The sequence below is a fragment of the Polymorphobacter sp. genome (genome assembly GCF_051860865.1).
GTDB lineage: Bacteria > Pseudomonadota > Alphaproteobacteria > Sphingomonadales > Sphingomonadaceae > Sandarakinorhabdus.
In genome coordinates this window covers 1-45,175 of the sequence record NZ_JBIMKZ010000018.1, presented here as the reverse complement: position 1 = coordinate 45,175, position 45,175 = coordinate 1, and the positions used below count along the sequence as shown (strand labels likewise).

42 protein-coding genes and 1 pseudogene are annotated in these 45,175 nt (G+C 66.4%); 12 read left to right on the top strand and 31 right to left on the bottom strand.

Going from position 1 to position 45,175, the window contains the following annotated elements; all coding sequences use genetic code 11:
- The 7 genes from ACTIFJ_RS05310 to ACTIFJ_RS05280 form a co-directional block, all read right to left on the bottom strand.
- Nucleotides 1-804 (bottom strand): alpha/beta fold hydrolase (locus tag ACTIFJ_RS05310; protein ID WP_439533050.1); only part of this gene is annotated, 804 nt, incomplete at its 3' end.
- 18 nt (nucleotides 805-822) lie between these two features.
- Complete coding sequence (locus ACTIFJ_RS05305) at nucleotides 823-1,020, bottom strand: YbdD/YjiX family protein (RefSeq protein WP_439533049.1); 198 nt, start codon at nucleotides 1,018-1,020, stop codon at nucleotides 823-825.
- On the bottom strand, nucleotides 1,017-3,047 hold the full coding sequence (locus tag ACTIFJ_RS05300; protein ID WP_439533055.1) for a carbon starvation CstA family protein: 2,031 nt from the start codon (nucleotides 3,045-3,047) through the stop codon (nucleotides 1,017-1,019). The genes ACTIFJ_RS05305 and ACTIFJ_RS05300 overlap by 4 nt, the downstream gene beginning before the upstream one ends.
- Before the next feature lie 46 nt (nucleotides 3,048-3,093).
- Nucleotides 3,094-4,614: a c-type cytochrome gene (locus tag ACTIFJ_RS05295; protein ID WP_439533048.1), complete on the bottom strand. Its 1,521-nt coding sequence runs from the start codon at nucleotides 4,612-4,614 to the stop codon at nucleotides 3,094-3,096.
- A gap of 17 nt (nucleotides 4,615-4,631) precedes the next feature.
- Entirely contained in the window at nucleotides 4,632-6,674 is a 2,043-nt protein-coding gene (locus ACTIFJ_RS05290; RefSeq protein ID WP_439533047.1) for an outer membrane protein assembly factor BamB family protein, read from the bottom strand.
- 44 nt (nucleotides 6,675-6,718) lie between these two features.
- Nucleotides 6,719-7,705 carry a dihydrodipicolinate synthase family protein gene (locus ACTIFJ_RS05285; protein ID WP_439533046.1) on the bottom strand — a complete coding sequence of 329 codons (987 nt, stop codon included), beginning with the start codon at nucleotides 7,703-7,705 and terminating at the stop codon, nucleotides 6,719-6,721.
- A 102-nt stretch (nucleotides 7,706-7,807) separates the two neighbouring features.
- Complete coding sequence (locus ACTIFJ_RS05280; RefSeq protein ID WP_439533045.1) at nucleotides 7,808-10,633, bottom strand: TonB-dependent receptor domain-containing protein; 2,826 nt, start codon at nucleotides 10,631-10,633, stop codon at nucleotides 7,808-7,810.
- Nucleotides 10,634-11,009: 376 nt separating this feature from the next.
- On the opposite strand from ACTIFJ_RS05280, the gene ACTIFJ_RS05275 reads away from it, so the two are divergent.
- From ACTIFJ_RS05275 to ACTIFJ_RS05265, 3 genes are read left to right on the top strand one after another with little or no spacing between them, the layout of a single operon-like run.
- Nucleotides 11,010-11,471: a (2Fe-2S)-binding protein gene (locus tag ACTIFJ_RS05275; RefSeq protein WP_439533054.1), complete on the top strand. Its 462-nt coding sequence runs from the start codon at nucleotides 11,010-11,012 to the stop codon at nucleotides 11,469-11,471.
- Nucleotides 11,468-13,633: a molybdopterin cofactor-binding domain-containing protein gene (locus tag ACTIFJ_RS05270; RefSeq protein ID WP_439533044.1), complete on the top strand. Its 2,166-nt coding sequence runs from the start codon at nucleotides 11,468-11,470 to the stop codon at nucleotides 13,631-13,633. Before ACTIFJ_RS05275 ends, ACTIFJ_RS05270 begins: the two co-directional genes overlap by 4 nt.
- On the top strand, nucleotides 13,630-14,967 hold the full coding sequence (locus tag ACTIFJ_RS05265) for a c-type cytochrome (protein WP_439533043.1): 1,338 nt from the start codon (nucleotides 13,630-13,632) through the stop codon (nucleotides 14,965-14,967). The genes ACTIFJ_RS05270 and ACTIFJ_RS05265 overlap by 4 nt, the downstream gene beginning before the upstream one ends.
- Before the next feature lie 12 nt (nucleotides 14,968-14,979).
- Here the strand turns inward: ACTIFJ_RS05265 and ACTIFJ_RS05260 are convergent, their stop codons facing one another.
- The 6 genes from ACTIFJ_RS05260 to ACTIFJ_RS05235 form a co-directional block, all read right to left on the bottom strand.
- On the bottom strand, nucleotides 14,980-16,398 hold the full coding sequence (locus ACTIFJ_RS05260; protein WP_439533042.1) for an ATP-binding protein: 1,419 nt from the start codon (nucleotides 16,396-16,398) through the stop codon (nucleotides 14,980-14,982).
- The gene (locus ACTIFJ_RS05255) at nucleotides 16,395-17,111 is read right to left on the bottom strand and encodes a response regulator (RefSeq protein ID WP_439533041.1); all 717 of its coding nucleotides are present in this window, start codon (nucleotides 17,109-17,111) and stop codon (nucleotides 16,395-16,397) included. Before ACTIFJ_RS05255 ends, ACTIFJ_RS05260 begins: the two co-directional genes overlap by 4 nt.
- Nucleotides 17,112-17,325: 214 nt before the next feature.
- A complete protein-coding gene (locus ACTIFJ_RS05250) occupies nucleotides 17,326-18,246 on the bottom strand; it encodes a c-type cytochrome (RefSeq protein ID WP_439533040.1) in 921 nt (306 codons plus the stop codon).
- Complete coding sequence (locus ACTIFJ_RS05245; protein WP_439533039.1) at nucleotides 18,246-18,683, bottom strand: c-type cytochrome; 438 nt, start codon at nucleotides 18,681-18,683, stop codon at nucleotides 18,246-18,248. The genes ACTIFJ_RS05250 and ACTIFJ_RS05245 overlap by 1 nt, the downstream gene beginning before the upstream one ends.
- Before the next feature lie 112 nt (nucleotides 18,684-18,795).
- The gene (locus tag ACTIFJ_RS05240; RefSeq protein ID WP_439533038.1) at nucleotides 18,796-19,728 is read right to left on the bottom strand and encodes an electron transfer flavoprotein subunit alpha/FixB family protein; all 933 of its coding nucleotides are present in this window, start codon (nucleotides 19,726-19,728) and stop codon (nucleotides 18,796-18,798) included.
- A complete protein-coding gene (locus tag ACTIFJ_RS05235) occupies nucleotides 19,725-20,474 on the bottom strand; it encodes an electron transfer flavoprotein subunit beta/FixA family protein (RefSeq protein WP_439533037.1) in 750 nt (249 codons plus the stop codon). The genes ACTIFJ_RS05240 and ACTIFJ_RS05235 overlap by 4 nt, the downstream gene beginning before the upstream one ends.
- Before the next feature lie 333 nt (nucleotides 20,475-20,807).
- Between ACTIFJ_RS05235 and ACTIFJ_RS05230 the strand changes: the two genes are divergently transcribed.
- The gene (locus ACTIFJ_RS05230; RefSeq protein WP_439533036.1) at nucleotides 20,808-21,245 is read left to right on the top strand and encodes a hypothetical protein; all 438 of its coding nucleotides are present in this window, start codon (nucleotides 20,808-20,810) and stop codon (nucleotides 21,243-21,245) included.
- A 111-nt stretch (nucleotides 21,246-21,356) separates the two neighbouring features.
- Here the strand turns inward: ACTIFJ_RS05230 and egtD are convergent, their stop codons facing one another.
- The 6 genes from egtD to gluQRS are packed head-to-tail and all read right to left on the bottom strand — an operon-like array spanning nucleotide 21,357 to nucleotide 26,130.
- Nucleotides 21,357-22,322, bottom strand: a complete 966-nt coding sequence (egtD, locus tag ACTIFJ_RS05225; protein ID WP_439533035.1) for an L-histidine N(alpha)-methyltransferase — start codon at nucleotides 22,320-22,322, stop codon at nucleotides 21,357-21,359.
- Nucleotides 22,322-23,584, bottom strand: a complete 1,263-nt coding sequence (egtB, locus tag ACTIFJ_RS05220) for an ergothioneine biosynthesis protein EgtB (protein ID WP_439533034.1) — start codon at nucleotides 23,582-23,584, stop codon at nucleotides 22,322-22,324. Before egtB ends, egtD begins: the two co-directional genes overlap by 1 nt.
- A gap of 25 nt (nucleotides 23,585-23,609) precedes the next feature.
- A complete protein-coding gene (locus ACTIFJ_RS05215) occupies nucleotides 23,610-24,164 on the bottom strand; it encodes a cob(I)yrinic acid a,c-diamide adenosyltransferase (RefSeq protein ID WP_439533033.1) in 555 nt (184 codons plus the stop codon).
- Between the two features lie 5 nt (nucleotides 24,165-24,169).
- Nucleotides 24,170-24,370, bottom strand: a complete 201-nt coding sequence (locus ACTIFJ_RS05210) for a twin transmembrane helix small protein (RefSeq protein ID WP_439533032.1) — start codon at nucleotides 24,368-24,370, stop codon at nucleotides 24,170-24,172.
- A 58-nt stretch (nucleotides 24,371-24,428) separates the two neighbouring features.
- Entirely contained in the window at nucleotides 24,429-25,265 is an 837-nt protein-coding gene (locus ACTIFJ_RS05205) for a PEPxxWA-CTERM sorting domain-containing protein (protein ID WP_439533031.1), read from the bottom strand.
- 31 nt (nucleotides 25,266-25,296) lie between these two features.
- Nucleotides 25,297-26,130 (bottom strand): tRNA glutamyl-Q(34) synthetase GluQRS, encoded by an 834-nt coding sequence (gene gluQRS, locus ACTIFJ_RS05200; protein WP_439533053.1) that lies wholly within the window; start codon nucleotides 26,128-26,130, stop codon nucleotides 25,297-25,299.
- A 143-nt stretch (nucleotides 26,131-26,273) separates the two neighbouring features.
- On the opposite strand from gluQRS, the gene ACTIFJ_RS05195 reads away from it, so the two are divergent.
- Nucleotides 26,274-26,840, top strand: a complete 567-nt coding sequence (locus ACTIFJ_RS05195; protein WP_439533052.1) for an HNH endonuclease — start codon at nucleotides 26,274-26,276, stop codon at nucleotides 26,838-26,840.
- A 127-nt stretch (nucleotides 26,841-26,967) separates the two neighbouring features.
- Entirely contained in the window at nucleotides 26,968-27,477 is a 510-nt protein-coding gene (locus ACTIFJ_RS05190) for a hypothetical protein (RefSeq protein WP_439533030.1), read from the top strand.
- A 155-nt stretch (nucleotides 27,478-27,632) separates the two neighbouring features.
- On the opposite strand, the gene ACTIFJ_RS05185 is transcribed toward ACTIFJ_RS05190, so the two are convergent.
- Nucleotides 27,633-28,418 carry a precorrin-2 dehydrogenase/sirohydrochlorin ferrochelatase family protein gene (locus ACTIFJ_RS05185; RefSeq protein WP_439533029.1) on the bottom strand — a complete coding sequence of 262 codons (786 nt, stop codon included), beginning with the start codon at nucleotides 28,416-28,418 and terminating at the stop codon, nucleotides 27,633-27,635.
- 110 nt (nucleotides 28,419-28,528) lie between these two features.
- Between ACTIFJ_RS05185 and ACTIFJ_RS05180 the strand changes: the two genes are divergently transcribed.
- The gene (locus tag ACTIFJ_RS05180; protein WP_439533028.1) at nucleotides 28,529-31,249 is read left to right on the top strand and encodes a TonB-dependent receptor; all 2,721 of its coding nucleotides are present in this window, start codon (nucleotides 28,529-28,531) and stop codon (nucleotides 31,247-31,249) included.
- Nucleotides 31,250-31,332: 83 nt separating this feature from the next.
- Here the strand turns inward: ACTIFJ_RS05180 and ccmE are convergent, their stop codons facing one another.
- The 3 genes from ccmE to ACTIFJ_RS05165 are packed head-to-tail and all read right to left on the bottom strand — an operon-like array spanning nucleotide 31,333 to nucleotide 32,629.
- On the bottom strand, nucleotides 31,333-31,761 hold the full coding sequence (gene ccmE / locus ACTIFJ_RS05175; protein WP_439533027.1) for a cytochrome c maturation protein CcmE: 429 nt from the start codon (nucleotides 31,759-31,761) through the stop codon (nucleotides 31,333-31,335).
- Nucleotides 31,758-31,904 (bottom strand): heme exporter protein CcmD, encoded by a 147-nt coding sequence (ccmD, locus tag ACTIFJ_RS05170; protein WP_439533026.1) that lies wholly within the window; start codon nucleotides 31,902-31,904, stop codon nucleotides 31,758-31,760. Before ccmD ends, ccmE begins: the two co-directional genes overlap by 4 nt.
- On the bottom strand, nucleotides 31,901-32,629 hold the full coding sequence (locus ACTIFJ_RS05165; RefSeq protein ID WP_439533025.1) for a heme ABC transporter permease: 729 nt from the start codon (nucleotides 32,627-32,629) through the stop codon (nucleotides 31,901-31,903). Before ACTIFJ_RS05165 ends, ccmD begins: the two co-directional genes overlap by 4 nt.
- Nucleotides 32,630-32,732: 103 nt before the next feature.
- Here ACTIFJ_RS05165 and ACTIFJ_RS05160 point away from each other — a divergent pair, with 103 nt between their 5' ends.
- Nucleotides 32,733-33,389, top strand: coding sequence for a hypothetical protein (locus ACTIFJ_RS05160; RefSeq protein WP_439533024.1), 657 nt, complete (start codon nucleotides 32,733-32,735; stop codon nucleotides 33,387-33,389).
- A 6-nt stretch (nucleotides 33,390-33,395) separates the two neighbouring features.
- Here the strand turns inward: ACTIFJ_RS05160 and ACTIFJ_RS05155 are convergent, their stop codons facing one another.
- From ACTIFJ_RS05155 to ACTIFJ_RS05135, 5 genes are all read right to left on the bottom strand, one after another.
- Entirely contained in the window at nucleotides 33,396-33,857 is a 462-nt protein-coding gene (locus ACTIFJ_RS05155) for an AAC(3)-I family aminoglycoside N-acetyltransferase (protein ID WP_439533023.1), read from the bottom strand.
- A gap of 33 nt (nucleotides 33,858-33,890) precedes the next feature.
- Nucleotides 33,891-34,415: a translation initiation factor IF-3 gene (gene infC / locus ACTIFJ_RS05150; protein WP_439533022.1), complete on the bottom strand. Its 525-nt coding sequence runs from the start codon at nucleotides 34,413-34,415 to the stop codon at nucleotides 33,891-33,893.
- Between the two features lie 83 nt (nucleotides 34,416-34,498).
- Nucleotides 34,499-34,951: a CopM family metallochaperone gene (gene copM / locus ACTIFJ_RS05145; RefSeq protein ID WP_439533021.1), complete on the bottom strand. Its 453-nt coding sequence runs from the start codon at nucleotides 34,949-34,951 to the stop codon at nucleotides 34,499-34,501.
- A 1-nt stretch (nucleotide 34,952) separates the two neighbouring features.
- The gene (thrS, locus tag ACTIFJ_RS05140; RefSeq protein WP_439533020.1) at nucleotides 34,953-36,965 is read right to left on the bottom strand and encodes a threonine--tRNA ligase; all 2,013 of its coding nucleotides are present in this window, start codon (nucleotides 36,963-36,965) and stop codon (nucleotides 34,953-34,955) included.
- A 70-nt stretch (nucleotides 36,966-37,035) separates the two neighbouring features.
- Nucleotides 37,036-37,854, bottom strand: coding sequence for a DUF2189 domain-containing protein (locus ACTIFJ_RS05135; protein WP_439533019.1), 819 nt, complete (start codon nucleotides 37,852-37,854; stop codon nucleotides 37,036-37,038).
- 84 nt (nucleotides 37,855-37,938) lie between these two features.
- Here ACTIFJ_RS05135 and ACTIFJ_RS05130 point away from each other — a divergent pair, with 84 nt between their 5' ends.
- Complete coding sequence (locus ACTIFJ_RS05130) at nucleotides 37,939-38,688, top strand: alpha/beta fold hydrolase (protein ID WP_439533018.1); 750 nt, start codon at nucleotides 37,939-37,941, stop codon at nucleotides 38,686-38,688.
- Nucleotides 38,685-39,446, top strand: a complete 762-nt coding sequence (locus tag ACTIFJ_RS05125) for a hypothetical protein (RefSeq protein ID WP_439533017.1) — start codon at nucleotides 38,685-38,687, stop codon at nucleotides 39,444-39,446. Before ACTIFJ_RS05130 ends, ACTIFJ_RS05125 begins: the two co-directional genes overlap by 4 nt.
- A gap of 136 nt (nucleotides 39,447-39,582) precedes the next feature.
- On the opposite strand, the gene cydX is transcribed toward ACTIFJ_RS05125, so the two are convergent.
- Genes cydX through ACTIFJ_RS05110 form a run of 3 tightly spaced genes read right to left on the bottom strand, consistent with a single transcriptional unit; the run spans nucleotide 39,583 to nucleotide 42,432 of the window.
- On the bottom strand, nucleotides 39,583-39,690 hold the full coding sequence (gene cydX, locus ACTIFJ_RS05120; RefSeq protein WP_439533016.1) for a cytochrome bd-I oxidase subunit CydX: 108 nt from the start codon (nucleotides 39,688-39,690) through the stop codon (nucleotides 39,583-39,585).
- Between the two features lie 10 nt (nucleotides 39,691-39,700).
- Nucleotides 39,701-40,852, bottom strand: coding sequence for a cytochrome d ubiquinol oxidase subunit II (cydB, locus tag ACTIFJ_RS05115; protein WP_439533015.1), 1,152 nt, complete (start codon nucleotides 40,850-40,852; stop codon nucleotides 39,701-39,703).
- A gap of 5 nt (nucleotides 40,853-40,857) precedes the next feature.
- Complete coding sequence (locus tag ACTIFJ_RS05110; RefSeq protein WP_439533051.1) at nucleotides 40,858-42,432, bottom strand: cytochrome ubiquinol oxidase subunit I; 1,575 nt, start codon at nucleotides 42,430-42,432, stop codon at nucleotides 40,858-40,860.
- A gap of 114 nt (nucleotides 42,433-42,546) precedes the next feature.
- On the opposite strand from ACTIFJ_RS05110, the gene ACTIFJ_RS05105 reads away from it, so the two are divergent.
- Nucleotides 42,547-44,136 carry an ATP-binding cassette domain-containing protein gene (locus ACTIFJ_RS05105; RefSeq protein ID WP_439533014.1) on the top strand — a complete coding sequence of 530 codons (1,590 nt, stop codon included), beginning with the start codon at nucleotides 42,547-42,549 and terminating at the stop codon, nucleotides 44,134-44,136.
- Nucleotides 44,133-45,175: pseudogene (locus ACTIFJ_RS05100) on the top strand (ABC transporter); the annotation flags it as partial. The gene ACTIFJ_RS05105 and the pseudogene ACTIFJ_RS05100, both read left to right, overlap by 4 nt.

Below are 45,175 nucleotides of genomic sequence, written 5' to 3'. Positions count from 1 at the left end.
GGTGAGGTCCTTGCCGCCGATGATCAGCGTAACCGGCATGGCCAGCCGGCCCAGCTCGGCGGCGATGGGCTGGGTCTGAATCATGTCCGAGAGCCGGGCCTGGGCATCGCGGACGATGTCGCCGTCCGGGCTGGCATATTGTCCGGCCAGCATCTCGACCCATCGATCATAGGCCGGCTTCCAGTTGCCGCCATAATAGGTGCGCAGCTGATAGGCCTTGATGGACGCGGCATCGGTCTTGTTCTCGCCGGCGCGGAGGTCGCCGAGATCGGCATAGGGCACGCCTTCGGCGATGGTGTCGTTGAGGCCCAGCGGATTGACCAGCACCAGTGACGACGCCAGTTCGGGATAGAGCAGCCCGAAGCGGACGGCGAGAATGCCGCCGGTGGAGTGGCCGACCAGCACCACGGGCCCGGCGTTCGCCTTCGCCAGCAGGTCGCGGGTCAGTGTTGCCAGCGCGTGGAAGCTGTATTGATAGCCGGCCGGCTTGGACGATTTGCAGAAGCCGATCTGATCCGGCGCGATCACTCGATAACCCTGCCGGGACAGCGCGGTGATGCTGCCCTCCCAGGTGGCGGCGCAGAAATTCTTGCCGTGGAGCAGGACGACGGTCTGGCCCTTGGGATTTCCAACCGGCGCCACGTCGAGATAGGCCATGCGCACCGGAGCGCCCTGCGAGCGACCCTCGAACCACTGGACCGGGAAGGGATAGGCAAACTGCTCGAGGTTGGCGCCGAGCGGGCGGGTCTGGGCGCTGGCAGCGCTGGCGGCCAGCATCAGGGCGGTGACGATCAGCCAGCGCATTGAACTATCCTCTCCTGCTCAGCAGCAGCGGCCGCTGCCCCCCGTGTAGCGGGCGGCCTGGCGTTCCCGGAAGAATTCGGCCTGGGTCATTGGTTCACGGTCCGGGTGCTTGTGGCGGATATGATCGACATAGGTGTTGTAGGACGGAATCCCGACCGCCAGTCGCGCCATGTCTTGCGCCAGCTGCCAGGCGCGCCGCAAGCCGGTGCCGCTCATGCGAATACCTCCTTGGTCGTCGGCCGCGGTTGGCCCAGCGCGTCGCGGCAGGCGCGGACGGTGTAGAACAGCATTGCGACAACCAAGACAATGAAGATCGCGCACAAGGCCGCGTCGACCCGATCGTTGAGGACGATCGCCTGCATCTGGCCGACGGTTTTCGCCGGCGCCAGCAGCTCGCCGCGCGCCATCGCCGCCGAGAACAGGTCGGCGTGCGACAGGAAGCCGACCTTGGGGTCTGCGGAGAACAGCTTCAGCCAGCCAGCGCTCATCGTGCAGATCACCAGCCAGGCCGCCGGTAGGGCGGTCACCCATCCGTAGCGCTGCTTCTTCATGCGGAATAGCACCACGGTGCCAAGCATCAGCGCAATCGCGGCGAGCATCTGGTTGGAGATGCCGAACAGCGGCCAAAGCGTGTTGACGCCTCCCAGCGGGTCGGTGACCCCCTGATAGAGAAACCAGCCCCAGGCCGAAACCGTGAGGCCAGTGGCGATCAGGCCGGGCACCAGTGCCGATGTGTCCCGGAAGCGCGGCGACATGAGGCCAAGCAAATCCTGCAGCATGAAGCGTCCGGCGCGGGTGCCGGCATCGACCGCGGTCAGGATGAACAGCGCCTCGAACAGGATGGCGAAATGATACCAGAAGGCCTTCATCGCCGGGCCGCCGAACATCGCCGAGAAGATGTCCGCCATCGCCACGGCCAGCGTCGGCGCGCCGCCAGTGCGCGAGATGATCGACGTTTCGCCGACTTCGGCCGCCGTGCGAGTGATAGTGGCGGCATCGATGGGGAAGCCCATCGCCGTCACCGCGGCCGCTGCCGATTCCGCTGTGGTGCCGATCACCGCGGCCGGGCTGTTCATGGTGAAATAGACGCCGGGATCGAGGATCGAGGCGCTGATCAGCGCCATCATGGCGACGGCACTTTCCATCAGCATCGCGCCATATCCGATGAAGCGGGCATCGCCTTCGGTGGCGATCAGCTTCGGCGTGGTGCCCGACGAGATCAGCGAGTGGAAACCCGAGACCGCGCCACAAGCGATGGTAATAAACAGAAACGGGAACATCGAGCCCGACCAGACCGGCCCGCCGCCATTGGCAAAGCGCGAAAAGGCCGGCATGCGCAGCTCCGGCGCGACGATGACCATGCCGATGGCAAGTGCTGCAATGGCGCCGATCTTGAGAAACGTCGAGAGATAGTCACGCGGCGCCAGCAGCAGCCAGACCGGCAGCACGGCAGCCACGGCGCCGTAGCCGATCAGCCCCCAGGCGAGCTGGGTGGGGGTGAGGGTGAAAATCGGCCCCCAGACCGGAGAAGCGGCCACGTTCTGGCCGAAGACGATTGCCAGTATCAGCCCGACGAAGCCAACTACGGACACTTCGCCGACGCGGCCAGGGCGGATGAAGCGCAGGTACAGTCCCATCAGCATCGCCAGCGGGATCGTCGCCATGACGGTGAACAGTCCCCAAGGGCTCTCCGCCAGCGCCCGCACGACGATCAGCGCCAGCACGGCGAGGATTATCAGCATGATCAGGAACGCGCCGAACAGTGCGATGACGCCGGCAACCGGCCCCATCTCCATTCGCACGAGTTCGCCCAGCGACCGGCCATCCCGCCGCATCGAGATGAACAGGATGATGAAATCCTGGACGGCGCCGGCGAGCACCACGCCGAACAGAATCCACAGCATGCCGGGAAGATAACCCATCTGGGCGGCCAGCACCGGGCCGACCAGCGGCCCCGCCCCGGCAATCGCCGCGAAATGGTGGCCGAACAGCACATGCCGGTTGGTCGGCACATAGTCGAGCCCGTCGTTGCGGGTATGGGCCGGGGTCGGCCGCGACGGATCGATGCCGAGCACCCGGTCAGCGATGAAGCGGGAATAATAGCGATAGGCGATCAGATAGACTGCGCCGGACGCCGCGATCAGCCACAACGCGTTGATCGCTTCGCCGCGTGCGGATGCGATCACCGCCAAGGACAGGGCCCCGACCAGCGCGACCACCATCCATACGCCATGTTTCGCCATGGCACTCGTCATCAGATTCAGTCTCCTGTTGGCGGTCGTGCCTAGGTTATCGCGTGTAACGCGCGACGACGCGTTCCTTCACCTGCGCACCGTAGATCACACCCTTGCCGTCTGCCCAGATGCCTTCGGCACCGCTAGTGGCGCCGCTGTCCGGATTCGGCTCGAGATCGGGGATGAAGGCGCGGACGACGCCGTCCTTGACCGAACCGACGCGGATGCCGCGCTTGAAGGCAGGATTATAGCCATAGCCGACGGGGCTGCGCGATTCCGAGTCGGCGACGTAAAGCATGTCGTTCTCATCGATGAAAACGCCGCTCGGGCGGCCGAACTGAAGCCATGAAGCAAGGGTCTTGCCGTTCCGGTCGAAGATCTGGACGCGGTTGTTCCAACGGTCGCCGACATAGACCTGTTGCTTTGAATCGAGGGCTATTGCATGGGCCACCTCGATCTCACCCGGATTGGCGCCGCGCTGGCCCCATTGCTTGATGAACTTGCCTTCGGGCGTGAACAGCATGATCCGCGACGGCTTGCCAGCTGAATGGCCGTCGGCGACGAAGATCGTCCCGTCACGGGCCACTGCAACAGCGCAAGCCTCGAGGAAACTGTCCTCTGCCTCGGCTGATACGCCGGCCTTGCCGAGGGTCAGCAGCACCTTTCCGTCGGGCGAGAATTTGACGATCTGGCCGCCCTTGCCGTCGGCGGCGCGCGCGTCGGTGACCCAGATATTGTCCTGGGCATCGATGTAGAAGCCGTGCGGAAACAGGAACATGCCGCGGCCGATGGCGCGCACGAAATTGCCCTCGGAATCGAACATCATGATCGGGTCGAGGTCGCTGTCGGCACAGCTGTTAACGCCGCAGCGATCCGCTATCCAGATATTGCCCTTGCTATCGACAGCGACCCCGCTGGTCGAACCCATGGTCCGCCCAGCGGGCAACTTAAAAAAACTTAGGTCCCTCCGGTAGGGGTTTGCCTGGCTGTTGGGCGCGTTCGCCCCGGTCGGCGGTGCAAGCAACGCCGCCGGGACGGCCGCCATCTCGCCACGCGCCCTGGGGGCAGGGGCGGCAGCTGTGGAGGGGGTAACGGGGGCGCTGGCAGCCGGCGTCGGGGCCGCAGCGGCCCCTACGCCTGCCGGCCGCTGGGCCTGGACGGTGATGCCCATCAGCATCTCGGCGCGTCGGGCTAGCTCGGTGTCGCCGGCCGGGAAGCCGTTGACCTTCAACACATGCGCCAGAATGTCGGCATTGGTCGCCGTGCTCAGCGAGCCCGGGGCATTGAACGGCATCGTCTTGTGGATGCGTTCGAACAAGTCGCCCAGCGACTGGCCGTTCCAATTGGCGATGAACTCCGGCCCGACGACGGGCGGTGCCTCGCCGGTGCCGCCCAGCGAGACGCCGTGGCACACGGCACAGCTCTGGCTATAGGCGGTGGCGCCGCGCGTCGCCTGTTCCTCGGTGTAGACACCGCTCCAGGTCGTCAACTCGGCCATCTGCGCCTGCAGCTGGCCGCTGGCGGCAACGCCGGCCATGACGGCAGCCGTGGCAAGCAGTTTCAATTTGTTACGCACGCATAATTCCTTTCAGCTCAGCGCTGCTCGGGCAGCACAAAGGCGATATACTCGCCTGTCGAGGTGCCGCCGCTGGTCGCCACGATGATGTACTGGCGGCCGTCGATCGCATAGGTCATCGGTGATCCGCTCTGCGGGCCGGACATCCAGACGGCGCCGACTTCCTTGCCGCTCTGCTTGTCATAGGCGCGGAGCATGGCGCCGCGCGGCCGGCCCGGGGGCGCAGTCACCTGATTTTCGCCAGCGATGACAAGGGTCTTGGTGACGAGCGTGCCGATCTGATAAGTCGCCTGGCCCGTTCTCGGGATATCGAGGCCCTTGAGAAGCGGGCTGTTGCGGATGAAGTCCGGCGTCTCACCATGCGGAATCTGCCATTTGATCGAGCCATTGTTGACGTCGATGGCGCTGATCGTGCCGTACGGCGGCTTCACCAGCGGCAGGCCCTGCACATTCAGGCGCCGCACCGGGGCCGAGGGCGCCGGATTGGCGGCCGGCTTCGGGGCTGGGGTGTCGGCGCCGGCGCCTTCGCCGGGACCCATGATCATCACCACCGGTTGACCGGCGACGCCGACCACCCAGTCTATCTCCGACAGGCCTTCGGGCGGCCGCTGCAGGCCGGTGGAGGAAATGCAGGCCTGGCAGGCATAGACATAGGCGATGCCCGATTCCGGATCGAACGAGCCGCCCGGCCAGTTGGTGCCGCCCTGTGCCCAGTTGTTGATGACCCCCAGCTTCTCGGGCGTGCTGACGATCGGCGGTGTGTAGACCGGGCCGAGCTTGTAATTCTTGACGACCTCGAGCGCCTCCGATTTCAACGCGGGGGTGAAATCGATCAGATCGGCCTCGGAAAAGCCGTTGCGTGAATAGGCCGGCGGCTTCGACGGGATCGGCTGGGTGGGCGAATACCATTCGCCCGGGACATCGCCCTGCGGCACCTTGGTCTCGCGGATCGGCCACACCGGCTGGCCGGTGACGCGGTCCAGCACATAGAAGAAGCCCTGCTTGCTGGGGATGCCGACGACCTTGCGCGGCTTGCCGCTGACGGTGACGTCCATCAGCAGCGGCGCCGAGGAGGCATCGAGATCCCAGATCTCGTGGTGGATCAGCTGATAATGCCATTTGCGCTGGCCGGTTTCGAGATCGACCGCGACGAGCGAGTTGGCGAACAAATTGTTGCCGGGACGATGGCCACCGTAGAAGTCGCTGGTGGCGGATTCGACGTTCAGATAGGCAAGATTCAACTCGGGATCGATCGAAACCTGCGTCCAGACCCCGGTATTGCCATTGCCCTCGGCCGAATTCTTCAGCCAGCTGTCATAGCCGACCTCGCCCTTTTTCGGCACGGTGTGGAAGATCCACTTCCGCTTGCCGGTGCGGACGTCATAGCCGCGCACATAGCCCTTGTTGTTGTTGGCGGTGCGCGGCGTGAATCCTTCCCGGAAGGCGGCGCCGATGACGATGGTGTTGCCCGAGACAGCGGGCGCGGCGTGCAGCCCGGCCTCGCCGGTGACCGGATCCAACTCCTGGTCGAAATCCTTCTTAAGGTCGACAATGCCGTTCTCGCCGAAATTGGGGTCGCGCTGGCCGGTCTTGGCGTCGAGCGAGATCATCTGGTAGCCGATGGTGACATAGAGGATGCGCTCGTTGGTGCCGTCGGTCCAATAGGACAGGCCGCGGCCCGACAGGGCACGCGGCGAAGCGGCGCCGCGCTCGCCCTCGCGCAGGCTGTGCATCCACAGCAGCTCGCCGGTCTTGCCATCGAGCGCCACGACGCCGCGCCGGGTGCCGGCGGTGGCGTAGATGCGGCCGCCCACCGCCAGAGGCGTGCCTTCCAGCTTGTACTCGGGCCGCGTGCCGATCGAGTCGGTCTTGAACCGCCAGGCGACTTCGAGATCGTTGAAGTTGCTGGCGTTGATCTGCTCCAACGGCCGGTAGCGGCTGCCGGCGAGATCGGCGTTATAGGTCGGCCAGTCGGTGTTCGGTGCGGCCGGCAGCGCGGTCTGTGCCATGGCGGCACCGGCGACGCCCAACAGGGCGGCTGCCAGTATCGTGCGCGTCATTGTTCGAGTCATGCCCATCTGCCTCATCGTTCCTCCCCGAATTTTCATGCGACTTCGCGCTGCACACGCTCGAGTGCGGCCTTCATCGAGGCCATCTGTTCGTCGCTGAGCTGGTCATAAGGTACGCGCGTGTACATGCGCGGCCCGCCCATCTGCAGGCCGAGGACATATTTCATCGCCGCATAGGTGTTGGTGCCCTGCGTTGCCGGGCGCATGATCGCCTGGGTGGCGCGCAGACGCTGCAATTGCGCCTTCCAGTCGCCCTTGGCGCGATAGGCCTTGAAGATGTCGGCGCAGCGGCTGGACCACATGTTGCCGTCGGCGAGGATGGTGCCCATCCCGGCATTGAGCGCCGGCTCCAGATTGTTGCTGGTGCCGCAGCGCATGTTGAGCTGCGGGAAGGCGGCGAGAAACGCCGCATAGCCCTCGGCGCTGCCGGACGAATCCTTGATGCCGGCAAGATGCGGATATTGTTTGAGGTTGTTCATCAGCTCGATGGTAATCGGTGCCTCGCTCATGCCCGGGATATGGTAGAGGTTGATTGGCACCTGCACCGCATCGAACAGCTGCCTGTAATATTGCGTCAGCCCGGCGAGCGGCGGCGTGTTGAAATAATAGGGCGGGATCACCAGCAGCCCGTCGGCGCCATTGTCCTGCGCATGCCTGGCCAGATCGATCGTCTCGGTGATGTTGGCCGTGCCCGGCCCGACGATGACATTCATGCCATTCTTGTTCTTGAGCACGACCTCGGCGATCGCCTTGCGCTCGGCAACCGAGAAGGAGGCGAACTCGCCCGAGGTGCCGAGCACGACGACGCCGTCGGCGCCGGACTTGCGGTGCCACTGCATGATCGCCTGCATCGCCCCGGGATCGAACTGGCCATTGGCGTTGCACGGCGTGACCGAGGCCACCCAGTACATCGTCTTGGTTGGGCTGCCGAGCTTCATCGTCTGGGCGCTGGCCGCGGTGCCGGCGAGCAGCCCGGAAGCGGCCATCCCGCCGATCATGCCGAGGCTTCCCCTGCGCGTCATGTCCATGTCTGTCCTCCCAATATTCATGCCGATATCGGCGTCTTCAGTTGATCGTGGCACATCCTCCCCGGCCGGCCAATGCGGCGGGGAGGATAGCCAGGCTCAGAACTTCAACCGCGCACCCACCCGGAAGGACGTGCCGATGGCATCGTAAATGTCGTTCCGGATCGGCGCGAAGTAGGTGACCGAGAAGCCGCGCGTAGGACCGGCCGCAACATTGGGCGGGGCGGTGTTGAGCAGATTGTCGACCGCCCCGAACAGCTGGACTTCCTCGGTCAGCTGATAGCTCGCGCGCAGGTCGATATAGGCGATCGGCGGGATGCTGTTGTCATCCACGTCAAGCGGGCCCCAGTCGACATTGAGCTTGGCGGCGCCGATGAAGCGCGTCTGGAAGGTGCCCGAGAACGGCCCGCTGGCATAAGTGGCCGAGAAGTTGCCACGGGCCCGCGGGAAACCGGTCGCCGTCGAATCCGCGCCGAGCGATCCGACGAAGCTATTGACGTTGCCGAGCAACTCCTGCGTGCCGGTGATCACATAATTGCCAAGCAAGCGGAATTGCAGGTTTCCGGTAAACAACGGTACCGACCAATCAGCCTGGAAGTCGAGGCCGCTGGTCTTGCGTGATGCCAGGTTGAGCGGGGCCCGGCGGAACTCCACGAACTGACCGGCGCTGTTGTAAACATAGGATTCGCAGAAAACCTGTTCGCCGGCGAGACAGCGATCTTCGATTTGCGTCGTGCTCACCGATTCGATCGATCCTGCCACGGCGATGTTGTAATAGTCGACGGACAGCGTGAAGCGGTCAAGGAAGCTTGGCCGAAGCACGACACCGGCCGCGAAGGTCTTGGCGACTTCCGGATCGAGATCGGGGTTGCCGCTGACCACCGAGAACACCGTGACCAGCGGGCTGCCCGCCGGCTGGCGCGGATCGCGGAACTGGCCCTGGGTACTGATGCCGGCGCTGAACAGCTCGTTGAGGTTGGGCGCCCGGATGTCGCGTGAATAGGTGGCGCGCAGCCGGATCGAGTCGTTGAGTTCCGAGGTCACGCCGACCTTCCAGGTGGTGACGGTGCCGCTGGTGCTGTAGTCGGTAACGCGCGCGGCGCCATTGATGTTCAGCGACTTGATGAAGCCATCCTTGATGATCGGCACATCGAGTTCGACGAACGCTTCCTTCACATTGTACTTGCCGCTGAATGCAACGAAGTTCGCCACCGGATAGATGCGGGCGGCCGCGCCGGCGTCTACGGTGATGTTGCCTTCCTCGGTGCGATACTCGCCGCCGAATGCGATCGGGATTTCACCAGCCGGCATGCTGAATGGCAGCGTGCCCTGGAATGACAGGGCATAGACCTGCTGTTCGAGATCCTGGCGCTGGAAGTTCACGCCCGGCCCGATATTGGTATAGGCAATCGCCTCGGGCGAGGCGACGCCGGTGCCGAAGATGTTGAGCGGCACGCAAGCCGGATCGTCATTAGCCGGGTTGGTGTCGGCGTTGACGCGGCAGACAATCTGTCCGCCGGTGTTCCGCACCGCATCGATGGCCTTGTTGTAGTTCGATACGATGGTGTTGTTGGTGGTGCTCTGGTCGACGATGACCTTGCCGATCTGGGCATAGGCATTGTATGTCCAGCCGCCGCCGATATCGCCCTCGAACGATAGCACGCCGCGCTTCAGCGTCCGTTCGGTGACGGCAACCGGAATGCCGAGCGACTGTTCGAAGTCATCGAGATCATAATCGCCGGGCGTGATGTTGTTCATGTTGGTCGTGCCGAAATTGAACTGGGTCGCCCCGGCGGCGGTCAGTTGGTCGCGGACCGACTGCGGCAGGAAGGCATTATCAGAACGCACGACGATGTTGCCCAGTCGGGTGTAGGGCACCGAATTGTTGCGTGCGCGCGTGCGGCCGTAATTGCCCTGCAACGAGATGCGCAGCCAATCGGCGACTTCGTACGACCCGTATCCGAACAGCGTCGTTGCGCGGAACTCGGTCGTCAGGTTGCTGATGGAAGGGTGCAGCGTCTCGACATCGGAAGCGACGCCGCCGGAGACGATGCCGGGCGTGAAGGTGGACGTAGTACCGTTCGGGCCGAACTGGATGTTCCTGAGGCTCGCCGGATTGGTCGCGACATTGGTGATCAGGCCGCCGGTCGTGGCGTTGGAAAGCCCGACATTGTCGGCATGGATCAGGCGGGGCTGGCCATTGCCGACGGCGAAAGCCGGGTTGTTGACCAGCTGCGTGTAGCGGTTCCAGCTCCGCTGGTTGGAAAAGATCGTCTGCGGGCTGTCCTGATGGTTGGCGGCGAAGATCAGCCGGCCCTTGTCACCGGCAAAACCGGTGCCCGCCGCCATCTGCAGCCGGTAGCTGCGTTGGTCCCAGTTAGAGTTGTTGCCGCCTTCGGCGCTGATCCGCAGGCCGTCGAAATTCCGGTTGAGAATCAGGTTGACGACGCCGGCCACCGCGTCCGAGCCATAGGCTGCCGAGGCGCCGCCGGTCACCACATCGATGCGCTGGACCAGCATCGTCGGCATGGTGCCGATGTCGACCTGGCCTGTAACGTTGGATTGGGTGACACGCTGGCCATCGAACAGCACCAGCGTGCGCGTCACGCCGAGCTGGCGAAGGTTGATGGTGTCGAGGCCGGTGATGCCGCCAACGATGTTGCCGGCGCCCTGGCCATTGTTGGGCGAGGACGAGGCGCCGACCGCCGGCAGTTCGCGGATCGTGTCACCGATCGAAATCTTGGCGTCGCGCTGGATGAGCTCTTCGCCCACCACCGTGACCGGCGTCGGCGCTGTATAGCCGGAAACCGCCAGGCGGCTTCCGGTGACGACAATGGCTTCCTCGGGCGCGTCGACCGCGGCACTGGTTGCGTCCGTCCCCGGGCCAGACTTTGCGGCCTGGGCGGCCACCACGCTGGGCATCATCAGTCCGGCAACGATTGCGCCTGCAGACGCCGCGAAGAAAAGATGGTTCCTGATCAAGACTTAACCCTCCCACTGTTTGATTTTATAATTGGTTGATATTCTCCGGCGGCAATTTTTGCCGCGCCGGATACCCCGTCAACATCTTGAACAAACTCGTGAACTAGTCAGAATTGTCCGAATGCAAGTTCATGACTGCAATTCCTTCCCTGGATTGTCGCCTGGCTTTTCGCCGGTCGCTCTTTTCTGAGTTCAAGTTAAGCGCGGCAGGCTTCAAACTGCATTACAGGATTGAAACACGCGATAAAAACTTTTGGCGTATGCCTTAAGGCCACAATTGGGGAGCTGCCCAACGATGGCGGCGGGAGTTGCGGCAGGGATGCGGGCACTATTGAACGTCAACGGCACTCCGCGCGATGTCGACGCGCCCGATGATATGCCGCTGCTCTGGGTTCTGCGGGATCTGCTGGCGCTGACCGGCACCAAATATGGCTGTGGGCTGGCGTTGTGCGGGGCGTGCACCGTTCATGTCGACGGCAAGCCCGTGCGCGCTTGCCTGATGCCCTGGACCGCGGTCAAGGATCGCGCCGTCACCACCATCGAGGGAATAGGCGCGACACCTGCCGGCGCCCGCGTGCAGAAGGCCTGGCTCGATCTTGAAGTCGTCCAGTGCGGTTATTGCCAGTCGGGACAGATCATGTCGGCAACCGCGCTCGTGGCCAACAATCCCCAGCCCGACGATGCCGATATCGATGCCGCAATGTCCGGCAACATCTGCCGCTGCGGTACGTACAACCGCATCCGCGCCGCCATTAAGCAGGCCGCCGGAGACGCCGCATGACGGCAGGTTCCCGCGCAGGGCTCTCCCGCCGGGCGCTGCTCGGCACCGGCGTCATCGCCGGGGCGACGACGCTGCTCGGCTTCCGGCTCGGGCCGCTGCTCGCCGAGGAGGCGGCTATCGGCGATGCGGTCTTCGCGCCCAATGCCTTCATCCGGCTCGGCCGGGACGGGATCTTCACACTGATCATGCCCCAGCAGGAAATGGGCCAGGGCGTCCACACCGGCCATGCCCAGCTGATCGCCGAGGAACTCGAGGTGCCGCTGGCGATGGTACGGATCGAGCATGCCGGCCCCGATGACCTGCTCTATGGCGGCCCCCGCCAGCGCCAGGGCACCGGGGGGTCGAACTCGATGCGCGGCGGCTTCTATCTGCAGCTGCGCCAGGCCGGTGCCGATGCGCGCGCCTTGTTGCTGCAGGCGGCCGCGCTCGAGCTGGGGGTTCCAGTCAACACGCTGACCGCCGCAGAGGGCAAGATCACCGATGCCGCCAGCACGCGATCGCTGGCCTACGCCGATCTGGCGGCCCGCGCGGCGACGATCCGGTTGCGGGTGCCCGCGGGCCTGAAACGGGCCGAGGATTTCAAGCTGATCGGCACCTCGCCGCGGCGGCTGGACACGCCGCAGAAGGTCGTCGGCGCCGCCGTTTATGGCATCGATGTGTTTCCGGGCACGGTGCCGGTCGCGGCGATCGCGGCGGCGCCGATGATCGGTGGGATGGTGCGCGGCGTCGATGACCGGGCCGCGCGGGCGATGCCGGGCGTCCGCCAGCTGGTGGTGCTCGACAATCTCGTGGCGGTGGTGGCCGAGAACAGCTGGGCCGCCATCAAGGGCATGCGCGCACTGACAATCGACTGGGCGGACGGGCCGCATGCCGGGCTGAGCCAGGCAGCCATTTGGGAGTCGCTCCGGCAGGACAGCCGAAAGCCCGGCGTCCTCGCCCATGAGCAGGGTGACGCGACGGCGGCGCTGGGCGAGGGGGAGATGATCGAGGCCGAATATGAGCTGCCGTTCCTCTCCCATGCGCCGATGGAACCGCTCAACTGCACCGTCCATGTCACTGCCGACAGCTGCGAACTATGGGTTGGTACGCAGGTCCAGACCCGCGCCCAGGCGCAGGCCGCCAAGGTGCTGGGGCTGCCGCCTGGCAAGGTAACGCTGCACAACCATATGCTCGGCGGCGCCTTCGGCCGGCGGCTGGACGTGGACATGATCGAGACCGCCGTGCGGATCGGCCGCGAGGTGGAAGGCCCGGTCAAGGTGATGTGGACGCGGGAGGAGGATATCCGCCAGGACACGGTTCGCCCGGTCTATCATAATCGCATGGCGGCGACGGTCCGGGACGGGCACATTCATGGCTGGTCGCACAAGGTTTCGGCGGGCTCGGTGCAGCTGCGGATGAGCGGCAAGCCGCCGAAGGACGGGCTCGACAATGGCTCGGTCGATGGTGCCACCGAACTGCCCTATGACATCCCGAACCAGCGCGTCGACTATGTCCATTCGGAGCCGCTGGCGGTACCGATCGGCTATTGGCGCGGGGTCGGCCCCAACAACACCATGTTCGCCGTCGAGTGTTTCATCGACGAACTGGCGCGGGCGGCCGGGCGCGATCCGGTCGATTTCCGGCTGGCGATGCTCGGCCCGACACCGCGCCTTGCCAATGCCGTCCGTGTTGTCGCCGAGAAAAGTGGCTGGGGCAGCAAGCTGCCGGCGCGCCATGGCCGCGGGCTTGCATCGCACAGCGTGTTCGGCTCGCACCTTGCCACGGTGGCGGAGGTCGAGGTCACACCCGAAGGCGATGTCCGGGTGGCGCGCTATGTCTGTGCCATTGACTGCGGGGTGGCGGTCAATCCGGACACGGTCATCGCCCAGATCCAGGGCGGCATATTGTTCGGGCTGGGCGCGGCCCTGCATGAGCAGATCACGGTGCGGAACGGCCGGATCGAACAGAGCAATTTCAACGATTACCGCGTGCTGCGAATGTCCGAGGCGCCGCCCGTCGAGGTGCATGTGATCACATCGACCGACGCGCCCGGCGGAGTCGGCGAACCCGGCACCACCGCCGCTATCCCGTCGCTGGCCAATGCCATCGCCGATGCCACCGGCATTCGGCTGCGGCGCATGCCGATCGACCGGGCGCGGCTCGTAAAAGGGGCACGGGCATGACGCGCGTCGGAGGGTTTTTGCTCGGCGGCGTGGCGCTGCTGGCGCTCGGCGGTGCCGCTGTGGCCACCTGGTATCGCACGGCGCCGGCTGCTGCCGAACTCGTCGGCGGCGATCCGGTTGCGCTTGCCGCCTATCGCGGCCCCGACCCGACCGGCGTTCCGGCGGCGCTTCGCGGCGCGTCGCTGGTCGAGCGCGGCGCCTATCTGGTGCGGGCTGCGGATTGCGAGCCCTGCCACAGCGCCCCGGGCCGCCCGGCCTTTTCCGGCGGCCGCAGTTTCTCGCTGCCGTTCGGCAACATCCATTCCTCGAACATCACGCCCGACCCCAGCCACGGCATTGGCGGCTGGACCGACGAGCAGTTCGTGGCCGCCGTCCGCCACGGCGTCAGGCGCGATGGCACGCCGCTTTATCCGGCGATGCCGTACACCAGCTATGCGGCAATGACCGAGGCGGACGCGCTGGCGATTCGCGCCTGGCTGGCCACGCTGCCGCCTGCCGCGCTCCCGGTGCCGGTCAATACGCTCGGCTTCCCCTTCAACGAGCGCCGGCTGATGACGGCCTGGAACTGGCTGTTCGCCAAGGACGAGACGTTCCGCCCGGACCAGCAGCGCTCGCCGCAATGGAACCGCGGCGCCTATCTCGCCGAGGCGCTCGGCCATTGCAGCGAATGCCACACGCCGCGCGGCCCGGCCTTTGCAGTGGACAATCGCCGCAAATATGCGGGCGCGCTAACCGGCGGCTGGATGGCGCACAACCTCACCTCGCATGCGCAGTCCGGTATTGGCGGCTGGAGCGATGCTGAACTGGCCACCTATCTGCGCACCGGCTTCGCGGTCGGGCGCGGCGGCGCCGGCGGCCCGATGGGCGAGGCGATCGACCATGGCCTGCGCTATCTGACTGGCGATGACATCGCCGCACTCGTTGCCTATCTGCGAACGCTGCCGCCGATCGATACCGTTGGCCCGCGGCGGACGCGCCCGGCCGCCGAGGGCTTCGCAAAAGCAAGTGGCGGCTCCGAAGGCGAGCGGGTGTTCGCCGCCAATTGCGCCGGCTGCCACGACTGGACCGGGGTCAGCCCGCTTTCGCCCTATGCAACGCTCACCGGCCTGCGCGGCGTCAATGATCCTGGCGCTGCCAATATCGTCCAGTCGGTGCTCAATGGCGTGCCGCGCCCGGCGCCGGACGGCATGGCACCGATGCCGGCGTTCGGCTCGACCCTGTCGGACGGCGAGGTAGCGGCGGTGGCCAATTTCGTCTCGGCGCGGTTCGGCTCGCAGGGGTCGCAGCTCGATGAGCGTCAGGTTGCGCAGTTGAGGGTCGAAGGCCGGCACTGATTTCCAGGCGGCTCACGCGGCGGCGCGGTCGTCCTGACCATCGGCGGGGGACCGGCTGTCACCGGCGACGAGTATCGCATCGCCGGGCGCTGCAATTGCCGGAAATGTTGCCGTCATCAACAGCCCGCCTTCGGGCCGGTTGCGGGCATGCAGCATACCGCCATGCGCGATGGCAATCGATCGCGCGATCGACAGCCCGAGCCCGACACCGCCCGTCGCACGGTTGCGAGACGGGTCGCCGCGATTGAACGGCTTGAACACATCGTCGAGCATCGACTCGGGAATACCGGGTCCCTGGTCGGCCACCGTCACCACCACACGCCCGTCTTCGGTTCTGATCGCCACTTTTGCACCTCCGCCATAGGTCAGCGCATTGTCGACCACATTCTGAAACAGCCGGCCCAGCGCCAGCTCGTCGCCAAGCATCCAGCCGGCCTGCGGCTCGAACGTCAAATCATGCCCCATCGCCTGCCCATTGGCGGCGATCACTGCGAGGATCTGTGACAGGTCGACCGGCCGCATGTGCAGAAGCTCGCCGCCACCGGGGCGCATGAAGGCGATGGTCGCCGCGATCATCGCCCGCATCTGTTCGATATCGTTCATTACTGCCGAGCGCACGGAATCGGGTGCCCCCTCGATACGAAAGGCGATGCGGGCGAGCGGCGTGCGCAGATCATGGGCGATGGCCCCTATCATCGCCGTCCTCTCGGCCAGCATATCAGCCAGCCGTTTCTGCATCGCATTGATCGCCTGGGCCGCATTGCGCATCTCTACCGACCCTTCGAGCGGCACCGCTGGCGCATTGTCGGCACCCGCCCGTTCGGCGGCGGCGACGAACCGCTTGATGGGGTCAGACATCTGTCGCGCAAACAGATAGGCCAGCGGCAACACCAGAAGCAGCGCAAAGATGAAGTTATAGACAATCCGACGCTGGACACGTGTGATTGTCGGCCGTTCCGGCGTGCGCACCATCCGCCAACTGCCATCGTCCTGCTGCACGGCGGCGATGACCGTATTGTAGAATTGCGGCTCGCCGAGGCGCAGTGGCACGCCGGCGTCATTCTGCTTGTAGCGAAACGGGAAATTGGTCTGGTCCGCCTTGTAGAACAGGCGCACGCGCTCAACAGGCACCTTGAGCTGCGCCGCAAGATCCGAACTGATCTGCGCATGGGTCCGCATGTTGCTGTCATCGGTCGTGGGCGCTTCGGCAACCGTGGACACGGTAAGTTGCGGATCGGAGTATCGGCCGCGTAGCAGCCCGCGCGGGTCATCGAGCGATTCCGCGATGTCACGGAGCGCATAGAAGTCGAGCCGCGGCTGCGGAAATGCCATGGTGAAGAAAATCGAGACCGCTCCCGAGGCGATCAGCGTGAATACGATCAGCCACAGGGTCTGCCAGAGCAGCGGCAGGCGGCCAAAGCGGAAGCTCATGCCGGCTCCGCGGTCAGGGTCATCATATAGCCCCCGCTGCGGATTGTGCGGATTGGATCGTCCTCCCCCAGCTTCCGCCGTAGCCGACTGACCGTCACATCGATGGCGCGATCGAAGATCTCGACATTCTCGCCCCTGGCGGCATCGAGCAGATTGTCCCGCGACAATATGATGTTCGGGCGGTCGAGCAGCGCGGTCAGCGTCCGGAATTCGACATCGGTCAGCGAAACCTCGGCGCGACCGACACGGCTGATCGTGCGCGCCACCAGATCAAGCGTCCAGTCGCCGAAGCGCAGGCGAACGGCCGGCCCCCCGGCCTGGCGCTCACGGCGGCGCAGCACTGCCCGAATCCGCGCCAGCAATTCGCGAGGATTGCACGGTTTCGGAAGATAATCGTCTGCGCCTTGCTCTAGGCCGACGATGCGGTCCATGTCTTCCCCGATCGCCGACAGCATGATGATCGCCGGTCGATTATTGCCCTTGATACGCCGGACGATCGAAAGGCCGTCCTCGCCGGGCATCATCAGGTCGAGCACGATCAGGTCCGGCGCATCGCTGGCGAGCAGGGCATCAAGGTCATGGCCATCGCTGGCGAGCGAGACCCGCATATCCTGTCCGGCGAGATAGTTGCCGATCAGGACGCGCAATTCAGGGTCATCGTCTACAACAAGAATGTGCGGCTTTGGATGGTGTGCCGGAGCCGGCGCAGGCACTGTCGCCGCTCTCGTCACTTGGCTTCGCCATCATCAGCATAGCCAAGTCCAGAAAACGACCACAGCCGCACCGAACGCTTCACAAGGGCCTCTTGATTGCCGACACTTTCGCCCTGCAACACAATAAAGGCGAACTGTATAAGGTCCGCTTGCGCCCGGCAAGGCCGACACAAGCCTCTTAGCGCCGCCAGCCGCGCATCGGGCAAGGCGACGATCAGCCGCCTGCAGCCGGCACCTGCTCCGGCAAGGCCTTCAGATAGGCCCCGATCGCCGCCCGGTCCACGTCCGGCAGTTCGGCGAGGTTGCGCTGGACGGTCGCCATCGAGCCGCCGACCGAATCATACTCCGGGGTGAAGCCGGTCTTCAGATAGTCGGCAATTTCGGCGGCAGACCATTCGAGGCTATCAGGGTCGATGCCGGGCACCTTGCCGTCACCCTCGGCCGCCGGGGCGCCGGCCAGCCAATGGGCCGTATCGAGGCCGCCGAGGCCGGAGAGGCTGCGCGGCGTGTGGCATTCTGCGCAATGGCCCGGTCCTTCGACGAGATACTGGCCATGCCGGGCGGCAGCGGAGGCGTTGGCGGGGAGAGCGACGACCGGACCCGCATCGGCCATGAAGGCCCGCTTCCACAGACCGATGCCGCGGCGCAGGCTGTAGGGAAAGGAGATGTCGCTTGCCGGCGCCTTGCCAGCGACGGCAGGCATGGTCTTTAGATAGGCGTAGAGATCGGCGATATCGGCCGGCGTCATCCGTTGATAGGCGCTGTAGGGGAAGGCCGGATAATAGTGACGACCGTCCGGGCTGACGCCTTTCTGCATGGCATTGGCGAAATCGGCCAGGCTCCAGCCGCCGATGCCGTCGGTCGGGTGCGAGGAAATATTGGGCGCTTGGAACTTGCCGAATTTCGTTTCCAGCGCGGCGCCGCCGGCCAGCTTCAGCCGGTCATCGCCGCGTGCGGCCGAGGGCGCGTGGCAAGACGCGCAACCGCCAACCCAGAACAGCCGGGCGCCGCGTGTCGGGTCGGCGCCCGCTTCGTCGGCAATCTGGTCGGCCTCGAGGCGCAACGGTCTGGTCAGCGCCCAGAAGGCGGCGGCACCGACCAGCAGCAGGGCGAGCAGAAGGCCGGCGCGCCGCATTACTTCTTGATGCGGAAGGTTTCGTGGCAGGTCTTGCAGTTCTGCGCGACCATGCCGAACTGCTGGCCAAAAGCGGCGAGCGTTGTCGGCTTGGCCGCCATGGCGGCGGCGGTGTCCTTCTCGAACTTGGCGAGCGCCGCCTTGAACTCGGCCGGTTTGGCCCAGATGCTGGGCGCCGCTTCGGTGTCACCACCGGTCTGCGAACCGGCCGGGAAGTGCTGGCCGAAACTGCGGGCGACGTCGTTCATGCTCTTGAAGATGGCCTGGGCCTTAGTGGCATCGAAGGGGATGACGCCCTTCAGCATGTCGCCGCCGGCCTTGGCGTCGCGGCCATTGGCCTTCATCAGCGCCTGGCGGGTTTCGATCGGTCCGGTCTGGGCCAGGGCCGGGGCGGCGACCATGGCGAATCCCGTGGCAAGCATCAATGCGATCTTCATCGTCGGCTCTCCTCAAAGGGTTACGCTAGCATAACAGCCGAGATGTCGCAGCGACGCAATTGCGCACCTCGCCGCAGCGCGGCGAGGTGCGGCTTGCGCGCGTTCTGCCGAGTCAGAGCTTCGAGGTGAGTTCCGGTACCAGGGTGAAGAGATCGCCGACCAGGCCGACATCGGCGACCTGGAAAATCGGCGCTTCCTCGTCCTTGTTGATGGCGACTATGACCTTCGAGTCCTTCATGCCGGCCAGATGCTGGATGGCGCCCGAAATGCCGACGGCGACATAAAGCTCCGGCGCGACGATCTTGCCGGTCTGGCCGACCTGGTAATCGTTCGGCGCATAGCCGGCATCGACAGCGGCGCGGCTGGCGCCAACGGCGGCGCCGAGTTTGTCGGCGAGAGGATCGATGACTTCATGGAACTTGTCCGAGCTCCCGAGCGCGCGGCCGCCGGAGACAATGATCTTGGCGGCGGTCAGCTCGGGGCGGGCCGAAGAGGTCAGCTCCGCGCCTTCGAAGCGCGCCTTGTCCGAGGTGGCGCCGGCGGCAACCGCCTCGATGCTGGCGCTGCCGCCGCTGGTGGCGGCCTTGGCGAAGGCGGTGCCGCGCACGGTGATCACCTTCTTGGCGTCCTTGCTCTGCACGGTGGCGATGGCGTTGCCGGCATAGATCGGCCGGGTGAACGTGTCGGCCGATTCAACCGACAGGATCTCCGAGATCTGCGCTACGTCGAGATGGGCGGCGACGCGGGGCGCAATGTTCTTGCCGCGCGTGGTGGCGGGGGCGACAAAGGCGTCGTAGCCGTCCATCAGCCCGACGATCAGCGGCGCGAGATTTTCCGCCAGCGCATTCGCATAGGCGGCGTTATCGGCATGCAGCACCTTGGTAACGCCGGCGACCCTGGCGGCGGCTTCGGCGACGGCGGCGCTGCCCTGGCCGGCAACGAGGATATGAACCTCCCCGCCAAGTTCTGTGGCGGCGGTCACGGCGGCGAGCGTCGGATCCTTCAACGCGCTGTTGTCATGTTCGGCCAGAACCAGAACGCTCATGCGACCACTCCCAGAGTCTTGAGTTTGTCTACCAGCTCATCGACTGTCTTGACCTTGATCCCGGCCTGGCGCTTCGACGGCTCGACGACCTTGAGGATGGCGAGACGCGGGGAGAGGTCGACGCCGTAATCGTCGGCGGTCTTCTGCGCGATCGGCTTGGACTTCGCCTTCATGATGTTGGGCAGCGACGCATAGCGCGGCTCGTTCAGTCGCAGGTCGGTGGTGACGACCGCCGGCAGCGTCAGCGCCACGGTCTCCAACCCGCCGTCGACCTCGCGGGTGACGTGCACGCTCTCGCCCTGCGGATCGACCTTGCTGGCAAAGGTGCCTTGCGGCCAGCCGAGCAGGCCGGCGAGCATCTGGCCGGTCTGGTTGGCATCGTCATCGATCGCCTGCTTGCCGAGGATGATCAGGCCCGGCGCCTCTTCCTCGGCGATCTTGGCGAGGATCTTGGCGACGCCCAATGATTCCGTCGGCTGGTCGGTGGTGACAAGAATGCCGCGGTCCGCGCCCATCGCCAGCGCGGTGCGCAGCGTCTCGGTCGCCTGCTGGACGCCGATCGACACAACGATGATCTCGGTGGCGACGCCCTTTTCCTTCAAGCGACTGGCTGCTTCGACAGCGATTTCGTCGAACGGGTTCATGCTCATCTTGACATTGGCGAGGTCTATCCCGCTGCCATCCGCTTTGACCCGAACCTTTACGTTGTAATCCACGACCCGCTTGACGGGGACAATAACCTTCATGCCCGATAACTCCACCGGCTGAATTTTCCGCCCTGCGCTTGCGGCAACCGTGCTCGCCAGTCAACCTTGGGGGTGTCGCACGCGTGGCAAAATGCCGATTTCGCCGCTAAATGGGCCTCAAAAACGGGATTTCGCTCAAAAAAGCGCCACACTGTGGTTGAAAATGCGGCATTTGCCTCTATTTTAGACAAGCGGACCGGGCCCCTCTGGCGATCCTCCTGCAAGGGATCGTGATGTCGGACCGTATCGGATGACTCCGATGCCGGCTGAGGCCTTGCCTCGCTCGCAGGCGGTTTTCCGATCGATGCACGATTGCACGATGAGGAGAGTTCAATGTCTGTTATCCTGACCACGCTCGCTGCCGCCGCCCTTGGCGCCAGCGCCCCCGCAACCGTTTCCCATCAGGTCCCGGTGACCCATGGTTCGACCACGGCCACAGCCATTTATGAAGCGAAGCCGCAGATCACCACCCGCAATATCGGGCTTTCGCCCGGCACCCGCCAAGGCAGCCGCCGTTGTGTATGGACGGCCGATATCATCGTCGAGCGGCATCTGAAGGGCGAGGAAGGTGTCGCAATGCGCACCCTCGCGCCGGGCAAGACCATTTCGGGCAGCCGGCCCGGCCATTGCCGCAACGGCACCAAGGCGATCAACGATGAGATCGCATCGCGCGCGCCCGAAATCCGCGAGCATTTGATGGCCGTCGCCGAACGGGATGGGCGCGAGCTGCGCACCGAACTCGAGACGATGGGCGCACCCTCGGCGAGCTGAGTCAGCGGAGCCTTCGCCAGCTGGGGAGCTTGCCCTCCCGGACCAGGCGTCCGCTCACGGCATTCGTCACCGGCTGCTTCCCGGGCCTCCCCAGCCGCTGAAGCGTCAATATCAGGGCTGGGGGCTGTCCGGCTCGCAAGACCATAGGTGCAGCGCGAAGCGGCCGGCGCTGTCGGTCCAGTCCGTAACTGGCATCCAGCCACTGGCGCGGGCCATAAGTCGGGCTTCCGCCCGGGTCCATTTATAGCTGTTTTCAGTATGAATATGTTCGCCGGCGGCGAACCGAAAGCCGCGCCCGCCGGCTTCGAAGTGCGTGTCACGGACGGCGACAAGGTGCATCTCGATGCGCCCAAGCGCCTCGTTCCAGATCGCACGATGCCGGAAGTCCTCGATCCTGACAGTGCCGCCCAGCTCGCGGTTGATCCGGTGGAGCAGATTGAGGTTGAAAGCGGCCGTCACGCCTTGGGCATCATCGTAGGCGGCTTCCAGCGTTTCCCGATCCTTGGCAAGGTCGAGCCCGATTAGCAGCCAGCTTTGTTTGCCAAGCGTCGTGGCAAAGCTGCGCAAGAGGTCGATCGCCCCCATCGGTGCCAGATTGCCGAGCGTCGATCCGGGAAAGAACCCCAGGCGAGGCTGGCCGGCGAGGCTCGCGGGGATACGGAAGGGGCGGGTGAAGTCCGCCGCCACCGGCAGCACGGGCAAATCAGGAAATTGGCGGGACAGCGCCGACGCGCTCGATTGCAGGAACTCAGCCGATATATCGACCGGCACATAGGAGGCCGGCGCGATCGCGCGCAGCAGCAGCGGTGTCTTCAAGGATGAGCCGGAGCCAAACTCTATCACCGACCGGCCCTCGCCAACATGATCGGCAATCGTGCCGGCGCGGGCATTAAGGATCTCGATTTCCGCCCGGGTCGGGTAATATTCAGGCAGTTCGGTGATCGCCTCGAACAGCTCCGAGCCCGCCTGATCGTAAAAAAACCGCGCAGGAATGACCTTCTGCGGCAAGTTGAGCCCCTCCCGGACCGCCTCGGCGAAGGCGTCGTCCTGGTCTTGCACCAGCAATGGTTGTGACATCAGGCGTCGTCCCTTGCCAGCCTCAGGCCGGTGAATTGCCAGCGCTGGTGCGGATAGAAAAAATTGCGGGTGGTGGCGCGAGCGCTGCCGCGCGGGGTAGCGCAGCTGGCGCCCCTCAGCACCATCTGGCCGCTCATGAACTTGAAATTAAATTCACCGACTGCGCCTTCGGCGATGCGGAAGCCAGGGTAAGGAAGGTAAGCGCTCGCCGTCCATTGCCAGCAGTCGCCGAACAACGAAGCACTACCCAGCGGCGCCACCGGGCCGGCGCGATCGAGCTGGTTGCCCGCGCTGGCGTCATGGCCGGCGGCGGCGGCCTCCCACTCGGCCTCGGTTGGCAGCCGCGCGCCGGCCCAGCTGGCATAGGCGTCCGCCTCATAATAGCTGATATGTGTTACCGGCGCCTGGGGATCGAGCGGCTGGCGGCCAGAGAGGCCAAAGCTCGACCACCAGCCGTCTTCTGGCTGCCAATGCGCAGGCGCCTCGATGCCCTCGCGCTGCCGCCACGCCCAGCCGTCCGACAGCCACAGCCCGGCCTTGGCGTAGCCGTTGTCGGCGATGAAATCGGCCCAGTCGGCATTGCTGACCAGCGTGTCCGATAGGTTGAAAGGGCGCAGCAGCACGTCGTGCGCCGGTCCTTCACAATCGAAGGCAAAGCCATCACCGTCATGGCCAATGCGAACGATGCCGCCGGCATGCGCCGTCCAGCCCGGCGTCGACCGGGGCCGGCTACCAGTCCGCACCGGATACAGCGCCGGTTCGAGCGGATTGCGCCCCAGCAGGTCGAGCATATCGGTGATCAGCAACTCCTGGTGCTGCATCTCGTGATGGCAGCCAAGTTCGACCAGCACGCGCCGATCCGCCGGCAGATCGTCGATCAGCCGTGCCACCGCCGCATCGACATGGGCGCGCCATTCGAGGATCGCGCCTAGCGCCGGGCGGGTCAACAGCCCCCGCGCATCGCGTGCCAGCCGGGCACCCTTGGCCTCATAATAGCTGTTGAACAGAAAAGCGTAGCGGGCATCGAACGGCTGGTAGTGGCCGATGCCCTCGAGGACAAAGGCCTCGAGAAACCAAGTCGTATGCGCCAGATGCCATTTCGCCGGCGAGGCATCGGGCATAGACTGGGCGCTGGCATCGGCGTCGCTGAGTGGCGCGACCAGTGCCACGCTCAGCCCCCGCACATCATGAAACAGACGCAGCAACGCATCTTTGCTCTCGCCGATGGCCGGATCGGCGGTACGGGGGGCGTTGCTGGCCATGGGTTCTCCTGTCTCGACGTAGAACCTACCGATTGGCGCCGGGTTCCCACAAGATGTCGCCGTCCGCGGCATTGGCACGCCGTGCCAGCACGAAAAGCAGGTCTGACAGACGATTGATGTACTGAAGGGCCGGCGTCGACAGGGCGTCGCCGGTTTCGACCGCCGCCACCGCATCGCGCTCGGCACGGCGACAGATGGTGCGCGCGAGATGCAGCGCCGTCGCGCAAGGCGTGCCAGCGGGCAGGATGAAGCTGGTCAGCGGCGCCATTGCCGCCGTGGCCTCGTCGATCTCGGCCTCCAGCCGCGACACCTGCGCCGGCACGATGCGCAGCGCGCCCTCGATCGCGCCCGGCGTGGCGAGATCGGCGCCGAGGTCGAACAGGTCGTTCTGGATGCGCGCCAGAGCCTGCCCGATCTCGGGCGGGGCGCTCAACCGGGCGAGGCCGATCGCGGCATTGGTCTCGTCGACGGTGCCCACCGCATGAAGGCGCGGATCGGCCTTGGATCGGCGCGAGCCATCGACAAGGCCGGTGCTGCCATCGTCGCCGGTGCGGGTGTAGATGCGGTTCAGCTTGACCATCGCGCTCAGCCCTGGCGGTTGACCAGGAACAGCAGCACGATGAACAGAATCGCCAATGCCTGGAAGGCGACCCGGTAGCTCATCATCTTGTTGGATTTCTTGCCGCCGATATCCTTGCCGCGCGCCATGATGACGATACCGCGTGCCAGGACAGCCAGTGTCGCCACCGCCGCCAGCACCATGAGAATGACCAAAGCTGCCTGCATGGACCCTTCATAGCCTCAGCAGGCGCCGGCCGCCATGCCTAACCCGAGGTTGGCGCCGTCAAGTTGCCGCAGCCATGCGTGACCGTTGCCGCCGCGCCGCCGCGCCGATCAGCCCGAAGCCGGCGATCAGCATCGCCCAGCTCCCCGGCTCCGGAACTTCACTGACCTCGGTCAGGAAGACCAGCGGGTTGCTGACCGAGAACCGATAGGTCGGCAGCGCATTGGCCGCCTGCGGCGTGGTTGCGCTGCCCTGCCGGAAAACCAGCGACACGACATAGGGCGTTGGCGGCGTCGTCGGTTGCCAGAGCAGGAAGGGGTCAGCCTCGGATACCGAGGTGATCAGCGTGGGCGCTGCCGGGTGGGGGTTCTGGGCGGTCACCGGGATCGTCGCGGTGCGTCCGAAGGCGATGCTGGAGAGAAACAGATCGGCTGGCAGCGTGTCGAAATGACTGTACACGGTCTGAACGCCGGCAGCGCCATAGCTGGCACTGTCATTATAGGTGATCTGGTCCAGCCGCGCCGCGGTCAGCGCCGGCCCGGCCTGGACGTTGTCATAGACGAACAGCGAGCCGGTGCTGGAAGGCAGCTGCGCCAGGAATGCGCCGCTGTCGCCGATCTGTATGCCGATCGTGCCGTTGCTGACTACGCCGTCATAGCGCCGACCGGCGCCAACGCCGGCACCCGGCGTCACCAGCGCGGTGCCGAAGGGATCGGCGCTCATGTCGATTGTCCAGCTCGCGACAAAGCCGCTTCCCGTCCCGAACGGCAGCGGCGTCGTCGGCGCGCCGGGAAGTTGAACGAGTGTGCCGACCACCGCGACATCGAAACGGACAGCGGCCGCTGGCGTTGCCCACGCCAATGTCGCCAAGCCGATCGTCGTGAAAACTGCGCGCATCCCTGTCTCCCCCGAAACTTCGGGGCCAGACTTATCTGACGGAAATGGTGTCTGTAAATATAACAGCATCTATACTCGTTAATATTTGTTTTGTCGTCACGCCCTGGTCCCGCATCGAGGCAAGCGTAGCAGCGCCGTCGCGCTTCGACAGCCGCTGGCCGTCGGGCCCCCGCATAAGGGCATGATGCCGATAGCGCGGCACCGGCAGACCGAGCAGGGCCTGCAAAAGCCGCTGTGGATGGGTCGAGGCGCGCAGATCCTCCCCCCGCACTACGTCGGTCACGCCCTGATGTGCATCGTCGACGACGACCGCCAGATGATAGGCAACCCCGGCATTGCGCCGCGCCACCACAATGTCGCCGAGCAGCGATGGCGCCACATCGACCCGGCCCAGTTCAGCATCCTCGAAGACCAGCGGCCCGGTCAACCGCGCCGCACGCGCGGTATCCAGCCGCCATGCGGCGTTGTCAGGCGATGCTGGCCGCGTGCGGCAGGTGCCCGGATAGAGCGGCCCGTCGGGGCCATGCGGCGCATGGGCGGCGGCGGCGATATCGGCGCGCGAGCACTGGCAAGGATAAACCACGCCCAGCGCACGAAGCCGATCGAGCGCCTGACTATAGGCCGCACGGCGCTCGCTCTGCCGAAGCACTTCCCCATCCGGGGTCATCCCCAGCCAGGCCAGATCTTCCAGAATAGCGGCTTCGTGGTCGTCGCGGCAGCGGGCTGCATCAATGTCCTCGATCCGTACCAGCCAGCGACCGCCGCCGGCGCGGGCAAGCTGCCAGCCCAGCCGCGCCGAGGCGGCATGGCCAAGATGCAGCCGCCCGGTTGGTGACGGCGCAAAACGCGTGACAATGTGGCCCATATCCTGTGTTGTCATTTGCCTGACACACGAACTGTAGTATGGAGCGGGCAACCACGGAAACGGCCGCCCGATACAGCGGCCTTGAGTGCGACAGGGCCTGTGGTCTGGGGTAGCGGTTTCCCGCAATGGGAGACGGCGCGACCATGTATCACCCCGATGTACTCTCGCCGCCCGACGCCTGCCCCGCGCTGGTGCTCAACGCCGATTACACGCCGCTCTCCTACTATCCGCTGTCGCTGTGGTCCTGGCAGACGGCGATCAAGGCCGCCTTCCTCGACCGCGTCGACATAATTGCCGAATATGACCGCATCATCCGCAGCCCACGCTTCGAGATGAAGCTGCCGTCGGTGATTGCGCTCAAGCAATATGTCCGCCCCGCCAGCCACCCGGCGTTCACGCGCTTCAACCTGTTCCTGCGCGACAAGTTCGCCTGCCAATATTGCGGCTCGCCCCATGACCTGACCTTCGACCATGTCGTGCCTCGCGCCTATGGCGGCCGCACCACTTGGCAGAATGTGACAACGGCTTGCGCGCCTTGCAACCTCAAGAAAGGCGGCCGCACCCCCGCCGAAGCGCATATGCAGCTCCGCTCGCGTCCCGACCAGCCGAGCACCCACTTGCTGCAGGACAATGGCCGCGCCTTCCCCCCGCACTATCTGCACGAGACCTGGCGCGACTATCTTTATTGGGACAGCGAACTGCTGGCGTAGGAAGCGGGGCCTCCGGCGGCTGGGGGCTCGCGCCCAGACCCCTTTTTTGATTGTGCCATTTATGCCTGCGGCAGCCTCTCGTGTAGCAATTCCTTGAATCTGCGCCCCGCTGTGCGAAGCAATCGCCATGATTTGTCGCGCACTCATTTTGATTGGTTGTGCACTGATTGGCGCGATTGCTAGCGCGGGGCCGTTACCGCCCATTGCGTTTTTCTCAATGGGCTATCGAGAGGCGAAGCTGGCTGACTTTGCAGCCACGCCGCAGGCAAACGCACGGCAGTCAGATAAAAGCGGCTATCTCGCTGTTACAGCTGATTTTGATGGCGACGGCCTAGAGGATGAAGCCCGCATTTTGCTCAATGAGAAAATCGGAACTGCCTATGTTGTTGCGGTTATCGAGTCCCGGGCTAAGGTCGACACCTACGTCTTGTCCCAGATGACTCTGAACGATGCGAAAATGGTCGGTATCTCAATGGCCTCCCCGCTGCACGGTAGTGCTGCCAGAGCATCGGGTGTCACAATATTCAATATTACCAGCGGTGAGGGCGAAGCAATTTACTTCGACGGGGAAGATTTCAGTACGAGAGTAGAGGTGTCAGCAGGGGGTCTCACTTCGCCGCAACGTAATGTGCGCTAGTTGCCCAAATGTATCGTCTGTTGAATAATATAGTCCCTCTAGTCTCATAATGACACGGCCCGCCCGCGGCGGCGACCGCAATAAGATTGGAAGACGGAGCGCAATCTCGTTCATGGGGTCTGGGGGCGAGCCCCCAGCCGCCGGTGGCCACTTCCTCAATCCGCCCGCAGCACCACAGTAATCCCGTCCTGCCACACCTCCGGCAGCGTATCGAGGCGGGCCGCGTCGCGCCGCGCTCGGTCGACGATGGCGGGGGGGACGGGACCGAGGGTGATGAGGGTGTCGCATTGACCCAGCGCGATGAGGGCGTTGGCGGTAAGGTCGCCGGGGTCGGGCGAGGTAACGCGAATGTCGATCTGGCGCGTGACGGCGGGCACGTGGAGACCGGAGACGGCGTCGGGCACGGCGATCTCGGGGTCTTGCGGCGGAGCGAGGGGGTCAAGCGCCGCGCCCGGCGCGAGCAGGCGGTCCCAGAGGCGGCGGCGGTCGCCCGGCGTGGGGTGGGCGGTGGCGGCGAGGGATCGGGCGGCATAGATGGCGCGGGCGAGGCGGCCGAGCCGGTCGGGCAGCAGGGCTTCGAGGCGGGCGCGCAGGGCGCGGGCGAGGCTGGCAGAGGCGCCGCCGGTGGAGACAGCGACGAGGACCGGCGAGCGGTCGATGATCGCGCCCATCAGGAAGTCGCTCATCGCCGGCTTGTCGACGACGTTGACGAGCAGGCCATGGGCGCGGAGTCGGGCGGCGGCGCCGGCGGCCTCGCCGTCATCATCGAGCGCCACAAAGGCTAGCGCGGCACCGGCGGCGGCGTCCTCGCCGACGATGGTGGCACCGGCAGCGGTGGCGAGCCGGGCCTTGGCATCGGCAGCCTCGCCGTTGCCGATGATGACCACGGTGCGGTTGGTGAGGGTGAGGAAGATCGGCAGGCTGTCCATGACCATCTCCATGGCCCAAATCCGGCCGCCGACATAGAGGGCGGCCAGCAGTGATAGGGGCCGTCGCTTGCGCTGGCCAACCGACAACTCTATCGGGTCGCCGAAAGACACGGGGAGCAGCCATGAAGACCAACGTACTGATTTCGGCGGCGTTGCTGCTGCTGCCGGCCGTGGCGGCCGCCCAGACCGCTGCCGAGGCCGAGCGTCTCGAGACCAGCGAGATCATCGTCACCGCCACCCGACGCGCCCAGTTGCTGTCCGATGTGCCGATCGCGGTGACGGCGGTGTCGGCCGACCAGATGCGCACCACCGGCGCCTTCGATATCCGCGGCCTGAACCAGCTGGCGCCGTCGCTTTTCGTCTCGGTGGGGACCAACGAATCGAACACCGGCGCGCGCATCCGCGGTGTCGGTACGGTCGGCGAGAATGCCGGGCTGGAAAGCTCGGTGGCGGTGTTTGTGGACGGCGTCTACCGGCCACGCACTGGCGTGGCGATGACCGAGCTGGGCGAGCTGGACCGGATCGAGGTGCTGCGCGGGCCGCAGGGCACGCTGTTCGGCCGCAATGCGACCGCCGGGCTGATCAACATCGTCACGGCGCTGCCGCAGTTCGAGCCGGGCGCAATGGCCGAGGTGACCTATGGCAGTTACGACCAGCTGCGGCTGGTCGGCTCGCTGACGGGGCCCATTGCCGAGACGGTCGCCTTCCGGCTGGACGGCGTCTGGCACAAGCGGGACGGCTATCTGGTCGACCAGGTGTCGGGCCGCGACCTGTATGATCGGGACCGCTGGCTGGTGCGCGGCCAGCTGCTGCTGAAGCCGCGCGAGGACGTCACGGTCCGGCTGATCGGCGACTATGCCAGCCGCAACGAGGAATGCTGCGCCGCCTCGATCCTGACGCCCGTCACGCAGCGGCAGCGGGACGGCGCCGGCAACGTCATCGACATGCCGAACAGCCTGGTCGCGACGCTGCGCCAGATCGGCGGCATCTACACCCAGGCCAATGACGGCAAGGATTTCTCTCGCTTCGCGGCGCTGACGCCGCGCGAAGGCTTCGGCCAGCGCAGCCGGGACTGGGGCGTGTCCGGCGAACTGACCTGGGACTTCCCGGGCGTCAGCCTGACCTCGATCACCGCCTATCGACAGTGGCGCAACCTCGCCAACCAGGACGGCGACTTTGCCGCGCTGGATATCCTCAAGCGCCGTGACCAGCAGCGTCATTTCGGCCTGTTCACCCAGGAGCTGCGCCTGCAGGGCAAGGCGTTCGGCGACCGGCTGGATTTCCTCGTCGGCGGCTATTTCGCCGATGAGCGGCTGCGCACCGAGGATGATTTCCGCTTCGGCGAGGATATCGAGCGGGTCGGCGCCTGCGTGCTCGCCGAGGGCCAGGCACGCGGCCAGGGCCGGCTCGACATGATCGACACCAGCGACAGCAGCTGCTTCAACCGCACGGTGACGGCGCAGGTGCTGGCCGGGTTGGCACCGGGCGCCACGGCGGACACCATTCGCGGCCTGTCCGGCCTGGGCAGCTTCGCCGGGGCGCTGGGCTATGATCCGCGCGGCGGGCTCTACAATGCCGCCGCCGCCATCGGCTTCACACCGACCGGCAACCTGCTCGCCGGCACCGGCAAGGGTCGCGAGACCTTCCGTCAGACCAGTCGCAACTTTGCGCTGTTTACCCACAATGTCATCAGCCTGGTGCCCGACCGGCTCGAGCTGACGCTGGGCGCGCGCTACACCAACGAGCGCAAGAGCGTCGAGGGCGTGTTTGACATGACCAACGGCTTCTGCGCAGCGCTGCGCGGCAGTTCGCTGGCCTCGCTCGCCGGCATTCCCTGCGCCCTCAACGCCTCGGCCGGCACCGGCTTCTCTGCCGACTCGCCGGGCGCCCGGCGCCGCGAGAACCGGCTGACCGGCACCGCCGTGCTGTCCTTCCGACCGGTACCGGAACTCCTGACCTACGCCAGCTATTCGCGCGGCTACAAGGCGGGCGGGTTCAACCTCGATACCTCCGGCCTGTTGGCGGCAAGCCCCAATGCCGCGCAGCTGAGCTACGAGCCCGAAGACGTCAACGCCTTCGAACTCGGCGCCAAGCTCGACCTCGCGGCGCTCAAGCTCAACGCCGCGCTCTTCTACCAGGGCTTCCGCAACTTCCAGCTCAACACCTTCAACGGCGTCGTCTTCGAGGTGGCCAACATCGGCGGCTGCAAGAACGATCTCGGCGGCCGCGACCGCGATCTCGTCGCCGGCAACTCCGCCTGCCCGGCCGGCCAGCGCGGCTACGGCGTCATCTCCAAGGGCTTCGAGCTGGAAGCCGTGCTCTCTCCGGCGCGTGACCTGACGGTCAGCGGCGGCCTGACCTATGCCGACACCCGCTTCGCCGACCAGCTGACCGGGCGCGACGGCGCTTCGCTGCCGCCGACGCTGTTCCAGCTGCCCGGCGCGCGGCTCTCCAACGCCCCGGCCTATGTGGCGACCGCCAGCCTCGCCTGGACGCCCCCCGTCGCCGGCACCGAACTGTCGACGCTGTTCTACCTCGACCTGCGCACCAGCGCGTCGATCAACACCGGCTCGGATCTCGACCGCGAGAAGCTCCAGCCTGCCTTCACCCTCGCCAACGCCCGCATCGGTCTCTACGGCCCGGGGCGCCGCTGGGGGCTGGAAGTCTGGGCCAACAACCTGTTCGATACCCATTACCAGCAGCTCGCCGCCGACGCCCCGCTGCAGGGCGGCGGCACGCTGGGCGGCGTGGCGCAGGGCCTGCAAGCCGTGGCCAACCAGGTGTTTCTCATGTTTCCGGGCGAACCGCGGACCTATGGGGTGACAGTGCGGACGTCGTTCTAGTAGGCCTCCGGCGGCTGGGGGCTTGCCCCCAGACCCTTTGAGGGCGCTTTCGCTGACTGTCGACGTTTCGGAGCCGGAGGCCCCTACTGCAGGCTCGCGGTCTTCTTCATCGCCCCGGCAACCTCGGGCGGCATGTAGTTCTCGTCATGCTTGGCGAGGATGGTGGTGGCTTGAAATTCGCCTGACACCGGGTCGAAGCGCCCTTCGGCGATCACGCCCTGGCCTTCGCGGAATAGGTCCGGCAGGATGCCGGTATAGCTGACGGTGCGCTGCGCCCTCATGTCGGTGACACGGAAGTGAACGGTCTCCCCCGCGCGAACCAGCGAGCCATCCTCGACCATGCCACCCAGCCGGATATGGTCGGTCGGCAGCGTTTCGGCCAGGTCGGAGGGCGAGTAAAAATAGGTCGCCTTGTCGCCCAGCGTCGAAAAGGCGAGCACGCCGGCCCCGCCCAGCGCGATGAGCGCGCCAATGACGAGGCTGAGCCGCTGATGCTTGGCCTTGAGTTTCATGGCTTCCTCTTCAGCGCTTCGGCGCGGCGTTCGGCACGGCGCATCGCCGTATAGCTCCAGACCAGCAGCGCAATCAGCCCGCCGATGGTGAGGATATAGGATGGCCAGATATAGCTGGCCCAGAGATCGGGTCTGGTGATCATGCAACTGCCTCGGCAAGCCGGCGCGAGCGCGCCTCGACCCGCTGTTCGGCAAGCAGCGCGCGCATCCGCATCAGCACGATCGCGGCGAACAGCAGCGTAAAGCCGCCGACCGAGAGCAGCAGCGGGGTCAGGATCTCCGGCGCCATCGCCGACTTGCCCTGCAGCACGTTGATGCTCGACCCCTGGTGGAGCGTGTTCCACCATTCGACGCTGTACTTGATGATCGGCAGGTTGATGGCGCCGACCAGCGCCAGGATGGACGCCCCGCGCCGCTCCCCGCCGCGCTCGGTCTCCGATGCAGCAAGCGCCAGATAGCCGAGATAGAGGAACAGCAGCACCAGCATCGAGGTCAGCCGCGCGTCCCACACCCAATAAGTGCCCCAGGTCGGCTTGCCCCAGAGCGAGCCGGACATCAGGCAGATGGCCGAGAAGGCCGCCCCGGCCGGTGCGATCGCGCGCGCCGCCACGGTGGCCAGCGGATGCCGCCAGATCAGCGCGGTGGCAGAGGCAATGGCAAGCCCCAGATAGCCGCCCGAGCCGAGCCAGGCAGCGGGAACATGGACATACATGATCCGCACGCTCTCGCCCTGCTGATAGTCCGGCGGCGAGGCGAAAAGGCCGATATACAGGGCGATAATGGTGAGGATGAGCCCGGGCACCAGCGTCAACGGAGTGGCGATGCGGGCGATCCTCAGGAATCGCGTCGGGTTGGCATAGCGGTGCACGTTCCAAGATATAGGCGAGCCACGCCGAACCGGGAAGAGACAAGATGCCTCCCTGTATGGGAGAATATGTGGGAGGATGGGCGCCGGTGGTGGAGAAAAGCCGTTGCGTACATTCGATTTCAGCAGCTTCGGCAGCGTGGTGACGACCCTGATCGGCCTGGCGCTGTTCGCGCTGATCGGCGTCGGCATCAGGCTGGTGGCGATGATGACCATCCAGCAGCGCCGCGAGCGCCAGAACCGCCAGATCAACGAGCGGCTGAAATTGCTGATGGCGGCCTACAAGGTGCTCGGCGGCTCGTTCACCGGCACTCTCACCGTCGACCCGACGCACCGGCGCCAGCTTCGGCAGCGACAGGCCGAGGCCGACGCGCCGCTCGACCTTTCCGACGACGCAGCGGAAGGCTCGGACCGGGCGCGGCGGATTCGCGACGCGGTCGAGGCCGCCCTGTCGGACATCATCCTGCTCGGCACCGAGGCGCAGGTCGCGCTCGCGGCGAAGGCAGCGGAAGAGCTCGTCGCCGGCCGCCCGGTGCCGACGGCCGCGCTTGTCGTGTCGCTGAGGGATTTCATCCGCCAGGCCCTGGACCTGACGCCGGTACCTCCGGGCGTCACCGTCCCGTCCCAAGGCCCGACCCGGCCCGGTGGCGGCGGCAACCGTCCAGGCGCAGGCGGCCGAGCGGGTGGGCGCGGCGGAGCGGGTGGCGGCGGTGGCGGTGGCATGGGGATGGGCGTCGTCGCCGGTCGCTCCGCCGACGACTAGCGGCGGTTAATCGGCCGGTGCAATGTCGAAGTGCAGTACCGCTTCACGCGTTCCCAGCTTTTCGTACAGCGCGATCGCCGGCGGATCGACGTAATCGGCCTGGACATAGATGACCCAGGCGCCGCAGCGGCGGGCGATCTGCCTGAGCGCCGCGATCAATGCCGTGGCGATGCCGCGGCGGCGATACGGCTCCGCCACCGCCAGGTCATAGATGTACAATTCGCTGCGCCGCTGTTCGAGCTTGTCGAGACGATAGGCGACAAGGCCCCCGATCACCGCACCGGCGTCGGTGGCGACCAGCACGACGACAGTGTCGCGCCCTAGCAGTGTCGCCAACCAGTCCGCGCCGGGTGGCGCGCCGCCATAGGTGGTGGGATCGTCAAAGGCCTGGCCGAACAAGCCGTTAAGCTGACGGGCCGCTTCAATGTCGGCCGCGTCGAGACGCCTGATCGGCCAGGTCATGGTCATTCACCGAACATGATGAGGCGACCCGCCATCGGCCTAGCGCGGGGCGATCACCATCAGCATCTGCCGGCCTTCCATCTTCGGCGTCTGCTCGACCTTGGCATATTCGGCCGCATCGTCGCGGACGCGTTCGAGCAGCCGCAGGCCAAGTTCGCCATGGGAAAGCTCGCGGCCGCGGAAGCGGAGCGTCAGCTTGACCTTGTCGCCCTCCTCGATGAAGCGCTGGACGGCCTTCATCTTGGTATCATAATCATGGTCGTCGATGTTCGGACGCATCTTGATCTCCTTGATCTCCTGCGTCTTCTGGTTCTTGCGGGCGGCAGCGGCCTTCTTCTGCGCCTCGTACTTGAACTTGCCGACATCGAGAATCTTGCACACCGGCGGATCGGCACCGGGCGATACTTCGACGAGATTCAGCCCCACTTCGTGTGCGGTGGCAATGGCTTCCTTGGTGTAAAGGACGCCGATATTTTCCCCGTCCTGATCGATGACGCGGACCTTGGGGACAGTGATGAACTCATCATAACGCGGGCCGTTCATCGGCGCGGGCGTGTTCATCATGCGGCGAGGGGGAGCTGGTATGGAAATTCTCCTGCTGATCTAAAGCGGTCTATGTAACCCAGAGCCGCGTCAGGCGGAAGAGGTCAATGCCCCATGGCGGCATGGTCCATGGCATCATGGTCCATAGGCTCAGCCGTCGCGCCTTCCGCCGCCCCGCCGGCTGCCGCCACCGGCGTGCCGCGCTCCGCCAGCCAGCTCTGCATCTCGGCGATCTCGGCCTTTTGCGCCGCGATGATTGCTTCGGCCAGCGCTCGCACCTTCGGGTCCTTGCCATGCTCCAGCACGACATTGGCCATGTCGATCGCGCCCTGGTGATGCGGGATCATGCCGGCCAGAAAGGCCTCGTCAGCGTCAGCCGGAATGGTGTCGCCCATCGCAGCATGCATCCGGGCATTGGCCACCGCATAGGCGGTCTGGGCGGCGTTCATCACCGGGGTCTCGGCCGCAGCCTCCGGCGTCGTCTCGGCGGCCGGGGTGCTCGGCTCCGGCGCGCAGGCGGCGAGCAGGGCGAAAGCGGCGATGGCTGCGAAACGCATCTTATTCTCCTTCAATCTTCAGGTCGGGCGGCGTCGCTTCGCCGCGCAGGAAGGCGATCGCCTCGGCAAGCGACATCACCTTCTGGTCGCCGCCGGCGAGGTTGCGCAGCGCGACCGTGCCTTCCTCGGCCTCGCGCCGGCCGACGACGAGCATCCACGCCGCCTTGGCGAGGCTGTGCTCGCGCACCTTGAGGTTGATCTTCTCGTTCCTGAGGTCGGTCTCGGTGCGGATGCCCGCTTTTTGCAGCGCCGCTGCCACGTCGGCCGCATAACCGTCGGCATCCGAGACGATCGTCGCCACCACGGCCTGCACCGGCGCCAGCCAGGTCGGGAAGCGCCCGGCATAATGCTCGATCAGGATGCCGATGAACCGCTCATAGCTGCCGAGGATCGCCCGGTGCAGCATCACCGGCCGGTGCCGGGCACCGTCCTCGCCGACATAGGCGGCATCCAGCCGCTCGGGCAGGACGGTATCGGTCTGGATGGTGCCGACCTGCCAGGTGCGGCCGATGGCGTCGGTCAGGTGGAACTCCAGCTTCGGCGCATAGAAGGCGCCTTCGCCGGGCAGCTCTTCCCAGCCCCATTCGGGGGTGTTGCGCCCGGTCGCGGCCACGGCGTCGCGCATCGACTGTTCGGACCAGTCCCACATTGCATCGGTGCCGAAGCGCTTCTCGGGGCGCAGCGCCAGCTTGATCGCATACTGATCGAAGCCGAGGTCCTTGTAGACGACATCGAGCAGGTCGCAGAAATCGGCGATCTCGCTGACGATCTGGTCCTCGCGGCAGAAGATGTGCGCGTCGTCCTGGGTGAACTGGCGGACGCGCATCAGCCCGTGCAGCGCGCCATGCGGTTCGTTACGGTGGCAGCAGCCCATCTCCGCCATGCGCAGCGGCAGGTCGCGGTAGCTTTTGATGCCCTGACGGAAGATCAGCACATGCGCCGGGCAGTTCATCGGTTTCAGCGCCATCCAGGACGCCTTTTCGCTGATCACCGGCCCCTCGTCCGATACGTTCGGCACCTCGTCGGGGATGACGAACATGTTCTCGCGATACTTGCCCCAATGGCCGGACTGCTCCCATTGCCGCGAGTCCATGATCTGCGGGGTCTTCACCTCGCGGTAGCCGGCGGCGTCGAGCCGGCGGCGCATATACGCTTCCAGAGCGCGATAGATGGTGAAGCCGCGCGGATGCCAGAACACCGAGCCATGCGCCTCTTCCTGGAGGTGGAACAGGTCCATCTCGCGGCCTATCTTGCGGTGGTCGCGCTTGGCGGCCTCTTCGAGCCGGGTCAGGTGCGCATCGAGCTGCTTCTTGTTGAGCCAGCCGGTGCCGTAGATGCGGCTGAGCATCGCTTTGGACTGGTCGCCGCGCCAATAGGCGCCGGACACACGGGTCAGCTTGAAGGCCTGGGGATCGAGCTTGCCGGTGGAGGGCAGGTGCGGCCCGCGGCACATGTCGAGCCAGTCCTCGCCGGACCAGTAAATGGTCAGGGGCTCGTCGCCAGGCAGCTCGGCCGCCCATTCGGCCTTGAAACTCTCGCCCTGCTGGGTCCAGCGGCTGATCAGCTGTTCACGGCTCCAGACCTCGCGGCGCAGCGGCTTGTCGGCGCTGATGATCGCGCGCATCGCCGCCTCGATCGCCGGCAGGTCCTCCTCGGTGAACGGCCCGCGGCCGGGCGCGGGGGCAAAGTCATAATAAAAGCCGTCGTCGGTCGACGGGCCGAAGGTGATCTGCGTCCCCGGATAAAGCTGCTGCACCGCCTCGGCGAGGATATGGGCATAATCATGCCGCGCCAGTTCGAGCGCGTCCGCCTCGTCGCGCACCGTCACCAGCGCCAGCGTCGCATCGGCCTCGATCGGCCGCATCAGGTCTACGAGCTCGCCATCGACTCGCGCGCCGATCGCCGCCTTGGCCAGGCCGGGGCCAATGCTCGCCGCCACGTCGGCGCCGGTGGTGCCGCGCGCAACCTGTCGCGTGGATCCATCGGGAAGCGTCAACGTGATCGTATCGGACATGTCTTCTGCCTGCAGCGCGCCGGAAGTGGCCGCTGACCCCTGCGGCATGGGCGCGGCCGGCGTCAACTGTTCAGCGTGCTATGGCCCGTGTGTAGAGGTGCCATGTCGCATAGCCGAGTACCGGCAGCGCCACCATCAGCCCGACGAACAACGGCAGCGCCGCCGCCAGCAGGATCAGCGCGACGCGCAGCCCCCAGCCGAGCATCACCACCGGGTTGCGGCGGAACGCCGCCACCGATGTCGCCATGGCGACAAAGGGATCGGCCGGACGGTCAACGACCATCGGGAAGCTGAAGGCGGCGATCGCCAGCGTCACCACCGCAAAGCCCGCCCCCACGGCATTGCCGATGACGATCATCGCCAGCCCCTGCGGCGTGCTGAACAGCGCGCCGAGGAACGCCTCGGGCGTCGCCGGCCCCAACGTGCCGAGCGTGCTTGCATAGATGGCCTGGGCAGCGGCCATCCAGCCGACGAACAGCAGCACCAGCACGCCGCTCAGCACCAGCAGCGCCCCGCGCGGCCGGCCCTTGAGCGGATCGAGGAAATGCGACCAGCCCGACTCGAGGCCGGCCTCGCGGCGGCGCGCCAGCTCGTAAAAGCCGGCCGCCGCGATCGGCCCGACCAGCGCGAAGCCGGCCGCCAGCGGGAAGATCACCGGAAACAGCGCCGCATGAAAAGCCAGCGCCGAAGCCACGATGCCGACCATCACATAGACGAACGGCAGCATCAGCAGGTCGCCGCGTCGCTCCTTGAAGTCGGCCCAGCCGCTGGCCAGCGCCCATCGCAAGTCCGCCGTCGTCAACGGCCGTGTTTCGGGAACGGCATCCATCGATGCCATGGCGGTAGAGGCGGTGCCGGTGCTGTCCATCTCGGTCTCCGGAGGCTGCACGTTGGTCTAACTTTCATACACTTTCCGGCGGCAAATAGCCAACCACCGGCTGCACCACCGCCGCGCACCTGCTAGGGAGCGCCAATGACCAACAGCCCGGATACCTGTTTCCTCGACATCGACGGCGCCCGACTTGCCTTTCGCCACACACCGGGCGACGGCCCGCTGCTGGTGTTCCTGCCCGGCTATATGTCGGACATGACCGGTACCAAGGCGACGACGCTGTTTGACTGGGCCGTCGCCCGCGGCCAGGCCTGCCTGCTGCTCGACTATTCCGGCTGCGGCGCCAGCGGCGGCGCGTTCCTCGCCGGCACGATCAGCCGCTGGACGCGCGATGCACTGGCGGTCATCGATCATGTTGCGCCCGGCCAGCCGGTGCTCCCCATCGGCTCGTCGATGGGCGGTTGGGTCGCCCTGCGTCTCGGCCTCGCCCTGCAATCCCGCCTCGCCGGCCTTGTCGGCATCGCCGCTGCCCCCGATTTCCCGGACTGGGGCCTGTCGATCTCCGACGCCGAGGCCGCCGATCTCGCCACGCAGGGCTGGTTCTCCCGCCCCAGCGGCTACGCCGAGGGCGAATATCTCTATTCCAAGGCATTCCTAGACGATGCCGTCACCAGCCGGATGCTCGCCAGCCCCATCGCGCTGACCGCCCCGGTCCGCCTGATCCACGGCCAGGCCGATGATGTCGTCCCCTTCCAGGTCAGCCTCGACATCGCCGCGCGCCTTACCAGCCCCGACGTTCAGGTCACACTCATCAAAAATGGCGATCATCGCCTCTCCCGGGACGCCGACCTCGCGCTCCTGCTGGCCCAAATCGAGAGCCTGATCCGATGATGCGTTTGCTGTCCCTGCTGGCGCTGGTCGCCGCCCCCGCGCTCGCCGCACCGCTGACCGTGGATGCCAGCCGTTTCGCCGCTTGCTCCACTCTGGCGCAGGCCAACCCCGGCCGCGCCATCGCGACTGCCCAGGCCTGGCGTATCGAGGGCGGCGGCATCCTCGCCCGCCACTGCCTGGCGCTCGCCCAGTTCGAGGCGCGGGACTATCCCGCCGCCATCGCCAGCTTCGAGGGCGCCGCCAAGCTGGCCGAGCAGGCCCCCGACACCAAGGCCCAGGCGCTGGCACTGTGGATCGCCGCCGCCAATGCCGCGCTGCTCGCCAGCCAGCCCGCCCCGGTACCCGGCTTCGTCGACGCCGCGCTGGCGCTCGCACCGACGCCGGCGCAGGCCGCCGGCCTCCAGCTCCTCGCTGCCGAGGCGCTCGTCGACCTCAAGCGCCAGCCCGCCGCCATGGCCGCCATCGACAAGGCGCTGGCGCTCGATCCCGCCGTGCCCGATGGCTGGCTGCTCAAGGCTACACTCGCCCGCCGGATGAACAACCTCGCCGCCGCCGAGGCCGCCATCCTCGAAGCCGCCAAGCGGGACACCGAAAGCGCCGAAGTTCGTTACGAGGCCGGCAACATCGCCGCCGCCTCGGGCAAGCTCGATCTCGCCCGCGCCGCCTGGACCGCGGCCATTTCGATCGATCCCGACGGGGTTGCCGGGCAGGGCGCCAAGGCGGCGCTGGCGGCTAATCCGGCGCGTTTGCCGAAGTAAGGGGCCTCTGGCGGCCGGGGCCTCAGGCCCCGGACCCCACTAATGGGCCAATCCTGCACGAAAATCGGCGTCGCTAAGGGGCGAACCCCTTCATGGGGTCCGGAGCCTGAGGCCCCGGCCGCCGGAGGCCCTTCCCCTACAACCCCTCGCCCTCATCATCCGAATGATATTCGTGCCACAGCCCGTTGACGATGCCGAAGACGACTGCAAGGCCGAGGCCGAGGATCCAGGTGAAATACCACATGTCGCGGTCCTCAATAAAAGTCACTGGAGCTGCGCACCTCGGCGGTGGTCACCCGGCCGAACAGCACGCGGAACACCCAGGCGGTGTATAGCAGCACCAGCGGCAGGAAGATCGCCACGACGATCAGCATGATCCACAGGGTCAGGTGGCTGGACGATGCGTTCCACACGGTCAGGCTGGCGGCCGGCATCATGCTGGAGGGCAGGATGAACGGGAACATCGACAGGCCGACCGTGCTGATCGTGCCGATCACCGCCAGCGACGAGCCAACGAACACCGGCACGTCGGCGCGCCGGCGGATGCCGAACAGCGCGATCAACGGCCCGAGGAAGCCCAGCAGCGGCGCGATCAGCATCCAGGGGTGCATGCTGTAATTGTCGAGCCAGGCGCCGCTCGCCGCTTCGGCGCGGGTCAGCAGCGGGTTCGACGGCCCGTCGGTCACAACCGTGCCGGTCAGCCGGAAGCCGAAGTCACCCCAGGCGACAAAGGCGCCGGCCAGCGCGAACAGCAGGATCGAGGCGATGGCGGCGCCCGTGCCCCAGCGCTTGGCGCGGTCGAGCACCGGGCCATGCTCGATCTTCAATGACAGCCAGCCGGCACCGTGGAGGACGAGCATCGATACCGACAGCAGCCCGGCGATGAGCGCGAATGGGCTGAACAGGTCGAGCAGCGAGCCCGACCAGGTGCTGCGCAGGTCCGAGTCCAGCGCAAACGGCACCCCGGTCAGCACGTTGCCGAGCGCCACGCCGAACACCAGCGCCGGCACGAAGCCGCCGACGAACAGCGCCCAGTCCCAGCGGCTCCGCCATTTCGGATCAGGCCGCTTCGAGCGATATTTGAACGCCACCGGCCGCAGGATCAGCGCCGCCAGCACGAGGAACATGGCCAGGTAGAAGCCCGAGAAGCTGATCGCGTAGACATAGGGCCAGGCGGCGAAGATGGCGCCACCGCCGAGGATGAACCACACTTGGTTGCCCTCCCAGGTGGCGCCGATCGAGTTGATGACCAGCCGCCGCTCCTCGTCGGTGCGGGCGATGAACGGCAGCACCGTGCCCACGCCCAGGTCGAAGCCGTCGGTGAGCGCAAAGCCGATCAGCAGCACGCCGATCAGCAGCCACCAGATCAGGCGCATCGTCTCATAGTCGAAGATCATCGGCAGCATGGCGCTTACTCCGCCGGCAGGGGGATGATGCCGGCCGGTGCCGCATTCGGCGGCGCTGGCAGCGGCGCCGAGCGGTCAGGCCCGTGGCGGATGGTCGACAGCATCAGCCGCACCATGATCACCGCCAGCGTGCCATAAATCAGCGTGAAGCCGATGATCGTGGTCCAGATCTGGCCGATGGTGAGACTGGAGGCGGCGAGGAAGGTCGGCAGCTGGCCTTCCACCACCCAGGGCTGGCGGCCGATTTCGGCCAACATCCAGCCGAACTCGGAGGCCAGCCAGGGCAGCGGGATGATCAGCACCGCCATCTTCAGGAACGGCCCCGGCGAAAAGTCGCTGCGCGAGGCTCGCCAAAAGGCATAGCCGAAGAAGCCTATGAACAGGAAGCCCAGCCCGGCCATGCCGCGGAACAGCCAGAACATCACCGGCACATTGGGGATGGTGCTGTGTGCGGCGAGATCGATCTGGTTGGCGGTGGCGGCGCGCGGATCAGAGACGAAACGCTTGAGCAGCAGCGCATAGCCGAGGTCGGCACTGTGCAGCGCGAACTGCTCGCGCGCCGCGATATTGGCAGGGTCGGTCTTCAGCGTCTCCACGGCATCATAGGCGAGGATGCCGCGCTGGACGCGGACCCGTGCCGTGTCGACGAGATCGTTGATCCCCAGCACCTTGCCGTCGAAGCTGCGGGTGGCGATGATGCCGAGGACCCAGGGCACCTGCACCTCGTAGTTGGTGCGATGATCGGCGACGCTGGGCAGGCCGAACAGCGTCAGCCCGGCCGGGGCGTCGTGTGTCTCCCACAGTGCCTCGAGGCTGGCGAGCTTCATTTTCTGGTTGTCGGTCAGTGCATAGCCCGACTCGTCGCCGAGCACGACGACCGACAGCGAGGCCGCCAGCCCGAACGAGGCTGCCACCGCGAAGCTGCGCCGCGCGACTTCCAGGTGCCGGCCCTTGAGGATGAACCAGGCCGAAACGCCGAGAACGAACACCGCCCCCGTGACATAGCCGGCAGAAACGGTATGAACGAATTTCGCCTGGGCAACCGGGTTCATGATCACTTCCATGATGGAGGTGATTTCCATGCGCATCGTTTCGGGGTTGAAACGACTGCCCACCGGGTTCTGCATCCAGCCGTTGGCGATCAGGATCCACAGGGCAGACAGGTTGGAGCCGATAGCCACCATGAAGGTCACGCCGAGATGCGCCAGCTTGGACAGCTTGTCCCAGCCGAAGAACATCAGCCCGACGAATGTGGCTTCCAGGAAGAACGCCATCAGTCCTTCGATCGCCAGTGGCGCACCGAAGACATCACCGACGACGTGTGAATAATAGGACCAGTTGGTGCCGAACTGGAATTCCATCGTCAGCCCGGTGGCGACGCCGAGCACGAAGTTGATGCCGAACAGCTTCCCCCAGAAGCGCGTCGCGTCGCGCCACACGGCCTTGTTGGTCATCACATAGATGCTCTCCATGATGACCAGCATGAACGACAGGCCGAGCGTCAGCGGCACGAACAGGAAATGGTACATCGCCGTCAGCGCGAACTGCAGACGGCTCATGTCGACAACGGCAAAATCAATCATCACGCACCCAAATAAGGGTGTCTGGCGGCCCTGGCACGATGCCGCCCCGGCACCTGTTGCAACTGCGCCGGCCATAGACCCAACGCAGCCCACCGCCAAGCGGTACCGCGCGTGAGCCGTCGTCGCACCCGTCGCAACGCCGGCCCGATGGGCCTGTCGACCGCCGCCTCGCGGGCCGCGCTCGGCTGGTGGATGGCCGACATCGCCGGCGCTGCGCTGTTCGCTGTCGGGCTGGCCAGTGCGGTCGCGGGCTGGTCCGGGCCGGCGCGGACGATCCTGCTCGGGGTTGCGGCGATGGCCGGGGCCGGCCTGCTGCGGGCGTTTGCGCAGGCGATGGCGGCCGATGTCGGCATGGCGGCGGCGCACCGGATGAAGGCCCGGCTTCGCGCGCTGCTGCTGCCGCGACTGTTTGCCACGGCCTTTATGCGCGGCCGCATGGCAGGCGAGGACACCGCCCGTGCCGTCGATACTATCGAGGCGACGGAAGGGTTTACCGCACGGTACCAGCCCCTGCGCCAGGCCGCGGTGATCGCGCCGCTGATCGTCGCCGGAGTGGTGGCGCTGGCCAGTCCGATCGCGGCGGCGATCATGCTGGCGACGCTGGTGCCGTTCGTCTTCGGCATGATTCTCGCCGGCACGGCGGCCGGTGCGGCGGCCGACCGGCAGCTCGGCGCCATCGGCCAGCTGAACGGGCTGTTCCTCGATCGGCTGCGGGCGCTGCCGGAGATCCGCAGCTTCGGTGCCGAGGGCCGTGTCGCCCGCCAGCTTGCGGTCGCCAGCGACGAGGTGTCGCAGCGCACGCTGGCGCTGTTCCGTATCGCCTTCATCTCCGGCGGCGTGCTGGAGTTTTTCGCCAGCCTGTCGCTGGCGCTGGTCGCCGTCTATTGCGGCTTCAACCTGCTGGGCACCTTGCCGATCGACGTGCCGGAGACGCTGACCCTGTTCGCCGCCTTCTTTGCGCTGGCGCTGGCGCCGGACTTTTACATGCCGATGCGCCGGCTGGCGGCCGCCTACCATGACCGGCAGACCGGCGAGGCCGCGCATCTGGCGTTGTCCGAGGAGCTGCCGCCGCTCCCGGCCCTGCCACCACCCGCCGGCTTTAGCGGCCTCGATATCGAGTCGGCGGAGATCGCCTGGCCCAACGGCGCGGTGCTCGGGCCTTTTTCCCTGCACGTGCCGACTACCGGGCTGGTGGCGGTGATCGGTCCCAGCGGCTGTGGCAAGTCGAGCCTGCTCGCCGCCGTCGCCGGGCTGCGGCCGCTGTCGGCCGGCGCGCTGCGCTGGGATGCCGGGGCGCCGGCGCCTGCGGCCTGGGCGGGGCAACGGCCATTGGTGCTCGCCGGCACGCTGGCCGAGAATATCGCGCTGGGCCGGCCGGACGCGCCGCTGGCTGAACTCGAGGCCGCCGCCCATGCCGTTGGTCTGACCGGCCTACTGACGAAGCGGGGGCTTCACGGTCGCCTTGATGCCGAGGGTTCTGGCCTGTCGGGCGGCGAGCGCCGTCGCCTCGGACTGGCCCGGGCGCTGGCCTCGGGCCGGCCGCTGATGCTGCTCGACGAGCCGACCGCCGACCTGGACCGGGAAACGGCCATGGCGATCATCGCCACCATCGTCGAGTTGGCCAAGACCCGCGCCGTGCTGGTCGCTACGCATGATGAGCAGCTGGCGACGATGGCCACGCACCGATTGGTGATGGCATGACCGTCGCCGGCCTGCCACTGCCGGCCGCGCCGGTGCCGATGGCACCCGACGTCGCGGCAATGCTGGCCGCCGCCCAGGCGCGGCGCAAGCGCGGCCTGCGTCGGGCCTCGCTGTCGGCGGTGCTGGCGGCGCTCTCAGGCGTGGCCTTGCTCGGCTTTTCCGGCTGGTTTCTCGCCGGCGCGGCGCTGGCGGGGGCAGCCGGCGGCGCGGCGTTGCAGAGTTTCAACTATCTGATCCCCTCGGCCGCGATCCGGCTGGCCGCCATCTCGCGTACCGGGGGGCGCTATCTGGAACGGCTGCTGGCGCATGAGGCGGCGCTCGGCGCGCTGGCCGAGGTCCGTGTCAGCCTGTTCGGCCGGCTTGCCGGGCTCGATCCGCGCCATGTGAGCGGCCTGTCCTCGGGCGAGGGCGCGGCGCGGCTGACCAGCGACGTCGATGTCCTCGAGGACCAGGTCATTCGCACCCCGGCGCGCCCGGCGGCGATCGCCGGCGGCGTCATGGCGGTCGGCCTCGCGGCCTTTTCCGGGCCGTTCGCGGCGCTGGTGCTGGCGCTCGGCCTGGCGGCGCTGCTGCCGATGGCGCGCTGGCTGTCGGCCCGCCGCGTCGATGCCGCTGCCGCCGAGGCCGGCGAACGTGCCAGCCGGCTCAAGGCGGCGGTTGCCGACCAGCTCGCCGCCAGCGCCGAGATCGCCGTCTACGGCCTGGCCGACCGGGTATCCGCCGCGCTCGGCGAACAGGCGCGGACCATGGACCAGGCGCGCCGCCGGATGGCGCGCGGTGAGGCATTGGTCGCCGGCCTGTTGATTGCGGCCGGCCCGCTGCTGGCCGCCGCCATGCTCGTGCTGGCCCGGATGTGGGGCACGACCGCACCGCGCGCCGCGCTGGCTGCGCTCGCTGCCGCCGCGGCCACCGAAGCGCTGGGCGGCTGGGTCCGAGCGCGGGCACGGCAGGCGGGAATTGCCGCCGCCAGTGCGCGGCTGGCGGCGCTGGCCGGGTTGGAAGCGCCCGCGCCGGCCATTGTCCGTCCGTCCGGAATGGC

Bases quoted from the DNA above. Each gene is read 5' to 3' on its own strand.
- ACTIFJ_RS05305 (WP_439533049.1), bottom strand. From the start codon at position 1,020: ATGAGCGGCACCGGCTTGCGGCGCGCCTGGCAGCTGGCGCAAGACATG.
- ACTIFJ_RS05300 (WP_439533055.1), bottom strand. From the start codon at position 3,047: ATGGCGAAACATGGCGTATGGATGGTGGTCGCGCTGGTCGGGGCCCTG.
- ACTIFJ_RS05290 (WP_439533047.1), bottom strand. From the start codon at position 6,674: ATGACGCGCACGATACTGGCAGCCGCCCTGTTGGGCGTCGCCGGTGCC.
- ACTIFJ_RS05285 (WP_439533046.1), bottom strand. From the start codon at position 7,705: ATGACGCGCAGGGGAAGCCTCGGCATGATCGGCGGGATGGCCGCTTCC.
- ACTIFJ_RS05280 (WP_439533045.1), bottom strand. From the start codon at position 10,633: ATGATGCCCAGCGTGGTGGCCGCCCAGGCCGCAAAGTCTGGCCCGGGG.
- ACTIFJ_RS05275 (WP_439533054.1), top strand. From the start codon at position 11,010: ATGCGGGCACTATTGAACGTCAACGGCACTCCGCGCGATGTCGACGCG.
- ACTIFJ_RS05270 (WP_439533044.1), top strand. From the start codon at position 11,468: ATGACGGCAGGTTCCCGCGCAGGGCTCTCCCGCCGGGCGCTGCTCGGC.
- ACTIFJ_RS05265 (WP_439533043.1), top strand. From the start codon at position 13,630: ATGACGCGCGTCGGAGGGTTTTTGCTCGGCGGCGTGGCGCTGCTGGCG.
- ACTIFJ_RS05260 (WP_439533042.1), bottom strand. From the start codon at position 16,398: ATGAGCTTCCGCTTTGGCCGCCTGCCGCTGCTCTGGCAGACCCTGTGG.
- ACTIFJ_RS05250 (WP_439533040.1), bottom strand. From the start codon at position 18,246: ATGCGGCGCGCCGGCCTTCTGCTCGCCCTGCTGCTGGTCGGTGCCGCC.
- ACTIFJ_RS05245 (WP_439533039.1), bottom strand. From the start codon at position 18,683: ATGAAGATCGCATTGATGCTTGCCACGGGATTCGCCATGGTCGCCGCC.
- ACTIFJ_RS05240 (WP_439533038.1), bottom strand. From the start codon at position 19,728: ATGAGCGTTCTGGTTCTGGCCGAACATGACAACAGCGCGTTGAAGGAT.
- ACTIFJ_RS05235 (WP_439533037.1), bottom strand. From the start codon at position 20,474: ATGAAGGTTATTGTCCCCGTCAAGCGGGTCGTGGATTACAACGTAAAG.
- ACTIFJ_RS05230 (WP_439533036.1), top strand. From the start codon at position 20,808: ATGTCTGTTATCCTGACCACGCTCGCTGCCGCCGCCCTTGGCGCCAGC.
- egtD (WP_439533035.1), bottom strand. From the start codon at position 22,322: ATGTCACAACCATTGCTGGTGCAAGACCAGGACGACGCCTTCGCCGAG.
- egtB (WP_439533034.1), bottom strand. From the start codon at position 23,584: ATGGCCAGCAACGCCCCCCGTACCGCCGATCCGGCCATCGGCGAGAGC.
- ACTIFJ_RS05215 (WP_439533033.1), bottom strand. From the start codon at position 24,164: ATGGTCAAGCTGAACCGCATCTACACCCGCACCGGCGACGATGGCAGC.
- ACTIFJ_RS05210 (WP_439533032.1), bottom strand. From the start codon at position 24,370: ATGCAGGCAGCTTTGGTCATTCTCATGGTGCTGGCGGCGGTGGCGACA.
- ACTIFJ_RS05205 (WP_439533031.1), bottom strand. From the start codon at position 25,265: ATGCGCGCAGTTTTCACGACGATCGGCTTGGCGACATTGGCGTGGGCA.
- gluQRS (WP_439533053.1), bottom strand. From the start codon at position 26,130: ATGGGCCACATTGTCACGCGTTTTGCGCCGTCACCAACCGGGCGGCTG.
- ACTIFJ_RS05195 (WP_439533052.1), top strand. From the start codon at position 26,274: ATGTATCACCCCGATGTACTCTCGCCGCCCGACGCCTGCCCCGCGCTG.
- ACTIFJ_RS05190 (WP_439533030.1), top strand. From the start codon at position 26,968: ATGATTTGTCGCGCACTCATTTTGATTGGTTGTGCACTGATTGGCGCG.
- ACTIFJ_RS05185 (WP_439533029.1), bottom strand. From the start codon at position 28,418: ATGGAGATGGTCATGGACAGCCTGCCGATCTTCCTCACCCTCACCAAC.
- ACTIFJ_RS05180 (WP_439533028.1), top strand. From the start codon at position 28,529: ATGAAGACCAACGTACTGATTTCGGCGGCGTTGCTGCTGCTGCCGGCC.
- ccmE (WP_439533027.1), bottom strand. From the start codon at position 31,761: ATGAAACTCAAGGCCAAGCATCAGCGGCTCAGCCTCGTCATTGGCGCG.
- ccmD (WP_439533026.1), bottom strand. From the start codon at position 31,904: ATGATCACCAGACCCGATCTCTGGGCCAGCTATATCTGGCCATCCTAT.
- ACTIFJ_RS05155 (WP_439533023.1), bottom strand. From the start codon at position 33,857: ATGACCATGACCTGGCCGATCAGGCGTCTCGACGCGGCCGACATTGAA.
- infC (WP_439533022.1), bottom strand. From the start codon at position 34,415: ATGATGAACACGCCCGCGCCGATGAACGGCCCGCGTTATGATGAGTTC.
- copM (WP_439533021.1), bottom strand. From the start codon at position 34,951: ATGCGTTTCGCAGCCATCGCCGCTTTCGCCCTGCTCGCCGCCTGCGCG.
- thrS (WP_439533020.1), bottom strand. From the start codon at position 36,965: ATGTCCGATACGATCACGTTGACGCTTCCCGATGGATCCACGCGACAG.
- ACTIFJ_RS05130 (WP_439533018.1), top strand. From the start codon at position 37,939: ATGACCAACAGCCCGGATACCTGTTTCCTCGACATCGACGGCGCCCGA.
- ACTIFJ_RS05125 (WP_439533017.1), top strand. From the start codon at position 38,685: ATGATGCGTTTGCTGTCCCTGCTGGCGCTGGTCGCCGCCCCCGCGCTC.
- cydX (WP_439533016.1), bottom strand. From the start codon at position 39,690: ATGTGGTATTTCACCTGGATCCTCGGCCTCGGCCTTGCAGTCGTCTTC.
- cydB (WP_439533015.1), bottom strand. From the start codon at position 40,852: ATGCTGCCGATGATCTTCGACTATGAGACGATGCGCCTGATCTGGTGG.